Raw genomic sequence first — 55,494 nt, 5'->3', positions numbered from 1 at the left:
GGTCCCCTCCGGAGCGCCCCTGGGCCGTGGAACACATGGGCGTCACCGCCTCCGAACGCCGGCACGGCGAGACACTGGACGAGCGGCTCGCGGAGGAACTGCCCGATCTCGGCGCCCCCGACGGTGACGGCATCGGCGACTCCGACGGCACCGACGGCGAACTGCTCGACAACGAGGTCGGCTCGGCCCGCTCCGGCCGGCTCGTCGCCCCCGACGAGGGCGCGCACGAGGACGAGGAGAGCGCGCTGATCGCCACCGACATCGGTATCGACGGCGCGGCGGCCTCCGCCGAGGAAGCCGCGATGCATCTCGTCGACGAGGAAGACGAAGAGGACTTCGCCGGTTGATCTCGTAGGAGTCGCCGTTCCGCGTGCGTCCGCCCTCCGGCGGCCGGACGTGTCCGGTGGCCCCCGCACCCATCGCCCCACAAGGAGTCGTCATGCAGCAGGACAAGCAGCCCGACTACCACTCCGTCGTCTTCCGCGACCGGGCCGCCGGATTCGCCTTCCTGACCCGGTCCACCGCGACGAGCGACCGGACCATCGAGTGGGACGACGGCGAGACGTACCCCGTCGTGGACGTCGAGATCTCCTCCGAAAGCCACCCCTTCTACACGGGCAAGGCTCGGACGGTGGACACCGAGGGCCGTATCGCCCGGTTCGAGAAGCGCTACGGCGGCGACGGCAGTACCCCGTCGCGCGCGAAGTCGTGAGCACGTGGCCGAGCGGCACGACCGGGTGGGCGTGACAGCCCACCCGGACTGCTCCTCGGCGGTGCCCCGCGGGTGCGGTCGGCTCAGATGAGGTTGAGCGCGGCCGCCCCGCCGACCCCGCCGAGCAGCATAAACGCCGGCATCAGCACCTTCAGCTCGATCCAGCTGCCCGCGCGGAACCGCATGACCTTCGGCGGCCCCAGCGGGTACCAGCGCTTGCGTCCGATCGGGATCGGCCACAGGATCGGGCAGCCCGACACGGTCAGCGCGTCCCCGATGTCGTGGACAAGAGCGCCCAGCACGATCGGCAGCCCCAGCCACAGGTACTCCTGGCCGGGTGCGGTGAACAGCCAGTCCGCGCCGTTGCCCGGCTTGTCCAGGACGCCGGCCAGGATCCACGCGCTGGTCGCCGCGAGCAGCCACACCAGGACGTCGCTGCTCGAACCGCGTGCCGCCCGCCACAGCAGGCCCTCGATCGCCAGGACCATGTGGACGAAGAGGAGCGCCAGCACGGCCCAGCGTCCGCCCAGGACGGCCAGCGCGGAGCCGCCGCCGCCGATCATCACCGCCCACAGCCACGTGTGCGTGAGGGTGCGGTGTCCGCCGGAGCGGCGCGGGTCGCCCTGCTTCCTCGTGCCCTTGTAGACGGCGTACGACAGCTTGTCGACGATCTCGCACAGCCAGCGCGACAGCGGACCGAAGGCACGCGAGATTGTCGCGGCCTTGTGGTCGAGGTCCGGGGCGAGCGCGGCACCCGCGCAGATCAGCGAACCGACGAGGAGGACCGTCCACGGCATCCCGTGTCCCGCCGCGGCGGCGGCCGCGCCGACACCGAGCCAGGCCGCGGCTCCCGACAGTGAGTGTGCTGGTCCCATCATCGCCGCTGCCCGCCCCATTCCTCGTGTGCCACTGTCCAGTTGGCCGTGTGCGCTGACGCCACGTCGGCGACACAGCGTAGCGTTCGCGATCTTCCTGCCCGCAGCCGATTCCCCCCTCGGCGCGCGGGACAGGCAAGATGGGCATGTGACCCTCATCGATCAGCTCCCGCCGACCGCCGACCCCGACGCCCTGTACGAAGCCTTCGAGTCGTGGGCGCAGGAGCGGGGTCTCACGCTCTACCCCCATCAGGAGGAGGCGCTGATCGAGGTCGTGTCGGGTGCGAACGTGATCGTGTCGACGCCGACCGGCTCCGGGAAGAGCATGATCGCGGCGGGTGCGCACTTCGCCGCGCTGGCCCGGGACGAGGTCACCTTCTACACGGCTCCGATCAAGGCGCTGGTCTCGGAGAAGTTCTTCGAGCTGTGCAAGATCTTCGGTACCGAGAACGTCGGCATGCTCACCGGCGACGCCTCCGTGAACTCCGACGCTCCCGTCATCTGCTGCACCGCCGAGGTCCTCGCGTCGATCGCGCTGCGCGACGGCAAGCACGCGGACATCGGCCAGGTCGTCATGGACGAGTTCCACTTCTACGCGGAGCCGGACCGTGGCTGGGCGTGGCAGATTCCGCTGCTGGAGCTGCCTCAGGCGCAGTTCGTGCTGATGTCGGCGACGCTGGGCGACGTCTCGATGTTCGAGAAGGACCTGGCCCGGCGGACCGGCCGGCCCACATCGGTGGTCCGCTCGGCGACCCGCCCGGTCCCGCTGTCCTACGCGTACCGGCGCACTCCGATGACCGAGACGCTGACCGAACTCCTGGAGACGCAGCAGGCGCCGGTGTACATCGTGCACTTCACGCAGGCGCAGGCGGTGGAGCGGGCGCAGGCGCTGATGAGCATCAACATGTGCTCGCGCGAGGAGAAGGAGCGGATCGCCGACCTGATCGGCAACTTCCGTTTCACCACCAAGTTCGGCCGCAATCTCTCCCGGTACGTCCGGCACGGTATCGGTGTGCACCACGCCGGCATGCTGCCCAAGTACCGGCGTCTGGTGGAGAAGCTCGCGCAGGCCGGCCTGCTGAAGGTCATCTGCGGCACGGACACACTCGGGGTGGGCGTCAACGTCCCCATCCGCACGGTGCTGTTCACCGCCCTCACCAAGTACGACGGCACGCGTGTGCGCACCCTGCGGGCCCGGGAGTTCCACCAGATCGCCGGCCGTGCGGGCCGTGCGGGCTTCGACACGGCGGGTTACGTCGTCGCGCAGGCGCCGGAGCACGTCATCGAGAACGAGAAGGCGCTGTCCAAGGCCGGCGACGATCCGAAGAAGCGCCGCAAGGTCGTCCGCAAGAAGGCACCCGAGGGCTTTGTCGCCTGGAGCGAGGACACCTTCGAGCGGCTCATCGGCGCCGAGCCGGAACCGCTGACGTCCCGCTTCCGGGTCACGCACACCATGCTCCTGTCGGTGATCGCCCGGCCGGGCAACGCCTTCGAGGCGATGCGTCATCTTCTGGAGGACAACCACGAGCCGCGCAAGCAGCAGCTGCGGCACATCCGGCGCGCGATCGCCATCTACCGTTCGCTGCTGGACGGCGGCATCGTCGAGAAGCTGGACCAGCCGGACGCCGAGGGCCGGATCGTCCGGCTGACGGTGGATCTCCAGCAGGACTTCGCGCTCAACCAGCCGCTGTCCACGTTCGCCCTCGCCGCGTTCGAACTCCTCGACCCCGAGTCGCCGTCCTACGCCCTCGACATGGTGTCCGTCGTGGAGTCGACGCTGGACGACCCGCGCCAGATCCTCGCCGCCCAGCAGAACAAGGCGCGCGGCGAGGCCGTCGCCCTGATGAAGGCGGACGGCGTCGAGTACGAGGAGCGCATGGAGCGCCTCCAGGACGTCACCTACCCCAAGCCCCTGGAGGAGCTGCTCTTCCACGCGTACGACACGTACCGCAAGAGCCACCCGTGGGTCGGTGACCACCCGCTGTCGCCGAAGTCCGTCATCCGGGACATGTACGAACGGGCCATGTCCTTCACCGAGCTGGTCTCCTACTACGAGCTGGCCCGCACCGAGGGCATCGTCCTGCGCTACCTGGCCGGCGCCTACAAGGCCCTCGACCACAACATCCCCGACGACCTGAAGTCGGAGGACCTCCAGGACCTCATCGAGTGGCTGGGCGAGACGGTCCGCCAGGTCGACTCCAGCCTGCTCGACGAGTGGGAGCAGCTCGCGAACCCGGCGGAGATGACCGCCGAGGAGGCCCAGGAGCGGGCCGACGAGGTCAAGCCGGTGACGGCCAACGCGCGTGCCTTCCGGGTGCTGGTCCGCAACGCCATGTTCCGCCGCGTCGAACTCGCCGCCCTGGACCAGGTCGGCGAACTCGGAGAGATGGACGGCGAGGCGGGCTGGGACGCCGACGCGTGGGGCGAGGCGATGGACAAGTACTGGGACGAGTACGACGACCTGGGCACCGGACCCGACGCCCGTGGCCCGAAACTCCTTGTCATCGAGGAGGAGCCGCAGAACAGCCTCTGGCGCGTGCGGCAGATCTTCGACGACCCGAACGACGATCACGACTGGGGCATCAGCGCCCAGATCGATCTCACGGCCTCCGACGCCGAAGGCCGTGCCGTCGTCCGGGTGACCGACGTCGGCCAGCTGTGAACCCAGGAGAAGAACACCCATGACGAACCCGGCCGAGAGACTCGTCGACCTGCTCGACCTGGAGCAGATCGAGGTCAACATCTTCCGTGGCCGCAGCCCCGACGAGTCGCTGCAACGGGTCTTCGGCGGCCAGGTGGCCGGCCAGGCGCTGGTCGCGGCCGGCCGCACCACGGAGGGCGACCGCCCGGTGCACTCGCTCCACGCGTACTTCCTGCGCCCCGGGCGGCCGGGCGTGCCGATCGTGTACCAGGTCGAGCGGGTGCGTGACGGCAGGTCCTTCACCACACGCCGGGTCACGGCGGTGCAGCAGGGCCGCACGATCTTCAATCTCACCGCCTCCTTTCACAAGCCTGAGGAAGGTCCCTTCGAGCACCAGCTGCCGCCGGCCCGCAAGGTCCCGGCCCCGGAGTCACTGCCGACGGTGTCGGACGAGATCCGGGAACATCTGGGAGCGCTGCCCGAGCAGTTGGAGCGCATGGCGCGCCGTCAGCCGTTCGACATCCGGTACGTCGACCGGCTGCGCTGGACGCCCGAGGACGTCAAGGAGGCCGAGCCGCGCAGTGCCGTCTGGATGCGCGCGGTCGGGCCGCTCGGCGACGACCCGCTGGTGCACACCTGCGCGCTGACGTACGCCAGCGACATGACCCTGCTGGACGCGGTGCGGCTGCCGGTCGAACCGCTGTGGGGCCGTCGGAACTTCGACATGGCGTCGCTGGACCACGCGATGTGGTTCCACCGGCCGTTCCGCGCGGACGAGTGGTTCCTCTACGACCAGGAGTCGCCGATCGCCACCGGTGGACGCGGTCTGGCCCGCGGCCGGATCTACGACGTCCAGGGGCAGCTGCTGGTCTCCGTCGTCCAGGAGGGGCTGTTCCGGTCGCTGTAGGTCAGGAGCTTCTGCGGCGCAGCCAGCCCATCAGGCGTCGGGGCTCCTTGCTTTCCTCACCGGGTGGGTGAGCTGCCGTCCGTCGGCCGTTGTGCTCGTCAGTCGTCCGCCGGTGGGCCGTGCACCCGTGGTCCGGCCGCTGGTCGGCGTCCGGCCGGTGGGCGGCCCTCGCTGCGGGCGGTTGTGCGGGCCTCGCCGCCGGCGGTTGGGCGGCGCTCGCCGCCGGTTGTGTCGTCGGCCTCGGGGACGGCCGGGGCGCGGGCCGTACGGCTCGGGCTTCGGCCAGTGCCTGGGTCAGGTCCGTGCGGAGCCAGTCGATCTCGTCGGGGTCGCTCGCGGTCATGATCTGCTCCGCGAGGTCGGCCGTCGGTGACCCCGGTGAACCGTGCGCCGGGGACATGGGCCGGAACCGGTTCAGATGGGCCCGCTCGTAGGGGTCCCGGACGATGTCCGAGACCAGTGCCCGGTCGAGGAGCGACGCGACGGCGGCGGCCTGGGCCCACGGGTCGTGTGCCTCGCGGAGCAGGAAGCCCAGGTGCCTCCCCCGCCAGTTGCGGGGCCGCAGGTCCAGTCCCTCGTTCAGCAGCTCGCGGACCCCTTCGGGCGCGCGGCCCTTGAGGTGGACGGCGTTGCGCTCGTCGGCCGCGAACTCGCGCAGCTCGTCTGCGAGATAGAGCCAGACCAGGGTGCGGTAGCGGTTGATGTAGAAGGACACCGGAACCACCAGGCCCAGCCTGGCCAGGCGGGTGAGCCGGGATTGCGGGACGTCCATGACGGTCGCGCCCTCCGGCGCGGCCACGGCCCGGATGCTCTCCCGCAGCGCGTCCGGGAATCCGTCCTCCGAGCGCAGCCGGTCGATCTCGGCGCGGGTGATGCGGCGGCCCGCTCCCGATGGATCGGGTACGGAGCGGATCCGCCCCAGCCGCACGGCGAGGTCCAGCTCGCTCCGTTTCAGACCCAGTTCCCGGGCGGCTCGGCCCGGTGCCCAGAAGGCGCTTTCTGGATACGCGATCGTGTTGCCAGACATGATCGATCTCCCCCGTGGAGTCGTTGGCTCACGCTGTGTGCGTTCGCCGTGACAAAACCGTAGCCGCATCGGCCGATCTTGGGGCGAGCCTGTGGATAACTCCGCGGCCGGGGAGGAAAGTGCAGGTCAGTCGTCTGCGAACGCAGGTCAGTCGTCTGCGATCGGGGCTCGATCGGGCTGGCGGGCGTCCACGCCGAGGTGCTCTCCGACCCGGTTGACGAGCAGCGTCATCTCGTAGGCGATCTGGCCGATGTCGGAGTCCGCGCCGCTGAGGACGCACAGGCAGCTGCCGGAGCCGGCCGCGGTGACGAACAGCACCGCATCCTCGAACTCGATCATCGTCTGGCGGACGCCGCCGGCGCCGAAGTGCCGTCCCGAGCCCTTGGCCAGGCTGTGCAGTCCGGAGGCGACGGCGGCGAGGTGTTCCGCGTCCTCGCGCCGCAGTCCGGTGCTGGCCCCGGTGACCAGTCCGTCGTTGGACAGGACGAGTGCGTGCCGTACGTGTTCCACCCGCTCGGTCAGGTCGTCGAGCAACCAGCCGAGTCCCTCGGTCTGCGCCATGATCCGGTCTCCCCGTGGTGACGAAGCCCCCTGCCGGAGGATGTCCTCGCAAGCCTTCCCCAACGGAAGGCCCGCGAGCAAGGAGGATGGACGGCATGGCACAGAAGATGACAGACGAGGAATGGCGGGCGTTCGTGTCGCAGGGCACACGCACCGGCAAACTGGCCACCGTCCGCGCCGACGGGAGTCCCCATGTGACGCCGATCTGGTTTGTGCTCGACGGGGACGAGCTGGTCTTCAACACCGGCAAGGAGAGCGTCAAGGGCCGGAATCTCGCGCGGGACGGCCGGATCGCCCTGTGTGTGGACGACGACCGGCCGCCGTTCGACTACGTGGTCCTGCGGGGACACGTGAGCATCTCGGAGGACCTGGACGAGCTCCGTCACTGGGCCTCGCGGATCGCGGCCCGTTACATGGGTGAGGAGGTCGCCGAGGAGTTCGGTGAGCGCAACGGTGTCCCGGGTGAGCTGCTGGTCCGGGTGACGATCGACAAGGTGCTCGCGGAGAAGGCCGTCGCGGGCTGAACCCGCATGCGACCCGCGCGGGTACGGGCGGCCGGAGCCGGTCGCCCGTGCCCGCGCGCGTGGCGCTCTTTCCGGTCTCAGCCGACCGAGTCGAGCAGCCGGGCGGTGTGCATCCGCCCGGCGTACTCGACGAGCCGGATCAGCACCTCCTTGCCCGAGTCGCGGTCGCGGGCGTCGCACAGCACGACCGGTGTTCCGCGGTCGAGGTCGAGTGCCCTGGAGACGTCGTGGGCCCCGTAGGAGCGCGAGCCCGCGAAGCAGTTCACGGCCACCACGAACGGGATGTGCCGGTGCTCGAAGTAGTCGACCGCGGGGAAGCAGTCCTCCAGGCGCCGCGTGTCGGCCAGGACGACGGCGCCGAGCGCGCCCTGTGCCAACTCGTCCCACAGGAACCAGAAGCGGTCCTGTCCGGGCGTGCCGAACAGGTAGAGGGACAGGCCGGAGCGGATGGTGATGCGGCCGAAGTCCATGGCGACGGTCGTGGTGACCTTGCGTTCCACACCGTCGGTGTCATCCACCAACTGGCCCGCCTCGCTGAGCAGTTCCTCGGTGCGCAGCGGTCTGATCTCGCTGACCGCGCCCACCAGGGTCGTCTTGCCGACGCCGAATCCGCCGGCGACCAGTATCTTCAACGCCAGGGCGGTCGTCTCGCCGTGCGTGGCGTCGGAGTTCTCGGAGACCATCGATCACTTCTCTCGGGAGTGCCGGCAACGGTCGAGGTCGGAAGGGGTGCACCGCGCCACGGGCCGAAGCCCGTGGGCGGCGGGGAGGTGCGTCCGCGAAGGCAGCATCATGGCAACGGTGGTTCCTCTGCGAGTGATTGGACCGCTATTAGCCCGATGTGACCGATCCACGCCCACTTGGTGTGCGTCCGAGGACACACGGTGGCGCCGGCTGAAGCCCTTCGCGTCGGGGTGGGACCGCGCGGGTGGGTGTCTCGTCCTGTGGTGCGGCATGGTCGTCACAGGGCCCGCAGTCCCGCGATGACCTCGCGCAGAATCCGTTCGTCGGGCAGCTGAGCGGGCGGCACGGGGCGGGTGACGGTGACCCGCCCCAGTTCCAGGAGGTCGCCGAGCAGCACCCGGACGACGCCCACCGGCAGGTCCGCGCCGGCGGACAGTTCGGCGAGGGACTGGGTCTCCACGCGGCAGAGGTCGATCAGGGTGCGGTGCTCCGGCCCGAGCGTGTCGTCGCCGAGCCCGGAGGCCCCGGGATCGAGTGTGACCAGGGTGATCAGATCGAACTTCACCCCGGTGGGGCCCGGTTTGGTCCGTCCGCCCGTCATGGCGTAGGGGCGGACCAGGGGCCCTGCTTCACTGTCGTACCACTGGCTGCTCTGCTCGTGCGGAGCGCCGGTCATGTCCTCGGTCATCGTTCGCGCAACGCCTTCTGGTCTCATCGTGCGGCGGGCGGCCGCCCGCCGAGGCGCGGCGCCGAGTAGAGGTGCTCTCCGACACGCCGTACCAGGCGCGCCATCTCGTAGGCCACCAGGCCGATGTCGGCGGTCACGGCGGTGAGCAGGGCGAGGCAGGAGCCGTCCCCCGCGGCGGCGACGAACAGGAAGGCGTCGTCCATCTCGACCATCGTCTGCCGCACGCCTCCCGCGCCGAAGTGCCGGCCCGCGCCCTTGGCGAGGCTGTGGAAGCCGGAGGCGACGGCGGCGAGATGTTCGGCGTCCTCGCGCTTGAGGTCGCTCGAAGAGCCCACGGCGAGCCCGTCGTTGGAGAGCACGACGGCGTGTCGTACCTCGCTGACACGCACCACCAAGTCGTCCAGCAGCCAATCGAGTTCACCGGACCGCTGGGCGGTCCTCGTGCCGGGGTCCTGGATCATGCGGGGTCTCCTTCGGTGGTGTCGCCGCCGGGCCCGGGATCCGGGACCGCGCGGTGGCCGGGTCGGCGTCCGCCGCCGCGCGCCCAGCCCTCGCGGTAGGCGGCCATGCGGTCCCGGACGAGTTCGGGGGTGCGGTCGTCGTCGGACCGGGCGCCCGGCGGCGGAGCCGCCTCCTCGGTGTGCCGTTCGCGCAGTTGTGGGGCGAGGCTGGCCTGGCGCACGCGGCGCGGGAGGTCGTCGGATTCGGTGGCGGCGGAGTCGTCCGGGGGGCGGTGGAGGCGCAAGGCGGTGACTCCGGGGGGCGGTGTGGTCTCGGGTACGGGGTCGGGTGCCATCGGGGGCACGAGGGCGGGGCGGTCGGCGGGTGAGGCGACGGCGTCCTGGTGCCGGGGGTCGGGGCCGGCGGGTACGCGCGCGTAGGCGTGCTCGGGCTGCGGTGGTTCGTGCGCGGGCTCGGGGACGGAACGTTCCGGCACGTGGGCGTGCAGCAGGGCCGTCGGCAGGAGCACCACCGCGGTGGTGCCGCCGTAGGGCGAGGTTTTCAGGTGCACCTTGATGCTGTGGCGGGCGGCGAGCCTGCTGACGACGAAGAGTCCGAGCCGGTCGCTGTCGAACAGGTCGAGCGCCTCGGACTCGGCGATCCGGCGATTGGCCTCGGCGAGGGTCTCCTTGCCCATGCCCAGGCCGCGGTCCTCGACCTCCAGGGCGTAGCCGTTGCCGACGGGCTCGCCGGTGACGCGCACGCGCGTGTGCGGGGGTGAGAACTGGGCGGCGTTCTCGACGATCTCGGCGAGCAGGTGGGTGAGGTCGGCCACGGCGGCGCCGACGACGGACGTCTCGGGGAGTTGGCGCAGTTCCACACGCGCGTAGTCCTCCACCTCGGACACGGCGGCCCGGACGACGTTCGTCAGCGACACCGGCATGCGCCAGGCCCGGCCGGGTGCGGCGCCGGAGAGGATGATCAGGCTCTCGGCGTGGCGCCGCATGCGGGTGGTGAGGTGGTCGAGGCGGAAGAGGTCGCTGAGTTCGTTCGGATCGTCGGAGCGCCGTTCCATGCTGTCGAGCAGGCTCAGTTGGCGGTGCACGAGGATCTGGCTGCGGCGGGCGAGGTTGACGAAGACGCCGGAGATGCCGCTGGCCAGTTCGGCGCGTTCCACGGCGGCGCTGAGCGCGGCCCGGTGCACGGTGCCGAGCGCTTCGGCGACCTGCCCCGCCTCGTCCTCGGCCGGCGCCCCGGGCGGTGCCTCCGCGCGGATGTCGATCTCCTCTCCCGCGCGCAGCCTGCGCATCGCCTCGGGCAGCTTGCGGCGGGCGATCTCCAGGGCGCGGTTGCGCAGTCCGACCAGTTCGACGACGAGCGCGCGGCCGATACGTACGGAGATGACGAGCGAGGCGGCGACCGCGGCTAGGCCGAACAGCACGGCCGCACCCGCCGAGGTCAGCAGTCCGCGCGTGAAGGGGTCGGCTCCCTCCGCGACGCCTCGCGCGGCGTCCTGTTCGATGGTCCGCATGCCGCTCTGCACGCGCGCGTGGGCGTCGTTCCAGTCCGCTTCCGGGGCCGCCGCGACCGCGCGGGTGCCGGGGCCGCTTGTGAGCACCTTGTCCTCAAGGGCGCCCAGTGCGGTGTAGTCCGGGCCGTCGGCGAGTTCCCGCCAGGCCGCGCGTTCGGGCCCGCGCAGGTCGGCCACGGCGGATTCGGTGAAGGCGCGGCGGGTCTGGGTGGCGCCGGTGAACAGTCGCAGCCGCTCTCCCGACAGCCCGCCCGAGAGTCGGCCACTGGTCAGCAGGACGTCCTCCTGGGCGAGGGCCTCTCCCGCGCGGGAGAACTCCAGCAGGACACGCGCGTCGGAGCCGAGTTCGGCGTCCTGGATGCCGGTGAGCGCTCCGCCGACGGCGAAGGCCGCCGAGACGCTCCTGGTGTACTGCCCGTAGGTCTCCTTCCAGTCGGTGCGGCGGTCGAGGACCGAGCGTCGCAGGGAGTCCAGTCGCTCGGCGCCGGCGACGAAGGTCTCCAGCCGCTGTGGCACGCCCGCGGGCAGTTCCCGGGCGTCGGCGACGGTGTTGTGCTCGCCGAGCCGCAGCGCGGCGACCGCGCGGTCGGTGCTTCCGGCGAGGTTCTTGAGGTCGCCCGCGTTGGTGTCGTCGGGGTCGGTCGCGTACCGCACGGCGGCGGCGCGTTCCGCCTGGAGCGCGGCGACGGCGTCCGCGACGGGGCGGCGTACCTCGGCGTCCACCCGCTGCAACTGCCGCAGCCGGGAGACGTCCTGAGCGGTGGTCACGGTGGCGTACGCCCACAGGGCCAGCAGCGACACGACGGGCACCATCAGCAGGCAGACGATCTTGGCCCGGACGGTGCGCGGGCGTATTCGCCTGCGGCCCGCGCGCGTGGGCGCCCCTTCGGGTGCCGTGTCCGTGAGTTCGCCCGGGCTTTCGTCGGCCGGTGGTCCGGCGTGCGCGCGGCGCCCGCGCACGGGTGGCCTGGCCGACGGATCACCGTCTGCCGTGGGGGTCCTACGGGGTGTACGCATGGCCTCCTCGCTCGTCAGGGGGTTCGGGGCGGGCCGCCCCGGTTGGTCAGTGCGAGACGCTCGCGAGCGGCCGCTGGGCGGAGGCGGAGGCCTCGCTCTCGCCCGCGCTCGGGGACAGCGCGACGAAGGCCGAGGTCAGGAAGAGGTAGGACCCGAGGCCGACGGCGAGGGGGAAGATGAACTGCATCGCCGTGGCCCCGGGCAGCACGTCGTCCGCGGGTGTGACGCGCACGTCGACCGCGAACATGCCGGTGTAGTGCATGCTGCTGACCGCCGCGCCCATGACGAGGGAGGCGACGGTGACCGCGACCGGCGACTTGATGTTCAGCGCCGCCCACAGGGCCGCTGTCGCCGCGACCACGGCGATCAGTACGGAGAGTCCGACCTTCACCGGGTCGTAGCGCACGTCGCCGTGCAGCCGGACCGCGGCCATGCCGAGGTAGTGCATGCTCGCGACGCCGAGCCCGGTCGTCAGTCCGCCGAGCAGCAGCGCGCGTCCGCGGTCGCGGCCGTAGCCGACGGCGAACACGCCGGCGCAGACGACGACCATGGCGACGATCAGGCTGAGGATGGTCAGCGGTACGTCGTAGCGGATGTCGGTGCCGCTGACGCCGAAGCCGAGCATGGCCACGAAGTGCATGGTCCAGATGCCGGTTCCGACGGCGGAGGCGGCGGTGATCAGCCAGTTGCGCCGCGAGCGTCCGCCGGCGGCGAGCGCGCGGACGGTGCACCGCAGTCCGAGAGCGGCGCCTATGCAGGCCATCGCGTACGACAGCACGGGGGTCAGCCAGCCGAAGGTGGCGTGGTCCAGGTGTCCCATGGCCACGGGACGCTAGTCGGGGCAGGGGCGCACAAAGAGGGCGCATTTCGAAAACAGTTGGAATATGACGTAGAGATGTTCCCGTTCGATCGGGTCACGCTCGAACGTGTGCGCAGAGACGTCGTCCGTGTCGGTGAGAGATCATGCGGACATGAGCGACGACCGTACGCATGTCCAGGAGTTCTTCGGCGCCCGCGCGGCGGGCTGGGACAGCCGGTTCCCCGACGACGGACCCGCCTACGCTGCCGCGGCCGCCGAGCTCGGCCTGGGCGAGGGTGACCGCGTCCTGGACGCCGGCTGCGGCACGGGCCGTGCTCTGCCGCCCCTGCGTGCGGTCGTGGGCGCCTCCGGAACGGTCCTGGGGGCCGATCTGACCCCGGCGATGCTGGAGGCCGCCGTACGGGCGGGACGGGACCGGGACGGGCGGCTGTTGCTGGCCGACGTGTCGGCGCTGCCGCTGCGTTCGCGGTCGCTGGACGCGGTGTTCGCGGCGGGACTGATCGCCCATCTGCCCCACCCGGCCGAGAATCTGCGGGAGTTGGCCCGTGTGGTCCGCCCGGGCGGGCGGCTCGCCCTGTTCCATCCGATCGGCCGCGCGGCGTTGGCGGCCCGCCAGGGACGGCGGATCACACCGGACGACCTCCGCGCGGAGCCCAATCTCAGGCCGCTGCTGGCCGGTTCGGGGTGGCGTATGACGTCCTACGTCGACGAGGACGCCCGCTTCCTGGCACTGGCCGTCCGGGAGCACTGAGCGTCACGGGACCGGCCCGCTCACGGTCCGTCGAGAACCTCGGCGGCCCCGACGTCCCACCCGTCCGCCATTTTCACCGCGGCGTTCCTCTTCTGTCGCCGGGGCTCCAACTCTACGTTGAGTAGCGGTTGATGCAGGTTCGGTGAACGCAGCCACGAGGCGGAAGGTGGTCGCATGTGGGACAGGGTCCGCAAGTCCTGGAGCAAGGTCCTCAACTCCTCCGACAGGGAGCGGAGCGATGAGCAAAGTACCGGTGGTCCCGGAGGCACCGGTGGTCCCGGCGGGGAGACACGCGCGCCGAACCTCTTCGAGGCCGCCGCCGCGTACGTCTCGGCGTGTGCCGACGACGATCAGGACCGGATCGACGAAGCGGCGGGGTGGGTGTCGCCCGAGGCACTCTCGTTCGGAGTGAACGAACTGGCGTGCCGCGCGGTGATCGCGTTGGCGAGGGAGCGTGACGAGTCGCCGCGGACCGTGGCACGGGACCTGTTGGGGCTTCCCGCGGCGTGACGTTCCTTCACCTGGGGGTCGATTCGCCCGGTCCAGCCGGATAGCCCCAGCTCGGCGTGGTCATGGACTCGTGACAACGTGCGGTCGGGCCCACTAGGGTGCGCGCCGTTGGACAAACCCTGGGGAGGCTGGGATGGCCGGGACGGACGAGGACGCCGTCGGCGCCGCCGAGGACGCGCTCTTTGTGCTCACGGCGGCGCTGCTGACGCCCGCGCAGTTCCCGAGCGTGCTGGGTGACGACTATCCGGAGGCCTGCGCGGCACTCGGACTCGCGCCGCTGGCCGACGGGTACGGTCTGGTGCTCGGCCAGGACAGCGAGGGCGCGCGGTGGACCGTCGCGACCGACGACGTGTCGCTGGTGGCCGTGGCCATCGCCTCCTGGGACTGCGGTATGGAGTACGACCTGTCGCCGGACGAGCGCTCGGTCGTCGCCGCCCTGCCGGGCTGGCCGCTCTCCGTGGCCGTGGCGGCGCCCGGGGTACCGGCCCCGCACGATCCCGGGCCCGAGATCGTCGAGGGCCCCGCGCTGCGTCCGCCGGACACGTCGACGTGGGGGCCGGCCCAGCGCAGGCTGGGCGCCGACGAGATCGCCCTGCAATGGGCTACGTGGCGGGAGCAGATCGACGACACCGAGTTCGTGCGTCCGGGCGGGGGCGGGGCGGCGGGCGGGGCTGTGGGCGAGTCCGCGCCGGACGCCGTCGGCGCGGAGCACGGGCTGCCGGTGGAAGGCGTCGACGCATCACACACACCGAGCCCGTCGGACGAGGCGGCCGGGGGCGGCGCAGGACCCGCCGCGACCGCGGAGCCGATGTCGGCGTCGGCATCGGCGTCGGCGTCGGCGTCGGTGGAGGCCACGTCGGCCAACTCACACACGACCGGCGCCACGAACGGGACCGGTGCCACAAGCGGGACCGGTGCCACGAACGGAACGGACGCCAACCCGGGCACCGGGCACACCGGCATCCGCCGTGTCCTGGCCGAGGCCCGCGCCTACGTGGAGACTCCACCGCCGCTGGGCCGTGTCCGCTCCTCCTTCGCGCCGGGCGACGCCCGTACGCTGCGCGCGGACGGCCCCGGCTGGTCGCTGGTGGCACGCACCGACGACATCGCGTTTGTGCTGCTGGACGACGAGCCCGGCGAGGTGCTGCCGGTGGGGCGCGGTCCCGAGCTGCCGGGCCTGCTGGAGGCCCTGGACAAGATGGCCGTACGACCCAGCTGAGCACGACCGGCGCCTCGCGGGCCTCGGATCACGCCTCACCACCGCCGGAGCCGAGATCAGCCCGCGCCACCCACGGATCGGGCATCACCCGGCACCACCACGGACCTGGCATCACCTCACGCCACCACGGCCCCTGCACCACTCCCCGCCGCCCGCCGGAGCGCCCGCTCGCGCGCCGTCGGGCGGCGATGCCACCGACCCGTGCTCAAAAGCCCATGCTCAAAGCCCGTGCTTCGACGACTCAAGAGCCCGCACTCCACCCCTCACCTCAGCGGCCGATCTCCTTGCGTGTCGCACGGCGCAGCCTGCGGCGCTGCGACGGGTCGAGCGCGAGGTACGCGGCGGCCGGGACCCCGAGCACGATCAGCAGCGCCGCCCACCAGGGCAGCCAGATCAGCAGGATGAGCCCGACCGCCACACCCCCTGCGGCGATCTTGGCGTTCTTCGACATGGTGTCGCCTCCTCCGCGGCCACTGCCGCTCTCTGTTCTGAAAACGGGCCCGCGCTCCCCACGGTTCCGGACCGCTACCCTGAGACGTCCCTGAGTCGCGCCCCCTACTCGTCCCTGACAGTCTCCCCCTGCGGGCGCCGTCGTGACCCACGTCACGGGATTGACATGGCAGGGAGTCCACTGCGGTGCTGTACCCTCGGCGACTCCGACCCACCGTAGTCAAATTTGAGGAGTACGGTGTAACTGTGCAGAGCACTTCCGCGGCACCACCGTCCGAGATCGACGAACTGGCTCGCTGCTGCACACTGTTCGTTCCCGGTGATCCGCCTCGTACCGGCCGTTTCGCCTTCTGGCGGCCCGACGGCACCGCTCCCCCGGCAAGCGCTTCGGGGACAGTCGCCGACGTGACGGTCGTCGTACCGACGGCAGACGGTGTGCGGGCAACCTCCGTGCCGGCGGTCCTGCTGCCGGTGCGCGACGCACTGCCGTTGCTCACGCGCGCGCGGGTCGAACCGTCCGCGCACCGGTCGGCCGTCTTCTGGGGCGCGGCGACCCTGCTCGCACTCCACTGCACCGCGCGCGGCCTGCTGCTCCCCGGCCTGTCCGCCGGCGACTGGGACGCCTGGCGGGCCGGGCCGCTGCGCGCGGAGGACGCCGAGCACATCCGGCTGCTGGCGGCGGCCATGCCGCCCGAGGCCCACGCGGTCCCGCTCCCCGGCACCACCGAGCTCCGGATGCCGGACCCGGAGCGACTGCTCCGCGCGTTCCTGGACGCGATCGCCGACACACTGCCACGCTCACCCGCGACTGCCGCCACCCTCGTGACGGACGGCGCGTCCACCACCGCGCGGGAGCCGGTCACGGGCAGCCGGGCCTACATCGCGCAGGAGCCGCAGCACGTACCGGACCACCGGGCCTGGGCGGACGACGTTGCCGCCGGTCATGACGCCGGGGTACGGATCTCACTGCGGATCGAGGTCACCGGGCTTTCCCCGTTGGAGGAGATCGGGGGCGAGAACCCGACCTTCCGGGCGGTACCGCAGGTGCACAGCGTGAGTGATCCGGCGTTGGTCGCGGATGCCGCGGATGTGTGGGCGGGGACCGACACGGCCGCCGCCTTCGGGGCACGCGCGCGTATGGACGTACTGATCGCCCTGCGGCGCGCCGCGCGTGCCTGGCCCGCGCTCACCCCCTTGCTGTCGGCCTCCGCGCCGGAGGCCGTTGGGCTCGCCGACGACGAGATCACTGATCTGCTCGGGGAGGGCGCCCGCTCCCTCGCCGCCGCCGCGGTCGATGTGCATTGGCCCAAGGAACTGGCCCGGGAACTGACCACCCGCGCGGTGGTCGGTCCGCCGGACGCGGAGGGGCCGGCCAAGGCGGCGTCGGACACACCGTCGTTCCTCTCCGCCGACGCGCTGCTCGCCTTCGACTGGCGGTTCGCCCTGGGCGACCGGCGTCTGTCGCGCGAGGAGCTGGACCGGCTCGCCGAGGCCGGCCGGCCCGTGGTGCGGCTGCGCGACCAGTGGGTGCTGGTGGACCCGGAGGAGGTACGCCGGGCCCGCGCCCAGGAGGACCGCAAGGTGTCCCCGATCGACGCCCTGAGCGCCGCCCTGACCGGCTCCACGGAGGTGGACGGCCGCCGCGTGGAGGTCCACCCGACCGGTTGGCTGGCGGCGCTGCGAGAGCGGCTGAACGAGCCCGAGGCGCAGGAGCCCGTCGCGCAGCCGGACGCGCTCACCGCCACGCTGCGGGACTACCAGCGCCGGGGTCTCAACTGGCTGGCCCGGATGACCTCCCTGGGCCTCGGGTGCTGTCTGGCCGACGACATGGGACTCGGCAAGACCATCACCCTGATCGCCCTGCATCTGCACCGCCAGAGCGACCCCTCGGCCGCGGGCCCGACGCTGGTGGTCTGTCCGACCTCCCTGATGAGCAACTGGCAGCGCGAGATCGAGAAGTTCGCGCCCGGCACCCCCGTACGCCGCTTCCACGGCCCCCGGCGCGATCTGGAGGCCCTGGCCGACGGGGAGTTCGTGCTGACCACGTACGGCACCATGCGGCTGGCGGCGGGGCAACTTACCGAGGTGCCCTGGGGTCTGGTTGTGGCGGACGAGGCGCAGCACGTGAAGAACCCGTACTCGGCCACCGCGCGGGAGCTGCGTTCCATCGGCGCACGTGCGCGTGTCGCACTCACGGGTACGCCGGTGGAGAACAACCTGTCCGAGCTGTGGGCGATTCTCGACTGGACGACTCCGGGCCTCCTTGGCCGCCTCGGCACGTTCCGCTCGCGCTACGCGCAGGATGTCGAAGGGGGCCGCGATCCGGCCGCCGCCGAGCGGCTGGCCCGCCTCGTGCGCCCGTTCCTGCTGCGCCGCCGCAAGGGCGACCCGGGGATCGCGCCGGAGCTGCCGCCCAAGACCGAGACCGATCGGGCCGTGTCGCTCACCGCGGAGCAGGCGGGCCTGTACGAGGCCGTAGTGCGTGAGACGCTCGCGCAGATCGCCGAGGCCGACGACATGGCGCGGCGCGGGCTGATCGTAAAGCTGCTGACCGGCCTGAAGCAGATCTGCAACCATCCCGCACAGTTCCTCAAGGAGGACCGCCCCGTCATCGCCGGGCGCTCCGGGAAGCTTGAACTGCTCGACGAACTCCTCGACACGATCCTCTCCGAGGACGCGGGTGTGCTGGTCTTCACCCAGTACGTCCAGATGGCACAGCTCCTCGAACAGCATCTCGCGGCACGTGGCGTGTCGTCGCAGTTCCTGCACGGCGGGACCTCCGTGGCCGAGCGCGAGGCGATGGTGGAGCGTTTCCAGGCCGGTGAAGTGCCGGTCTTCCTGCTGTCGTTGAAGGCGGCCGGCACCGGCCTGAACCTCACCCGCGCTGAGCACGTCGTGCACTACGACCGCTGGTGGAACCCCGCCGTCGAGGCACAGGCCACCGACCGCGCATACCGCATCGGGCAGACCCGGCCCGTGCAGGTGCACCGGCTGATCGCGGAGGGCACGATCGAGGACCGAATCGCCGAGATGCTCAACCGCAAGCAGGCGCTGGCCGACGCGGTACTGGGCCAGAGCGAGGCGGCTCTCACCGAACTGACGGACGCGCAACTGGCCGAGCTGGTGGAGCTGCGAGGGGGGACCCGATGAGCCGGTACGACGAGGACGGGACAGGCATGGTGGACTCCGTGGACGCCGAGCGCATCTTCGCGGCACTGCCGCCCGCGCACGGGCGCGGTTTCGCCGCGACCTGGTGGGGACGGGCGTGGCTGAAGGCGCTCGAGGACGGGGCGATGGACGGCCAGCAGGTCAAGGCGGGCCGTCGCCTCGCGCGCGGTGGGGCCGTGGGCGCCGTGTCGGTACGCCCCGGGCGGATCACCGCCGTCGTCCACGACCGCGACCGGACGGGGCACCGCGCGGATGTCCTGCTGGAGCGGTTGTCCGCCGAACAGTGGGACAGCTTCCTGGACATGGCCGTCGAGCGGGCGGGACATGTGGCGGCCCTCCTCGACCGCGACATGCCGCCGGACCTCGTCGAGGACGCCGCGGCGGCCGGTATCGATCTGCTGCCGGGACTCGGCGAGTTGGAGCCCGAGTGCGGTTGCGGCGCCTGGGACCACTGCGGGCACACGGCCGCGCTGTGCTACCAGATGGCACGGCTCCTGGACCAGGATCCGTTCGTCCTGCTGCTGATGCGGGGCCGCGGCGAACGCGCGCTGCTCGACGCGCTCCAGGAGCGCAGTGCCGCGCCGGCCGTGGAGTCGACGGCGCCGGAACCGGACGGTGTGGACGCGGCGGAGGCGTACGCGGCCGGTGCCGTGCTTCCTCCACTGCCCGCCCTGCCCGTACTCCCCCAAAGGCCCGGCGTGTCGCCGTCCCTGGAGACCGAGGAGGCGGCTCCGGTCGGGGTTGATCCGGCAGCGCTGGAGTCACTCGTAGGACAGACCGCCGCCGAGGCTCACCGGCTGCTGGAGGAGGCGTTGCGGGGACCCGCTCCGTCGGTGCATACGCCGGTGTGAGGGAGAGACCGCCGGGTGCGGTGAGACCTGGGCGAGGGCGCTACGTATCACTTCACGGAGACAGCCCAGGTCTTGCCACGGGACGGAAGGAGAGCACCGTGCCCACACCGCCCGCGTCCGACTCACCGGACGACCGCCCCGCGCTGGAGCCCATCCGCGTGCTGCGCCCGCGCCGCACCGACGCGCTGGCCCAACTGCTGGAGGAGATACGGCAGGACAAGGACTACCGGGGGCAAGGGGCGGCGGCGTCGGCACCGGTCGCGCAGGGCCACGCCGGAGAGGATACGGAGCCGCTCCCACCCGTCCCCGGCGGCGGGACGCGGCAGCTCTCGCCCGCGCGGGCCGGCAGAACAGAACAACACGGGCCCGCGCGGGGCGGCAAAAAACACCAACACCGGCCCGCGCGGGGCGGCGAGACAAAGCAACTCCCGCCCACGCGCGGCGGCAAGACGCAGGAACTCCCCGCATCCGCCGGCGACGCCCACCCTCCACGTCCCGTGGATCGCCCGCGCCTCGGCCCCGGACAGCGCCGGGCCGCCGTAGTGATCGCGATAGCCGCCGCAGCCGTCGTCGGCTTCGGCTGCTCGCTCCTGATCCCCGGCCGTACCGAGGCCACCCCGGCCGCACCCTCGGTCAACGCACCGGCCGCCCCGGCGTCGCCCGCCCCGGGCCCGGCCGGCGTGTCCGACGTCCTGACCAACTCCGGCTTCGAGTCGGGAACCCTGTCGCCCTGGAAATGCCCCGGCAACCCGGGCTCGGTCGTCTCCTCCCCCGTCAAGGGCGGGTCCAAGGCCCTCCAGGGGAAGGTGAGTCCGACGGACATCGGGCAGTGCGCCCAGACCGTCGCCGTACGGCCGGACACCACGTACTCCCTCAGCGGTTGGGTCCGTGGCTCCAACGTCTATCTCGGCGTGGACGGCGGCGCCTCCACCTGGACCACATCCCCCTCCGCCTTCAGCGCGCTGACCGTCTCCTTCACCACCGGCGCCTCGCAGACCAGCGCGACGGTCTATGTGCACGGCTGGTACGCACAGGGCGGGTACTACGCCGACGACATCGCGCTCGCCCCCGCCTCGGCGACTCCCGCGCGATAGGTACCGTCCAGAGCCGGAACCCCGTCGGCCGAGCAACCGCGCTGGTGGGGGCGGTCAATGGCCGCCACGCGCATGTGTGTTGACCCGGATGTGCCGCACCTCACATTTTACGTGGGAGGGCTGCCGGTGCTCTGGATGGGCATGACGGACAACAGCGCGCGGCTCCCCGATCGGTCGGGGGGACTGCCGGACTCGGTGGCGGGGCAGGGCGACGGCGAGGGGAAGGGCGCGGGTGAGGGCGAGGTGGCGGGCCTGGTGCTGCTCATCAACACCGTTCTGGGCGGTCTGGGTACCTTGTACGTAACCACCGAGTCGAGTGCGATAACGCTCTCGTCGGCCCTGCTGGTTCTGCTCATCATTGGGGTGGTTCTCGTGACGAAACGCAGGACCGTACGCGAGGCCCGTCCGGGGCGGAAGGACGACTGGAGTGGAAGGTGAGCCTGATGGCTACACGGTGTTCTTCGAGGACCAGTACCCCCGGGTGGTAGCCATGTTGATCGCCTACCGCGGCTTCGCCCCCGAGGTCGCGGAGGACTCGGCGGCCGAGGCCATGTGCCGTCTCCTGCTGAACTGGGGGAAGGTCGAGATGCCACAGGCCTGGGTACGCACCGTGGCGTTACGGGTTGCCTGCCGGCTGGCGAAGAACCAGCAGGCCGGGCCGTTGAAGTGGGATCTCGTCGACGAGCGGGCGGCCGCGGACCTGGCCGCGGTGGAGACGTCCTTGGTCGCGGGCTCGGCCGTGGCGGCCCTGCCCCGGCGCCAGCAGGAGGTCATGACACTGACGCTCGTCGACATGACCCCTTCGGAGATCGCCGTTGTCCTTGGATGTACGGCGGAGCAGGCCCGGGGCAATCTCGCCCATGCGCGCCGAGCGCTCAGGAACGCGATCCAGAGGGAGGAGGGCGCAGATGGACCCGATGCACAGCGCGCACAGGGAGTCTGAGCCGGCGGATCCGGACGCCACGTACAGCCGGCTCGTCGAGCGGTACTCCGCGCCGAGGGCCCTTGCCGCCGCGTACGAGCGGGTCGCGGCCGAGGCCCATCGTCGGGCGGAGACCTCGGAAGCGGCTGTGCCCAGGCAGGGGGACGCTCCTGTCGCCGAGGAGCGCGTGGCCCGTGAGGCCGCTCTTCAGTCGGCGGACCGGCAGCTTGTTCGCCGAGGCGGGCGCTCCGGCTCCCCCCGAGCGGGCGGTTCCACTGGCGGCGGCTTTGCCTCCGGTGGTCTGGGTACGGCGGTCACCGGGGGCGGCGGCTATCACCGAAGTGCCCCGCGTGATCCGCTGTCCGGGACGCCCCTCACCGGGTCCGGAACACCCCTCACCGTGTCCAGGCCTCGCACGGCCGCCGAGCGGATCAGGCCCCGTTACATCCTCGGCGTCGAGGCCCTGGTGCGCACCACCGCGGAACCGGGCCAGTTGCTGGGCATGCTGCCGGAGCACCTGCGCATTTGCAGCCTGTGCCGAGAGGTCAAATCAGTGGCCGAGATTTCGGCCCTGCTCCGCATGCCTCTCGGCATCACACGTCTCCTTGTGGCCGACGTCGCGGAGGAGGGACTTGTGGCGATCCATCAGTCCGATGGTCCGCCTGAGGCGCCGTTGATCGAGAGGGTTCTTATGGGGCTACGGGGGCTGTAGCCGGCCTGGCGGAGAGCGTCGCGATACCTGCGCAGCCAGGGGTCGCGCACGTCGGGCAGCCCGATCAGGGTGCACTCGAAGGCACGGTCGTGGGGCCCAAGGGGATACCAGGGGCGCGGCCTCAGGGGGTAGTCGTCGCGCAGGACGCCCTCCGGGAGCACTCCGGTCGCGGGCATCGGTGAGGTCTCGTCCGGGTGGGCGAGATACGCCCAGACCCCGCTGTCCAGGGGCACTACGACCCCCTCGTCGCCCGGCTCGCGCCAGGACGCGCCCGTGAGGGGGTGGCGGGGAACGAGCAGGATGTCGGGGCGAGGCCGGGGTGTGGGGATCCCCGGGCCCGCCAGCCCGACGGACAGGGCACCGGGCCCGTCCGGGAGGTACCGGTCAACGGCATGGCCGAGCAACTCGGCGACACGGCCGCCGGGGAGGGTCACCGGGCGGCCCTCGGTGGCCACCACGAGGTGGGCCAGCGCCACCCCGACCGCCGCCTCCCAGCGGCGGCTCCAGAACCCGTCGAGTTCGACGGGTGGGACGCGGTGCTCGGCACGCTCCAGGTCCTCCCAGTCGGGCGGCGGACCGGCGGGGAGCCCCGAGGGGCGGCGTACGACCGTGTCAGGCTCCAGCCACACCGCCTGCCACAGTCCGCAGTCGTCCATACGAGTCGCCACGGCCCGCCCGCACCCCTCGCACGCCAGGTTGAGGCCCGCCCGGCCGTCCACACCCCGGCAACAGCCCTCGCACATCTCGGGGATCAGGGTCATGGACCGGGAGTCGCCGGGGGCGATGACAATCCTGTTCCGCGCGCCGAACGAGACGGAGTACACCGGCGCGTACACACCCTGTTGGGCAGCCGCGTCCTCTCCGACCTCCTCCCACAACCGCCACGGCGGCCCGGTGGGCAGGGGATCAACGGCGTACGTCGCGGTCTCCATCAGAGCAGGATGGAGCTCCTCCCACCCCCCGTGGTGAGTGTGGACGGGGAGGACGACCCGGGACACCGGTGCAGTCAGCTCCGTGCCACACACGGCACACGCGAACACGTCCAAACAGGCTCCCCCTCGCCCCGATTCCCAGCGGATTCTCCCTCGCCCACAGCGGCGGATCCACTGGATTTCGACCACGTCGCGCCGCGGCTCGGATCGGCCCCATCCTCGACGTGACTTACCGGCCGCCCCGCGTCCGCGACCTCCGTGCCGTCAGGAACAGGAGTGTGCCGCCCGCGACCAGCAGGGCGGCGGTGGCGGTGCGCAGGAGGACTCCGTCCGTGCCCGTGGTGGCGAGGCCGCCGCCGGTGTTGGTGGTCGTCCCGCTGCTGGTTCCGGTGCCGGAGGATGGCGTGGGTGACGGGGACGCGGAGGTGCTCGGTGTCGGGCTGGGCGTCGCCGAGCCGGTGGACTTCACCGGGATCGCCGCGGTGTCGTTGGACGTGTCGTCGTCACGGTTGGGGAACTCGGCGTTCTCCACCGCCCGTACGCTGCCCCGCGCGCCGGGGACGACCCGGTCGATCCGGACCGTGAACTCCTGGGTCACGGAGTCGCCGGGCCGGAAGTCCGTGCTGGTGATGTCGCAGGTGTAGCTCTTCGCGCCGGCCTTGCCCGGTGTGCAGTTCCACCGCGGCCCGGGGTCGCCCTGCTCGCCGGGCCCGGGGGCGCCGGTGATGGTGGTGCCGGCGGGCGGAGTCACCACGAACGTACCGGAGTTGTCGGCTTCTCCCCACGGGACCGTCATCCGGCCCGGGCCGTTGTTCCGCACTCCCACGGTGATGCTCACCGTGTCGCCGACCTTGCCCTCGGCCGTCTCGCCGAGCGCCTGGTAGTCGGCGTGCTGGGCGGTGGCAAAGGTGCCGTACCCGGAGCCGGTGAATCCGGATCCGGGGGCGACGGGCTTCAGGCCGAGCGGCGCGCCGGTGCCGGTCCTGGGGAACTCGGACGGGTCGAAGGAGTCGGGCGCGGTGCCACCGACCGGCCACACGACGTAGGTGTTGTAGCCGTACATCGTGTCCTCGGCGGCGGTGTAGCGCAGCGGCACGTCCGTCTCGTAGGCCGCGCCGGGCGCGATCGGGCCGGTGAACCGGCACCATGCGCCGACGTCGGGCCGGTCCGAGTAGTGGCAGTTGGAGTGGTCGCGGGCGAGGGAGGTGCCGTCCGAGTCCTGCACCAGCAGCATGACGCCGTTCTCGGCAGGTGCCCTGCCGGTGTTGGCGAAGGCCGGGGTGCGGGCGAAGTCGGCGCCGGGCGCGATGTCGTTCAGCGCCGGGTAGGGCCGGGTGAGCAGCTTCGGGCCGCCGACCAGGACGTCCGTACTCCCCGTCACGGTGGGCGCGTCGGAGGCGGTGGCGGTGTACGTGATGGTCCCGGTGTCGCCCGCCTTCGCGGCCGCGGTGGGCTTCAGGAAGAACGGGTCGATCGACTCCGTGCCCGACAGCGGGCCGACATCGCACCTCACCTTCAGGGTGCCGGTGCTCACGCAGTCCCCCGTGACCACCATCGTCGCCTTCCCGGCGAGGGACGACGCGTCGACCGCGACCGAGACGTCATGGGCGTCCCCGCCGGAGGCGGTGATGCCGAGGTCCAGGTTCGGGCCCTCGCCCTCGGTGGGGACGTAGTAGGTCTCCTGGGTGTCCAGGACGAGCGTCGCGCCGGCGGCGTACGCGGCCGGGGTCGCGACCGCCAGAGCGCCCGTGGTCAGAGCGCCCGTCACCAGTGCGGCGGTCGTCAATGCGCCCGTCGCCCATGCGGCTGCCGCCGCTGTCCGCCATGTCCTGCGTATCGTCAGCACGCTACGTGGACACGCCAGAAGGCGGGAAGGTTGCGCCCGAGTGTCCGTCAGCCGACGTACGGGTTGTCGCCCCCGCCGCCCGCGCCTCCCGTGTCGCCCTGGCCTCCCTTGCCTCCCTTGCCTCCCGTGACGCCCTTGCCTCCCGTGCCTCGGTCGCGTCACGGAACTGGGCGAGCGCGGCCCGCCGACGATGCAGATCCGCGATGTCGGCGTCCATCCTCTCCAGGTGCATGCTCATCGTCCGCAGCACCTCCGGGCAGGGCTCGATCCCCGGTCCGGCGCCGGTGGCGCACGGCAGCATCTCGCGGATGGCCTCGGTGGTCAGCCCGGCCGCGAGCATGCCCCGGATGTGCGCGACGACGTAGGGGGCGTCGGGTGCGTACACCCGGTATCCGTTGCTGTCGCGGTGGGGGCACAACAGGCCCTGCTCGTCGTAGTACCGCAGCAGCCGCGCGGAGACTCCGGTCCGCCGCGACAGTTCGCCTATCAGCACTGACTCTCCTCACCAAGTCCGGGACTTGACCTTCACACCGGTGTGATGGGTCAACGTACGACGCATGCGCAATTCATTCCCGGCCCTCGCCACCACCGTCAGCACTGTCACCACCAGCGCCTCCGGCACCGACAACGGCACCGGCACCGGCACCAGACCCGCACTGCTGCTCGCCCACGGCGCCACCGGCAGCATCGAAGGCAACTTCGCGCCGGTCCTGCCCGCCCTCACCGCCGCCCACACCGTCGTCGCCCCGGACTACCCCGGCTCGGGCGCGACCCCGGTCGCCGACGCCCCACTCACCCTCGACGACCTCGCGGACGCCGTCGTCGACTCCGCCGTACAGCACGGCGTCGGGCGGTTCGCGATACTCGGCTTCTCACTCGGCACACTGGTGGCCGTGCGCGCCGCCGTACGCCATCCCGAGCGGGTGACCGCGCTGGTGCTGACCGCCGGATTCGCCCGCCCCGACGACCACCTGCTCGGCCTCCTCCCTGGCTGGCGGGCCGAGGTGGCTCCCGCGCTCCACCCTCACATCGACCTGATCCCCTCCCTCGACACCACCGGCGACCTGGCCAAGGTCACCGTCCCCACACTGGTCGTCGCGACGACCGCCGACACCATGGTCCTGCCCGAGGGCTCCCGCGCCCTGGCGGACGGGATCCGGGGCGCGCGGTACACGGAGATCCACAGCGACCACGTGGTCATGGTCGACCGGCCGGAGGAGTGGCTCAAGCCGGTGCTGGACTTTCTCCGCTCCCTGTCGCTTTCGGACGGACAGGGCGGTGAGGTGGCGTGAGGTTGCAGGTCGTCCTCCCGAACGAGCTCGCGGGCGCCGACCCGCACCAACTCATCGACCTGGCACGGCAGGCCGAGGACCTCGGCTACGACACGGCATGGCTGCCCGACCACATCCTCCCGCCCGGCGAGTACGGTCCGGTGTACGGAGGTGTCCTCGAACCACTGGTGACCATGGGCTGGTTGGCGGCCGCGACCAGCCGGATCCGGTTCGGCACCTCCGTACTTGTCCTGCCCCTGCGCAGCCCTTTTGTCGTGGCCAAACAGATCGCCACCCTCCACGCGCTGTCCGGCGGACGAATCACCCTGGGCGTGGGCATCGGCTGGGACGCACACGAATTCACCGCCGTCGGCGCCGACTTCAGTAGCCGGGCGGCCCGCACCGACGAGGGAATCGCTCTGCTACGGCACCTGTTCGAGGTCGGCCGGGGTCCCTTCGAGGGCCGCTGGTACGGCTTCGAGACGGGCGTCTTCGAGCCGCGCCCCGAGGGTGTGGTGCCGGTGATGACCGGCGGTGTCACGGACGCCGCGCTGCGCCGGGCGGCCCGCTACGCCGACATCTGGCAGGGCGTCGGCCTGGACCCACCGACATTCACCGAACGCCTGACCCACCTGCGGGCCCATACAGACGACCCTCGCACAGAGGGCCGTACGGTCTCCCCCGGCACCCGCATCGACTGGCACGGCCCCGACGCCACCCTCGACGAGGCCGTCCGCACAGCCGAGGCCTTCCGGACCGCCGGAGCCGAACACCTCGCGATGCACTTCGGCACCCCGGACGGCTACGCCCGACGCATGGCCGCATTCGCTCAAGTTGCCGGGCGTCAGGGCCACTTCGACCACAACGACGACCTCCCGTAGGACGAAGCGGTCCACCGCCCACGAAACACCGCACCCGGCCGGCGAAGCCAAGCGGTCGACGTCCGGCACATGGCATGGTGACTGCCACAACACGTAGGCGAGCGACTCTCCACGCACGCGCGCGGCCCGCACCCCGGGAAGGACACGATGAAGCTTCTCCTCACCGACTCCGGAATCAAGAACGCGAGCATCCAGTGCGCGCTGGTGGAGCTCCTGGACAAGCCGATCGCCGAGTCCAACGCCCTCTGCGTTCCCACCGCCGGCTACGGGGCCCCCGACGCCGATCCGGGTGGGCCGTGGCGGTTCATCAGCGGACGGTCCTCCAACCCCATGACCGAACTGGGGTGGAGGTCGGTGGGCGTCCTGGAACTCACCGCGTTGCCCAGCATCGACAAGGACACCTGGGTCTCCTGGGTCCGGGAGACCGACGTCCTGCTGGTCAACGGCGGTGACGCGCTGTACCTGAGTCACTGGATGCGCGAATCCGGGCTGGCTGAGCTGCTGCCGACGCTGGTCAACACGGTCTACGTGGGACTCAGCGCCGGCAGCATGGTGATGACACCCCGCATCGGGGACGACTTCGTGGGCTGGAAGCCGCCCACCGGCGGCGACCGCACACTGGGCGTGGTCGATTTCTCGATCTTCCCGCATCTGGATCATCCGGCCTGCCCTGAGAACACCATGGCCGCGGCGGAGCAGTGGGCAGCGGGGATGACGGGTCCGGCGTACGCGATCGACGAGCAGACCGCCATCAAGGTCGTCAACGGTGTCGTCGAAGTCGTCTCCGAGGGCCGGTGGAGACTGTTCGGCACGCCCTCGACCGGCTCGTAGAGCCAACTCTTCAGCTGACGGACACCGTTTCGAGGTGGATGCCTCAACAGACCAATTCCTAAGATCACCGCGTGCGTTGGCGACGGATACTCGTACTCGGCCTGGCCGGTCTGCTGGTGGTGGCCGCCGCCGTCGGGGTCTACTCCTACGGTTCCTTCTTCGGGTGGTGGGCCCGGCCCACCGTGCACGACGCTCCGGAGGCGGAACCCGCGTCGGTGGAGCAGGTCGCGAGCGGGCTGCTGCTCCCGTTCGACCTGGCGTTCCTGCCCGACGGGTCGGCGCTGGTCACCGAGCGTGAGACCGGCCGTCTGCGCAAGGTCACCCCGGACGGGAAACTCACCGACATCCGGACCGTCGAGGAGATCGCCGAACCGACCAAACAGGCCGGTCTTCAGGGCGTGGCCGTCTCCCCCTCCTACGCCGAGGACGGCTGGGTCTACGTCTACTACACCACCGGGCAGGACAGCCGCGTGGCCCGGCTGCGGCTGGACTCGCCGGCTCCGCCCGAGCCGATCCTGACCGGCATCCCCAGCGGTGAGATCCACAACGGCGGACGGATCAGGTTCGGCCCCGACGGCATGCTCTACGTGACCACCGGGGAAGCCGACGAACGTTCCCGGGCCCAGGACCGCAAGGATCTGGGCGGCAAGATCCTGCGCGTCACGGCGTCCGGCAAACCCGCACCCGGCAACCCGATCGAGGGCTCACCGGTGTACAGCTGGGGGTTCCGCGACCCGCAGGGGCTCGCCTGGGACGACAAGGGGCAGCTCTACGTCTCCGAGTTCGGCCACCACAACCTCGACGAGCTGAACCGCGTCGAGCCCGGCGCCAACTACGGCTGGCCCGAGGTCGAAGGCACCGGCGGGGACTCCGGGTTCACGGACCCGATCGCGACCTGGAAGCCCGCCGACGCCTCGCCCAGCGGAATGACGTACCACAACGGCCAGATCTGGGTCGCCTGTCTGCGCGGCGAACGGCTGTACCGGATCGCCACCGACGGCTCGTCCGCCGAGCAGCTGCTCACCGGCGAGTACGGCCGTCTGCGGCTCGTGACGAAGGCCCCGGACGGCTCGCTGTGGGTGCTCACCAACGGCCGTACCGGCCCCGACCACGACCTCGTCCTCCGCCTGACCCCGTGACGTGACCGCCTGAGAAATGCGGGCACTTGGTCTACGGGGATCGCCTGCCGGCCCTCCGAGGCCGCAGGCCGGCGCAGCCTCCGCCGTCCCGCCTGCGGCGACTGCGGCGACTGCGATATGCCGCGCGGATTCTGCGCGTCGCGGCGACGACCGCCGTGGTGAGAAGAGCGGCGGTGACATTGCCGGTGAGGTCGTGGAGGAGGAAGTCCTCCACGTGGTACCAGTCCATCGGTCGATGACGTCCTGTCGTGCTCGGGAACGGCTGACGCACCCACCGTTCTCGCAGGTCAGGGTGTTGCGGAAGGGTGCAACACCCGCCTGTCACCCACTCTCTCCCATGATCGATTTTGTTCGGGCGGCCCGGCTCGGAAGACTGGTTCGCCCTGGGTTCGTCCCCGTCGCCGCGGGGTGTGCCGTACAAGGAGACGGGTGGACACTGAAGCCGCTGAAGCCACCGACGGCGGGTACGAGCGGGCGGGCGCCGCCTACGCCGAGGGGTTGCGCGCCGCGTACCAGCACATCTCCGACTCCTACCGGACGTTCGCGCGCAGGCAGGACGTGCCCTTCGACTACACGGCCGTGTCCCGTTTCCTGTCGGGCGACAGGGTGGCGCCCCCGGAGTTCCTCGAGTGCCTCGCGTCGGTGCGCCGGGCGGTGGGCGTCCCGCTGACCGAGGAGGAAGGGAGGGGACTGCGCGCGTTATGGCTGTCGGTGATGGAAGCGAGCCGGAACCCCCAGCACCGCCTCGCCTACCTGGAACACCAACTGGACGTCGTACGCGAACAGCTGGCGCAGGCAGAGGAACAGGCCGGGAGTGACCGGGGCCGTCTCGAAGCCTCCCGAGCGCGCCTCGAAGCGCTCCAGGAGGAGCTGGACACGGCCCGCCGATCGGCCGACCGCGCGGCGGGGTTGCGTGAGGAGAACTCCTGGCTGCGGCGGCAGCTCAGGGCGGCGGCCGACTATGTCCGGGACACCGAGCGGCAGTTGGAGGAGAGCGAGCACGGGCGTGCGGGCCTTGAGGAACAGGTCCGGCTGCTGGAGCACGAGGTCGCCGTACTGCGTCGGCAGGTGAACGCCCTTGAGCAGGAGGCCCAGGCACGTGTCACGGAGGTCACCGGAGACTCGGAGGCCGGGAAGGGGACCGGGACAGCGGCCGGGACGGTCGGCGCGGTGGGCGGCGCTTCGAGCGACGTACTGGTCCTGACCCTCCCCAGGACCATCTCGCGTCTCGCCTCCCACCGGCTCACTCGCCGGCAGCGGGGAGCGCTGTGGTCGGCGGCCGCCGGAGCCTGCGTGCTTCTCCCGCTGTGGATCACCGATGCGATCGACTGGTTCCCGGGCCTGGACTACGCCGACGGCGACACACCCTCGGAGACCAACAAGTCGTGCAACCTCGAGACCGGGTGCATGCCGGCCTACTGGTCCTGGGAGATCCCGTCGGGCGGGGAGATCGAGACGACCTACTGGCTCGACATCTCCGACGAGAGGCAACAACCCCGCGGAACTCTCAACATCCTCAACGGCGACCGGTGCACGGGCAGCGTCGAGTGGACCATCTCCGCGGGCAGCAGTGAGGTCGCGTCCGGCACGGTCACCGGTACCACCACCGAGTCCGTCACCGGCACCGCACCCACGCACAGCGGTCAGCTCACTCTCTCCGCCCGCCGCGCCGACAACGAGGACTGCCTAGCGACCCTCACCTGGACCGACGCACGCGTCGACTGACCCCGCGCGCCGCTCAGTTCGTATGCGCCACCACGGCGTCGATCAACGTGGGCCAGAGTTCGCGCGGGCGGTCGTGGCCCATGTCGGGGACCAGCAGGAGCTCGGCGCCGGGCACCAGGTCGGCCGTACGCTTCCCGCCGCCGGGGTCGATGAGTGTGTCGTCCAGGCCGTGGATCACCAGCGTCGGCACCCGCAGTTCGCGCAGCGCGTCCGCACGTGAACCGCTGAGGATCATCGCGCCGAGCTGCCGGCCGATGCCTTCGGGGTAGTAGGCACGGTCGTAACCGGCGGCGGCCAGCTCGCGCAGCGCCGCCGCGTCACCGTACCGCCTGGAAGCCCACACCAACTCCCGCTCCGCCGCGGCGACATACCCCTCACGGTCGGCCGGCCTCGGGCTGAACAGCACCGCCTGGGCCTCCTCACTGGGCCGGCCGTACTCGCTCTCGCCGGTCGAGGACATCATCGACGTCAGGGTCAGCACCCGCGCCGGAGCGGAGAGGGCCATCGTCTGGGCGATCATTCCGCCCATCGAGGCGCCGACCACATGAGCGCGTTCGATTCCGAGCGCGGTGAGCAGACCGAGTCCGTCTCCGGCCATGTCGAGAAGCCGGTAGGGCACCATCCGCTGGGCGGCGGGAATGTCACCCGAGCTCACGACGGCGATGAACTCGCCCATGTCCACGGGGTGTTCGTCGAACCTCGTGGACAACCCGCAGTCACGGTTGTCGTACCGGATCACATGGCGGCCGCGATCTGCCAGCATCCGGCAGAAGTCCTCGTGCCAGGCGAGCAGCTGCGCGCCGAAACCCATCACGAGCAGCACAGGGGGATCCCCGGGGTCACCAAAGGTCTCGTAGGCGATGGACACCTCGGGAGACACGTCAACGATCGACATACGGCGAGGCTGCCACGGAAGACCACGAAACGCATCCGGAATTTCGGCGCGTGACCTGCACGTCAGCAGCGCCGGTCCATCGGCTCGGGCCGGCTCGGCAGCGGTGCCCGGTCCCCCGCCCCTCAGGTCACCAGCGCTGCGGACACGTCCGGATCCGCCGACGAGGACTCCTCGCAACCGACCAGCGCGGCGGTGGCCAGGGTGCAGCCCAGCGCGATCGCGGCTGTGGCCCGGGGACTTCCGAACATGAGCTCTCCCAGCGTGAGAACGGGTGCCGAAGTGGCTGACCAGTGGGCCAGTTGCCGTTGATCGACGGGTTCACGGCCTCACGGCCTCACTGGATCCGCGGTCGAAGCACCGCGGCTGTTCCCGAACGCTACGGATCATGCACGCCTGGATCGTCACCACTCGGTGGACACCTGCATGTAGCTCGCACGGGGGACGGCGCGTCGACCGCCGGGGAGGTGTCCGGGGTGGGCGTTCCGTCAGCGGCGCAACTGATGGCGCAGGTGAAGCACCCGGTTGCCCTGGATCACCGCGTCAGGATCGAGCTCCTGCGCCTTGGCCATGGGCGCCTCGACGCCGTTGGCGAAGTGGAACGGTGCGTGGCCGAAGTGAGCCTGGTCGAAGTAGTCCGCGCCACCGGCGGGTCCGGGCGGTCCTGGATGTCCTCGGGACTCCGGGTCCCTCTAAGGCGTGTCGCCCGCGGCGTCGAGCGACGGGAAACCGGACGGGAAGAGGGACTCCAGCCCGCTCGGCAGGTTCGTGGGGAAGTCGCTCGGGAAGCCACTGGGCCAGTCGCTGGGCAGGCTGCTCGGGAAGTCGCTCGGCAGATCGGTCGGGAAGTCCGAGGGCAGCGACGGCATCCCACTGGGCAGCAGCTCTGTCGGAATGCCGAACGACGGATCCGCCGACTCGCCCGGGGTCGCGCTCGAACGGCTCTCCGCGGGGGCGGGGTCGGAGGCGCCGTTGTCGTTGCCCACCACCACGATCGCGGCGACGATACCGGCGGCCACGACGAGCCCGATCGCGATGAAGAACGGGGTGCGGCCCCTGCCCCGGTTCCCCGGGTCCTGCGGGAAGCCGTAGTCGTCGGGGGCCGGTCCGTAGCCAGGAGGCGGAGCGTCGTTCGGCGGGCCGGGGGGCATGGGCGGTACTGGGGGCGTCGGCGGTACTGGGGGCGTGGCCATGCCGCCAGCATCGCGGCAGTACGGATCATCGGGCGACCCCCGCGCGGAGGTTGCTACGGATCCATGCAGTGGAATACACGGTTCCGGCACATTCCGCGCGGGGGCCGGGTCACGCCGACAGGCCGCCCCGCGCGGTGGCTACCCCCGCGCGCCCAGCAGGTGGTCCATCGCCAGCTGGTCGAGGTGCTCGAAGGCCATGCCCCGCGCGGCGGCCGCGTCCACGTCGAAGTCCTCGAACGCGGTGCGGTCGGCGAGGAGGGCCTGGACGCCGTCCGCCGCGGTGGGCAGCGCCAGTTCGTCGAGCCGTGAGTCCCGCAGGGCCTGCTGGACCGCGGGGTCGGCCCGGAAGGCCTCGGCGCGCTCCTTGAGGATGAGGTAGTTGCGCATGCAGCCCGCCGCGGAGGCCCAGACGCCGTCCAGGTCCTCGGTGCGCGGCGGCTTGAAGTCGAAGTGGCGCGGGCCCTCGTATCCCGCGGTCTCCAGGAGGTCGACCAGCCAGAAGGCGGAGCGCAGGTCGCCGGCGCCGAAGCGCAGGTCCTGGTCGTACTTGATGCCGTTCTGGCCGTTGAGGTCGAGGTGGAAGAGCTTGCCGGACCACAGGGCCTGGGCGATGCCGTGCGGGTAGTTCAGGCCGGCCATCTGCTCGTGGCCGACCTCGGGGTTCACGCCGTACAGCTCGGGGCGCTCCAGGCGCTCGATGAAGGCCAGCGCGTGGCCGACCGTCGGCAGCAGGATGTCGCCGCGCGGCTCGTTCGGCTTGGGCTCGATGGCGAAGCGCAGGTCGTAGCCCTGGGAGGTGACGTACTCGCCGAGGAGGTCGAACGCCTCCTTCATACGGTCGAGCGCGGCGCGTACGTCCTTGGCGCCGCCGGACTCGGCGCCCTCACGGCCGCCCCAGGCGACGTAGATCTTCGCGCCCAGCTCGACCGCGAGGTCGATGTTGCGGATGGTCTTGCGGAGCGCGTAGCGCCGCACGTCGCGGTCGTTGGCGGTGAAGCCGCCGTCCTTGAAGACGGGGTGCGTGAACAGGTTGGTGGTGGCCATCGGCACGGTCATGCCGGTGGTGTCGAGTGCCTGCCGGAAGCGCTTGACGTGGGACTCGCGCTCGCTCTCGGTGGAGCCGAACGGGATCAGGTCGTCGTCGTGGAAGGTCACTCCGTGCGCGCCGAGCTCGGCCAGACGCTGCACGGTCTCGACGGGGTCGAGGGCCGCGCGCGTGGCGTCGCCGAACGGGTCCCTTCCCTGCCAGCCGACGGTCCACAGGCCGAAGGTGAACCTGTCCTCGGGGGTGGGCTGGTAGTTCATGCCGCGGCTCCCTTGCTCGCTTGCGAATATCACTGTCGGGTATTTCGTCATGGCGGTTTACAAATTAGTATGCCGTCGCGTCCCTGTGAAGAGACATAGTTGTTCCTGGGGACGGGAAACACGTCGGAGCCCCCGTACGACCCGCAGAAGCCCGCACCCGCGCGGAACGAGCCGCACAAGAGGAGAGCCCCATGTCAGCAGCCGAGGGACCGCTCGTCGTCGGCGTGGACACGTCCACCCAGTCGACCAAGGCGCTGGTGGTGGACACGGCGACCGGGCAGGTCGTGGCGAGCGGGCAGGCCCCGCACGAGGTGACCTCGGGCGCGGGCCGCGAGAGCGACCCCCGGCAGTGGTGGGACGCGCTGGGCGAGGCGCTGCGCCAGTGCGGCGACGCGGCGCGCGAGGCCGCCGCCGTGTCGATCGGCGGTCAGCAGCACGGCCTGGTGACCCTGGACGCGCGCGGGGAGCCCGTACGTCCCGCGCTGCTCTGGAACGACGTGCGGTCGGCCCCGCAGGCGCGCCGTCTCACGGAGGAGCTGGGCGGCGCGAAGTTCTGGGCCGAACGCACCGGATCCGTCCCCACGGCGTCCTTCACGGTCACGAAGTGGGCCTGGCTCGCCGAGCACGAGCCGGACGCGGCCCGCGCGACGAAGGCGGTACGCCTCCCCCACGACTACCTCACCGAGCGCCTCACGGGAGTGGGCACGACGGACCGCGGAGATGCGTCGGGCACGGGCTGGTGGGCGTCGGGGACGGAGTCGTACGACGATGAAATCCTCTCCCGCGTGGGCCTCGACCCGGCGCTCCTCCCGCGTGTCGCGCGGCCCGGCGAAGTGGTCGGCACCGTGCGCGACGGCCACGATCTGCCGTTCTCCAAGGGCACCCTTGTCGCCCCCGGGACCGGCGACAACGCGGCCGCCGCGCTGGGGCTGGGCCTGCGCCCGGGTACGGCGGTGCTGAGCCTGGGCACCTCCGGCACGGTGTACGGCGTGTCGCAGCACCGGCCGGCCGACCCCACCGGCACGGTGGCCGGTTTCGCCGACGCGCGCGGCGACTGGCTGCCGCTGGCCTGCACCCTCAACTGCACGCTGGCCGTCGACCGCGTGGCCACCCTGCTGGGCCTGGACCGCGAGGCGGTCGAGCCCGGCACCTCGGTGACCCTGCTGCCCTACCTGGACGGCGAGCGCACCCCCGACCTGCCGAAGGCCTCGGGGCTGCTGCACGGCCTGCGCCACGACACCACCGCCGGCCAGCTCCTCCAGGCCGCCTACGACGGTGCCGTGCACGCCCTGCTGGGCGCGCTGGACCTGGTCCTCGACCAGGACGGGGACCCGTCCGAGCCGCTGCTGCTGATCGGCGGCGGCGCGCGGGGCAGGGCCTGGCAGGAGACGGTACGGCGGCTGTCCGGCCGCCCGGTCCAGGTGCCCGAGGCCAGGGAACTGGTCGCGCTGGGCGCGGCCGCCCAGGCCGCCGCTCTCCTCACGGGCGAGGATGCCGCGGCCGTGGCCCGGCGCTGGGACACCGCGCGGGGGCCGGTCCTCGACGCCGTGGAGCGGGACCGGGCGACTCTGGCAAGGATCTCCGGGGTACTCTCCGACGCGGCCCCGCTGCTCGAACGCAGCCCGGAGAGCCGCTGAGACGGCTCGAACAGACGGAGAACCGCCCGCGAGCGACGGAGGATTGACGCAAGCATGACCGCACCGCTGCACGAGGCGAACCCGACGGGTGCCGGACGCGCGCTCCCCGACACGCAGCAGGGCATGCGGCGGCGCAACCTCGCGCGCGTGATGCACACCGTCAGCGCCGAGGGACCGCTGTCGCGCGCCGCGGTCGCGACGCACATCGGACTGACCCGCGCGGCGGTCTCCACCCTGGTCGACGAACTCGTCCGCGCGGGGCTGCTGGAGGAACTCGGCCCCGAGCGTCCGGGCCGTGTGGGCCGCCCCGGTTCGGCACTGGCGGTGAGCGGAAACGGCCCGGCCGGGATCGGCGCGGAGATCGGCGTCGACCACCTCGCGGTCTGCGCGGTGGACCTGCGGGGTGACGTCCGCGCGAGGGCCGTACGCCAGGGAACCAACCGCGACCGCGGACCGGAACCGGTGGCGGCGGAACTCACCGCGCTGCTGCGCCAGGTCGTCGCCGAGGCGGAGCAGCAGGGGCTGTGGCCCGCGGGTCTCGCCGTGGCCGTGCCCGGACTCGTCGCCCGCGACGGCCGTACGGTCGTCCGCGCGCCGAACCTCGACTGGCGCGACACCGATCTCGCCGCGCTGCTCCCGCCCGAGCTGCCGCCCGCCGTGGACAACGAGGCCAACTTCGGCGGGCTCGCCGAACTCTGGCTCGGCGAGGCGACCCCGGCGGACTTCCTGCACGTGTCGGCCGAGATCGGCATCGGCGCGGCCGTGGTCGTGGACGGACGGCTGCTGCGCGGGACGCGTGGTTTCGCGGGCGAGCTGGGACATGTGCCGGTCCGTCCCGACGGGCCCGCGTGCGCGTGCGGCGGTCGCGGGTGTCTTGAGCAGTACGCGGGCGAGGAGGCGGTCCTGCGTGCCGCCGGCCTCCAACCCGGCGAGAACCGTGTGGAGTTGCTCGCGGAACGGGCCGAGAACGGCGACGAGGACGTACGGCGGGCCCTGCGCGGCGCCGGCGAGGCGCTCGGCATCGCCCTGACCGGCACGGTCAACCTGCTCGACCCCGGAAGCGTGGTCCTGGGGGGTGCGCTGGCCGCCCTCGCCCCCTGGCTCCTGCCGTCGATACAGGACGAGCTGAGCCGCCGCACGGCGGGCCGGACCTGCCCGGTGACGGTCTCGCGGCTCGGCTCGGAGGGACCGCTGCTGGGCGCGGCGCATTCGGTGGTGCGGGGCGTGCTGGACGATCCCGGGGCGGTGGCGGGACGGCGGTGAGGGGCGGCGACGCCGCGCGGCGGTGAGGGACGGCGAGGCTCGGCGGCGACGCAGGGCGGCAGTGAGGGGCGGCGAGGCTCGGCGGCGACGCAGGGCGGGGGCGCGGCGGAACCGGGGCCGTAGCCGCGGGCGTCACCCCTTCGGGTGACGGAGATATCCACAACTCCCCTGCCGTCCACGGAAACCGGCCGGGTCCGGCCGCCCGACGGCCAAGCCGCATACGGTGATTCACACGAGGCGCACACGGCCCCTCTGACCTCGGACGATCGGAGCTGTGCAGTGACCAGCGACCCTCGGAACCCGATCGTGCGGCAGGGACCGGATGCCGATCCGCGGCGGAGAGCGGTGGGACACCGGCCCCGTCCGTTCCCCGGCCGACGAGGGCTGCTGAAAGGCGCCGCGCTCGCCATGGTCCCCTACGCGCTGCTCCCGGCACCCCGGGCGGGCGCGTTGGCACCGGCGCCCGACTATCCGCTCGGCGAGTGGCAGCCCGCGCACGCCTCCAACCTCACGTCCGCGGCCCGCCCCGGGGACCACCCCCTGGACTTCGTCGTCATCCACATGACGCAGACCCGCTATTCCAACTGCCTGGCCGTGTTCCAGGAACAGAACCGGCACGTCTCCGCCCACTACCTGGTCAGATCCGCGGACGGCCACGTGGCGCAGTGCGTGCGCGAGTCGGACATCGCCTGGCACGCGGGGAACTGGGAGTACAACACCCGCAGCATCGGCATCGAGCACGAGGGGTGGGTCGACCGGATCGGGTACTTCACCGACGCCATGTACGAGAGTTCGGCGAGACTGACCGCCGCGATCTGCACCCGGTACGGGATACCCAGGGACCGCGCCCACATCATCGCGCACTACGAGGTGCCGGGCACCGACCACACCGATCCGGGGCCCCTCTGGGACTGGACGCGGTACATGAGGCTGGTCGCAGCCGCCTGAACCCGGGGGAATGGCCGGCGGGCGCCCTTGGTACGGGCGATGCCCGTCGAAACGGTTGTCGGCGCGGACACCGGGAGTGACGATGTCCCCAAGCGCCGATGTTCGCAGTCGCCGATGTCCCCAGTCGCTTCGCTCTCCGGGAGGCCGAGTTGACCGATCCCTGGGTGGCCCTGGAGCCGGGTGCCGATCCCGTCGAGCGCGCCCGGACGCTGCGGCGCGCGCACGAGGCGTTCACCGCGGCGGGTTTGATGTCGCGGCCGGTGCGAGGAGTGGTGGCCGACTCGTGGCGAAGGTCGGCGCGGGCAGGCGTCGGACCGGACGGCACCGCGCACGTGGAGCTTGTGGACGGCGACCTGGGCGCGTACCGGTCGGAGCATCCGCTGGGGCAGGTGATGCCGCTGGTGCGGGAGCTGACGGGCACGTTCGCCGCGGACGGCGAACATCTGGTGGCGGTGTGCGACGCGCAGGGCAGGCTGCTGTGGGTGGAGGGGCATCCGGTGACCCGGCGCAAGGCGGGGCGGATGAACTTCGTGCCGGGCGCGCGGTGGGCGGAGTCGGCGATGGGCACGAACGCGCCGGGAACGGCGGTCGCGGTGGACCGGCCGGTGCAGGTGTTCGCGGCCGAGCACTTCAGCCGCAGGGTCCAGCCGTGGACGTGCGCGGCGGCGCCGGTCCACGATCCGCGCACGGGCCGGGTGCTGGGGGCGGTGGACATCACCGGCGGCGACGGGCTGGCGCACCCGCACAGCCTGGGGTTCGTCCAGGCCGTGGCGCGGGCGGCGGAGTCCCAGCTGGCGCTCCTCGAACCGGCGTCGCCGGTCGACGACCGGCCTCGGCTGTCCGCGCTGGGCCGCGACGAGGCACGGCTACGCGTCGAGGGGCGGTCGATCCGGCTCAGCCGTCGGCACAGCGAGATCGTGGTGCTGCTGGCCCGCCATCCGGAGGGCCTGACCGGAGACGAGCTGCTGTGCGCGCTGTACGAGGACGAGTCGGTGCCGCCGGTGACGCTCCGCGCCGAACTGGCCAGGCTACGCAGGGTGTTGGGCCCGGGGATGCTGGCTTCCCGCCCCTACCGGCTGACCGGGCCGGTCGAGTCGGACGTCGACGCCCTGGAGCGGTGGGTGGCAGCGGGCGCGGTGACGGACGCGGCGCGGGCGTACGCGGGCCCGCTGCTGCCGGCGTCACAGGCACCGGCCGTGGCCCGGCTCCGGCGCCGGCTGACCGACGGGCTCCGGGCGGCGCTGATCGCCCGCGGCGACCCGGACCTGCTGGCGGACTGGGCGCACGCGCCCTGGGGCGAGGACGACCTGGAGGTGTGGCGGGCGCTGGCGGCGACCCGTCCGACGGCGGCGATCCGGGCCCGGCTGGCCTCCATGGAGGCCGAGTTGACGGCGTGGCCGGCCTGAGGAGACACACGACCCCTCTCGGTGCGGGGAGCCGTGGGGGCACACTGCCCCTCTCGGTGTGGGGAGCCGTGGAGGCACACTGCCCCTCTCAGTGTGGGGAGCCGTGGAGGCACACTGCCCCTCTCAGTGGGGCGAGCCGCGGGGCCGCACCGCCCCTCCCCCACCGCAACGTACTCGCAACCTCCCCCCTCCTACTCTCGCGCCCAGCACTGTCCAACGGCGGGCAGTGAGGTATCAGGAGGCACGATGACCCGTTACGCGGCGCCCGGCACCGAGGGCGCGATCGTCTCCTTCGACGCGAGGTACGACCACTTCATCGGTGGGGAGTACGTGCCGCCGGTGCACGGGCGGTACTTCGAGAACCCGAGCCCGGTGAACGGGCAGCCCTTCACGGAGGTCGCGCGGGGCACGGCCGAGGACGTGGAGGCCGCTCTCGACGCGGCGCACGCGGCGGCGCCGGGCTGGGGACGCAGGTCGGCGACCGAGCGCTCCGACATCCTGTTGAAGATCGCCGACCGTATGGAGGCGCATCTGGAGCCGCTCGCGGTCGCGGAGAGCTGGGAGAACGGCAAGCCCGTACGCGAGACGCTGGCCGCCGACATCCCGCTCGCCATCGACCACTTCCGCTACTTCGCGGGGGCGATCCGTTCTCAGGAGGGCGCGCTCAGCGAGGTCGACGACGACACGGTGGCGTACCACTTCCACGAGCCGTTGGGGGTCGTGGCGCAGATCATCCCGTGGAACTTCCCGCTGCTGATGGCGACTTGGAAGCTCGCGCCTGCGCTGGCCGCGGGCAACGCCGTGGTGCTCAAGCCGGCCGAGCAGACCCCGGCCTCCATCCACTACTGGATGAGCCTGGTGGCCGACCTGCTGCCGCCGGGTGTGCTCAACATCGTCAACGGCTTCGGTGAGGAGGCCGGCAAGCCGCTCGCGTCCAGCGCGCGGGTCGCGAAGGTCGCCTTCACGGGCGAGACGACGACGGGCCGGCTGATCCTCCAGTACGCGGCGGAGCATCTGAAGCCGGTCACGCTGGAGCTCGGCGGCAAGTCGCCGAACATCTTCTTCGACGACGTGTGGGAGAAGGACGACGAGCTGCGGGACAAGGCGCTGGAGGGGTTCACCATGTTCGCCCTGAACCAGGGCGAGGTGTGCACGTGCCCGTCGCGCGGTCTGATCCAGCGGGGCAACTACTCCGACTTCCTCCAGGCGGCGATCTCCCGCACCGAACTCATCAAGCCGGGTCACCCTCTCGACACCGACACGATGATCGGCGCCCAGGCCTCCAGCGACCAGCTCGCGAAGATCCTGTCCTACGTCGACATCGGCCGGCAGGAGGGCGCGAAGGTTCTGACGGGCGGTGAACGTATCGACTACGACGGTGAGTTGAAGGGCGGCTACTACGTCCAGCCGACGATCTTCGAGGGCGACAACCGGATGCGGGTCTTCCAGGAGGAGATCTTCGGTCCGGTCGTGTCGGTCACGTCGTTCGACGACTTCGACGACGCGATGAAGGTCGCCAACGACACGCTGTACGGGCTCGGCGCGGGTGTGTGGACCCGGGACATCAACACCGCGTACCGCGCGGGCCGGGCCATCCAGGCGGGCCGCGTCTGGACGAACTGCTACCACGCGTATCCCGCCCACGCGGCGTTCGGCGGCTACAAGCAGTCGGGCATCGGCCGCGAGACGCACAAGATGATGCTGGAGCACTACCAGCAGACCAAGAACCTGCTGGTGTCGTACTCGCCGAAGAAGCTGGGCTTCTTCTAGGCGCACACAAAAAGGCGCCTGACCTGGTCTTTCACCCGTCAGGCGCCTTTCGCCCAGCCCGCTATTGACCGAGCCCGACATACACGCTAACTCCCGATTCCTCCCACTGCTGCACCCCTCCTGACCAGTACTCGCGGACCAGTCACGGACCAAACCCCCGGTTCAGCCATCGGGTACCTCGCCTCGATTGACGCGCTGCCACTCGTTCATGGACTGCTCGATGAGACGGTTTGCCTGCTCTCGAAGGCCGTCGAGGAACTTGGCGTAGTGGCGAAAGAGAACCTCGATGCTCTGGCCGGCGCGGCGGGCGCACTCAGCCGGGTCCACTCCGGAGTAGAGCCAGAACGAGATCCCGGCGTGCCGCAGATCGTAGGGCCGCTTGGCCAGGCGTGAAGTGCGCTCAGTGCGAGTCAGGGCGTATTCCCGGGCCCGCGCCCACGTAATGCCGTAGGCGGCAGCGTCCACGTAGTTGCCAGCCTGGTTCCGGAAGAGTCGACCGTCAGGTGCCACGTCGAACTGATGCACATGCGCACGCAGCATGCGTACGAACTGCGGCGGGATGGGAACAGGCCGCGTCGCGCTTGCCGCGCGACGCTTGAGCGAGTGCACCTCGTGCACCTCACCGTCGTCGGTCCACCCCTTGCCGGACGTGACAACCCCACCCGAGAGATTCAGCATCCCCCATCCCGTCTTCGGCAAGTGGCATTGATCGATCCGAAGATGGATGACCTCAGCTGGCCGCATAGCCGCGAAGTACATGCAACCGAAGAATGCTTCCAGATGGGGACCCCGCCCCCGCTGGCGAGCAACGGCCTCGAGCAGCCGAAGCACCTGGGCCGGATTGGGAACGGCGGCCGGATCCACCTCCTCATTGACTACTGGAGCTTTCCACCGCAACCCCTTCAGGGGGTTCTCCGCAAAGTACCCCTTCTCCACCGCCATGTTGAGAACTTCGTTGAACGCAGCCCTCTTGCGTCGGGCTGTCTTTGCCGCCGCCCCCTTGCCGTCCAGCTTGCGGCACATCTCATCAAGGGCCCGCCTCAGAACGTCGGCTTCCGCGAGGGCGCTGACCGGCAGCGAGTTCCTCTTCATCCAGTCCAGCGCGTGCCGCCACTCCTCGCTGGGCTCGCACTGCCAAGCATTCTTGTTGAATGCCCATGAGTACAGTGCGCGCCGCAGTACCCGCGGATCGGAAAACGATGCACCGGGTTGCACCAAGGCAGGCGTAACCGTGGCGAATGCATCAGCCAGAGTGCGGCGGGTATTCCCCGGCGTGCGCTCCCATCTTTGCTCGATGTATTCGTGCGCCAGGTCATACCATGTGGTTCGCTGCTTGATGGCCCGCAACTCGGAGGCCGGCAGACCGGTGTGCTCATCAAACGGCTCACCCTCGCGTGCAGCTGTCATAAGCTTCGCGCGTCGGCTATCAGCAAGCGCGAACGTGATGAAGGACTCAGACGTCTCTCGCCCGTTAACCGTCCACCGAATCTGGAAAGGTCTGCGCCGGTCGGGACGCTCGCGTATCTCCCAGAAACGGACGTTATAACTCATCGCCATCCAGGCGTATCCTTTTCACACGCTTCCCACCACGCATCCAAATCAGCGCGGCGGCAGCGTAGTTCACCGTTGGGCAACTTGATCATTTTGGGTGCCTGACCGCGAGCGCGCAGGCGGTAGAAAGCGGACGGGCTCATCCGGATTTCCGATAGGACCTCGGCGAGCTTGAGCGCAGGTGGACGAGCCATTCATGCTTCCTCGTGTATTCAAGATATGTCGGCGCTCAGGGGGCAGCACGCGACTTGCGCCCATTCCGCCACAGCTGGTGGGTACGCACTGTCAGTCACGGGACTGCTGGGCGCCGGCATGAAGGACCATGGTGTCCGAGCGGCTCCACCGCCAAGCACAGCCGCTGAGAACACGTCAATGGTCGTCACGATCGCCGGTTTGGCTAACCGGCGATCCTGGTCTATGTTGCATGCGCGCAGCGTCACTCACGAACGATTGCTGACCGACGAAACGCAGTGCGCCAGCCAGCGCGATCGGAGGACGGGGACGCGCTGCCCGTCACGAACACCCCGAGTCCGTTGTCAATTGGCCGGTCCAGCCACATGCAGCCTCACGCTCGGAAGCACCGACGCATCGGGCTAGGTGTCTGGGTGGGGCTCTCCATGTGCATCGCCGACCAACCCGGTCACACAGACGCAGAAGTACAGCTCCGTCGAGGCGCCGCAGAGCCCTCTCGCTCCGATATGTTCCACGCTCTCAGGTCGCCGAGTGCCAAGCAGATGGTCGAGGGTGAATCGGATGGATCGGAGAGCGATATCCGACAGTGTTGCTCCTTGGGTCGGGACCTCCACGACGAGCCCGAGCAGCGCAACGTGCCGGCTGCCGTCAGAATCAACCTACAGGTCGGCCTCAAATCCTAAATCTCGTCACTGACTTGGTATTTTCCGGGACGTTGTACGTTGACATAGTCCCCAGACCAGTTTCCAGTCCTTCGGAGCTCTTTCTCGACTGCCGTTGGCGAATCCGCGCAGAGGGAAGGCCAACCGAAAACCGTCGGAGCTTCCCCGGCGGCTATGGGCAGGGCTTTCATCTTGTTCACCCGCCTCGGCGTCACCACTGATGCCGGTGCGCACGGTGCCAGCGACCAGCCCAGTCGAGAAGCCGACAGCCTCCGCGGTAGAGGTGGCGTGGAAACTGCTGGCTGTGCTGTTGCCCGACCTGCGGACAGTGGCAGAGCACGGACAATTCAGCTCACCGAGATATTGAAGACCTGAAGACGAGCTCGCCGTGGGGCCCAATCGCTGCATGCGCCCAGGCCCCACGACGGGAAGGGTCAGCCGAGCCGCACTGTAGCGAACCGCTCCCACTCGTACATCAAGTTGTCCCGGTGCAGCACGATAAGTTCCGCGCTCGTAATGCGCGCCCGGGCGGGACCCGGGTTCAGACTGCTGAGAGCATGCGCGATCGGTGCGGAGGGGCCGTCGCTCGCGCTGTACGCCACCGACACGTGCGGGGTGAAGCCGTCAGCCTTCTCGGGAACCTCACCGAATACGCCCCCAATGGCCGAACGGATGGCGTCCCGCACAGCACGCACGGGGCTCTCGGGATGAACGCTGAGCAGGACCGCTTCAGGATCCAGGATCGCAGGCTCGACCTGAAGGTCGAAGGCCGGGATGGCGGCCAGCTGGGGGCCTGCCGCATCGACTACCGAGCGAACGTCCTCCTCCTTCACCTCGCCGACGAAGCCAATGCCCTGCATCGTCAGGTGCAGCCACCGATCTGGGATCGGCGTGAGGATGTCACCGAGGGGGGCGAGCACTGACCTGTACTCGCCAGCGATCCTGTGGACCTCGTCCTGACCCTCGAATGTCAAATGCCAGGTATAGAAGCGGCGGCCTACGTTCCAACCTGGTCGCCACCACCAGTGGTTCCGCATGGTCTCGGATTGAGTGGTCATACCCCGAGATCAAATCAGTTTGAGGCCTCCCTTGGCGAGAGCGCGACCTGCCTGGATGCCGAGTGCACACAGAACTCCTCGATGGCGGCCCGCAACCCAACCGTGGCCCTGCCATCGGCATGCTTCCGGCTGATGCCGTCCGTCAACTCGCCGAGTCGATGGGCAACGGGGGCAAGTCGCTGGTCAGGCGGCAGAGCCAGGACGGACGTGAGCGCCTCCAGCGCTCCCTCCGCCTCGCCGGCGGCGAGATGGGCCGCTGCCTGGCTAATGTGAATCTGAGCCTCCGTGCCGTACGCGCGGACCGGCTGTACGGCCATGAGGGCCTGAGCGTTGTCGGCCGCGCGCAGAGCCTCCGCAGAGTTGCCCACGCGCAGCTGTACAGCCGCAGCATAATTCTCCTGCCGTGCTGGCTGGCAGGTGAAGATGCCGCCAACCTCGTCTTGCCCTCGGGAAGTTACGCGTGCCTCCTCAGCGCGTGCCAGCGCGGCCAATGCCTCACTCTCTGCTCCCAACACTGACCAGGCATCGGCTTCTTGACATGCCAAGAGCACTGCGACTGTTCCCGTAGTGCGGTATGTCGCTCCACGCCGGGCATAGTTGATCGCCTCTCGTAAGCGTCCGTCCCAGAAAGCGACCTTGGATCGGGTAGACAGCACCCAGGCCCGGAGATCGTTGTGTCCCGAGAGTTCGGCGCAAAGCCAGGCTGTGCGGCCCTGTGTATCAGCGTCTCGGAGCTGCCCAAGGTCTGAGGACATCCATGTGAGCAACCCACACAAGTAGCCTGCGGCCACGTAGAGGTCGGCGGACTGCCTTGGATACTGGTGACCTTCGAGGAGAGTGAATACGCGATCGCGCAGTGCTCGGGTTCGAACGAAGAGGGGTAGAGGGTCGGAGGTCAGGTAGTCGGCGGCGAGAGCCCGCGTCTCTGCCAGGAGCTGTTCCAGTGCGATGTCTCCGACGTTGGAAGCCTCAGCCCACTGGGCCCAGGTCGCTGACTCGTCTGCAGCCAGGCGGACGAGTTCCGTTCCCGTCGGCTTAGCGCCCGTATCAGCCGAGACCACTGGAGTGCGGGCAGATTCGGCCGGTGTCGGATCGGGCCGGCTGAGGAGGCGCCGTTCGGTCTCCGGCATCGCCTGCCGGTCGTCGAGATCCAGGAGATCATCAGCAGCGCATCCGAAAGCGTCGGCCATCGCCAGCAAAACGGGCAAGGTGGGGCGGCGCGAGGATGGACTCGGCCACTTCTCCCATTTGCCGACCAGGGAAGCATCGGCGGCGACTTCGTCGCCCGCCCGCCGGCTGCTGGCGTTCGTGATTCGGTCTGCAGCCTCTTGGAGGGTCCATCCATGGGCTTGCCGCCATGCTTCCCGCGGCCGCATACGAAAGCGTGCGCGCATCTCTACAGCGATGCTCGCGATTGAGCATCCCGTTGTCGTCATGTCCTGACGGAGGGCATCCCGGTCTGCCTTGGAACCGGGCTTGAGGCGGGCGTTCATGGGCGGGCTCCCTGGCTGTGTTGTGAACTCACGGTAGCGGTCCCGTCGCTGAACTGAGTGCCTCTATACGTCACTTGAGGCGATGGGACGTCCAATCTTCTGCCCAAGAGCGAGTGCTGTGCCTGGTCAAGGCGGTGTGCAGTGTCCAGAAAAGTTGGTCACGGCCGCCCGTGACACCGCATGCCGCAGTTGAAACCGTAGAGGCCCCCAGAGACCAACTGGCACCGGCTGAAACCCCGACCGCTGACACAGCCCCGGGAATGGCCAACGCTCAAACCTGCGACGGAGCGTCGACATGAGAAACGGGACAGCCACCGAGTCCAGCCGCCCACTGGGCGCCAAGATGACGATCGAGGTCTTCACCGTCTCGCGGGACGGCGTCGTGTCGGCGCCGCGCGCCACGGTCGCCGTGCCCTACGGATACGAGCCTTTTCTGCCGGGAATGGGCACTCAGTTGCCGCCGTGCGCGTGCCCGATCCATCGCCGGACGGGTGCTGCCCAGTGAAAGCCACGGAGAGCCAGATTCGCAGCCGGTCGGCATCGACACGTTGCGGCGGGGCATCGGCGGGGTCTTTTGGCTCAGTGCTGAGGCAGCTTGTGGTCGAGGATCTTGGTACCGCTGGCCATCCTGTTGCGCGGTTACGTGGAGCGGCTCATCCATGAAATCGAGGAAGCGGCCGGGAAGCTCCCCAGCGGCGCCCGGCCCCGGTGCGGACGGTGCGCTCGTGCACGCCCGTAGGCTTGCCCGCTCGCTGCTGGCCTTGTGCGGCCACTTCGAGACCCTGACCAGGGCACGGACAAGTCTCGCTTGCGATGGGGCCTTCCAGGGCGACGAGCGCTGGTTCCCGCACGACAAGGCGGGCCTTGCTGCTCAGTGATTCTCCTGCTGCCCGCACGGTCCCTGTTGAACTGACCTGAGGACACCATGACTTCCCCCCGAGCTGCCGTTCACCCGGCCACACATGGCCGCAGGCGAGGCCGCCCCCGCACTGAGCGGCATGGCGTCGACGAACTGGCCCGTGAGCTGTACGTTTCGCTGGCCTGCGTCACGCTGTCTGCCTGCACGATGGTGCTCGCCGTCTGGGCCCTCGACTTCACCGTCGTACAGGTTGCCGCCTGTCTCTGCGCCTTCGCGCTCATCACCGGACTCGCGGGCAGTATGCGCATCCGCGCGGTGGCGGCGGCGCTTCGGGCATGTCGCGAGGGTGAGCTGCGGCAGGTCGTGGAGGCTGCGCGGGCTGCGGAGACGAACGTCATCTGGACTGCGACCGAGCTGTGCCGCGGTGGTCGTCCCCCGCTCCCTGAAGATCCCGGCTCGCAGAGCGGCGACGCTCTCGGCCGGGCGCTGGAGCAGATCCTTAACTTGAAGGTGCAGGCGGCCCATTGCCTCCTGCGGGTGCACAACGAGTCGCAGGCCGCGGTCCTGGTGACGATGCACCAGACGCTGTCGCGCCGGCAGCACAGCTTGATCGGGGAGATGCTGGAGCACCTGACGCTGCTGCAGAACGCCACCGAGGACGCGGAACTCCTCGACCGGAGCTTCAAGATCGACCATCTCGCGACACGGCTGCGTCGCCTGGTCGAGAGTGTCTCCGTGGTCCTGGGGGACACCTCGCTGCGTGAGACCCGCCACCCGGTCCCGGTCGCCGCGGTGCTGCGGGGGGCGAAGTCGGAGGTGGTGAAGTACACCCGCGTCGTGACCGCGGCCGGCGATGTCGGTTCGGCGTTCGCGCTGCCCGCTCACGTGCACCCCGACGTCACCCATCTGCTGGCCGAGCTCATCGACAACGCCGTGGACCACTCCGATCCGGCGGCCAAGGTCATCGTGCGGGCTCAACAGGTGGCCCACGGACTGCTCTTCGAGGTCGAGGACCGTGCGGTGCTGCTCATGGACCCGGCCACGCGGGACAGGCTGAACGAGTTGCTGCGCGATCCGGGCCACACCGACGTCTCCGACCAGGTCCGCCACGGCAGCCTGGGCCTGATCACCGCAGCCAAGATCGCCGCAAGGTACAGGCTTCAGGTGTGGCTTTCACTGAATCCGACCGGCGGCACCACCGCCAACGTGGTCGTGCCCAGCCAGCACCTGGTGCCGACCGCCCCGGCCATCGCCACCGTCGCCCTACCCGCCACCCCGCCGACCTCGACCTCGGCGCTTTCCGCCCGGCCGCCGGTGCACGGGTCCGGCTCCCGCCAGGCCGATCCCCCGCAGCCCGGTACTGCCGTCCTGCCGCAGGACCAGACGCCGTCGGGCGACGCGAGCCCTCTGCCGCGGCGCCGGCGGGAACAACGGCCGATGCCCTCGGACCTCCGGGAGCCCGCTCTCCCGGCCCGGACCGCGGACCCTCAGGTGGGGGCCGACTGGCGGACCGGTCTCCAGGCCGGCCTGCAGCCGGGCCACTCCCCCACTACCCCTTCCTGATCTCCTCCGGAGCCCCTGCCATGACTCACCGTGACAGTGCCTCCCTGGCCTCTCCTCAAGAGGTCCAGGGGCAGATGGCACGCCTCCTCGACGAATTCGTCGACGACACCGCCGGTGTCACCCACGCCCTGCTCGCTTCCCGCGACGGAATGAAGCAGGCCGTCGTCGCCCACATGGACCCCGACTGGGCGGATCACGTTGCCGCCACGTTCTCCGGCGTGGTGAGCCTGGCCCGGGGTGTCACCGGCCCGACCGACAAGCAACTGCCCGCGGGCCAGGTCCTCATCGAACGCGACGACACTCTCTTCCTGGCCACCGAGGCCGGTGCGGGAAGCGCCTTCCACAGCGCGGGCACGACGGTGGCGACGATCTTGGTGGTCCTCGCCCGCCCGGACGCGAGCATCGGGACCGTCGCGTTCGCCGCCGGCCGCCTGATCCAGCGTTTCGCTCCCTACATGACCACTCCCGTCCGCGCGCGCGATGGTCAGGGCCCCGGTGTCGGATGAACACCGGCCCCGGCCCGCACACACCGCCACAGACCGAGGCGGAGCTGGCCAGCATCGTGCGGCTGTATGCGGTGACCGACGGGCGCACCCGCGCCCGTCACCACCTGAGCATGCACACCGTCCTCGGAGCCGGCCGGCGCTGTCCGCCGGGGCTGCCCGAGGAGAGCGTTCGGATCGTCGAGTTGTGCCGGCTGCGGGCGCGGCCGCTCGTCGAGCTGGCCGGACTGCTCCGCCTGCACGTCACCGTGGTGACGGTCCTGGTCTCCGACCTGATCGACGCCGGCGCTCTGACCCTGCCCGTGCCGGAGATGCCGGGCGAGGAGCACGAGCGGCAGAAGCTGTTCGCGCTCGCCGCCGCGCTGAAGCGCCGCTATCCGGGCGCTGCGGCGAAGGCGGGGTGAGGGTATGACGAGGCCTTCACCGCCCGCGGGCGGGCGGATGATCGTCAAGGTGGTCATCGCCGGAGGGTTCGGTGTCGGCAAGACCACCGCGATCGGCGCCGTCAGCGATATCACCCCGCTGCGCACGGAAGAACTGCTGACCACGCGCAGCGCCGCCACGGACAGCCTGCACGGCATCGAGGAGAAGTCGACCACGACGGTCGCCTTCGACTTCGGCCGTGTCGGCTGGGACGCCCCCACACCGGTCGAGCTGTACCTGTTCGGCACGCCGGGCCAGCCACGGTTCTGGGACTTCTGGCACGACCTGGCCGCCGGCGCGTCCGGCGCGGTCGTCCTCGCCGACACCCGGCGCATCGCTGCCAGCTTCCACGCGGCCGACTTCTTCGAGCAGTTGGGGATGCCGTTCGTCATCGCGGTCAACCGGTTCCCCGGCGCCGCACCGCGCTCGCCGGCCGAGATCCGTGAGTCGTTCGACGTAGACGACAGTGTGCCGCTGATGTTCTGCGACGCCCGCAGCCCGGATTCCGTGGCCGCTGTCCTCCTCGCTCTGATCCAGCACGCCGCCTTACAACTCCAGACACCACCCAGCCTCTTGGACGCATTGTGACTCTTTCCCGCCCCACGGGCTTACCCACCGTCCACCGCCAGATCCAGGTCTTCACCGGCGACCCGGCCGGCGAACTGTCCGCCATGGCGACCCGCCTGACCCGCTTCGCCGAGCTCGGCATCCCCATGCAGGGCCAGGAAGTACTCGACGACATCGCCACCGCGATGGCCGGAAAGGCCGGCTTCCTGTATGGGATGGTGAACGCCTTCAGCGACGAACAGACCTTCCTGGGCCTGCACAATCCCCCTGGCGAGTCCGGGTATCCCCTGGTCGGGCGCACCATGAGCCGAGCGCATGGCTGGTGTCCGGAAGTCGTCCAGCGTAAGCGCGGTCTGCCGCTGCCGGACGTGGCCGCCTCCCCCCGCTTCCAGAGCAACGACGTCGTCGACGCCATCGGTATCCAGTCCTACTTCGGCGCTCCTATCGTCGACGAGCCGACCGGCCTGGCTCTGCTCACCGTTTGTCTCATCGACCCCGAACCGCGCACGCTCCGCGACGCCGGCCGCCTGCAGGCCATCGTCCGCGACACCGCCCGCACTGCGGCAGACGTCCTCAACATCCGTACGCCGCACGCGCCCTGACACCTGCCCAACTCGCCGCCACCCGCAGGCCGGCTCTCCTCGCAGCCGTCCCGTGGAGCCCCCTTTTGTGTCAAGGAGAGGGACCATCCATGTCCACGCCCAGTACGCCCGTCGCCCTCGACCGGTTCCTCACCCCCGCCCACAAGACGTTGTGGGCGGCCGTCGACGACTTCGCTGCCCATGATGTCCTGCCCCGGGTCGACGCCATGGAGAAGGCGCCGCAGCGCGTGGACCGCACGATCGCCCGGCTGCTGGCCGGCCGCCGCTTCTTCGGCGTCACCCTCCCCGAATCCTTCGGCGGCATGCAGGCCGGACACGTCGCCAAGACCATCCTGATCCACCGCCTGGCCCGAGTCTCCGGCGCGGCAGCCGCCATCCTCCAGGCCGGCCTCATCCCCGTCGCCGGCCTGCTGCACTACGGCACCCAGGACCAACACACCCAGCTGCTGCCGGGCGTGGCGCAGGGAGTCACCCTTTTGTCGATCGCCGTGACCGAGCCGGACCAGGGCGGCCACATCGGCGGCATGAAAACAGCGGCCGAGTGGGACGGCAAGAACTGGGTCCTCACCGGCATCAAAGCGCACGTCGGCAACTCCCATATCGCCGACCTGCATATCGTCCTCGCCCGCACCGCGCCGACCGGCACCGCCACGTCCAAGGCACTGACCGCTTTCCTCGTCCAGGGCGAGCAGCGCGGAGTGAACGTCCTGCGGCATACCGGCAAGCTGGGGCTGCACGGCTTCAGCTTCGGGCAGATCAGCTTCGACCGGGTGCGTGTCCCCCCTCGTAACGTCCTCGGCGAGGTCGGCCAGGGATTCGACGTCGCCCAGTACAGCAGCATCGTGTGCGGTCGGCCCAACCTCACCGCCCTCTCGCTCGGCCTGCACGAAACAGCGGTGTCCCTCTCGGCCCGGTTCGCCGGCAACCGCCCTCGCTATCAGGGCACCCTCGCCGACCTCAGCGTCGTCCGGGACCGGCTCGGCCGCATGCACGCCCGCCTGGTCATGGCCCGGATCCTCGCCTACCACGCCGTCGACATGCTGGACCGAGGTCTCGCCTGCGACGACGAACTCATCACCGCCAAGGCCCTCGGCCACGAACTCGCCGCCGAGACCGGCAACGACGCCATGCACCTGCACGCCGCCACCGGCCTGGACACAAGCCACCCCATCCAGCGGATCTGGCGCGACATGCAAACCACCTACGCGCCCGCCGGCACCGGCGAAGTCCAACGCCGCCGCCTCGCAGAAAACCTCCTGGACCAGGAAACCGGCACCAGCCCCCGCATCCCGTGGTCGCTTCGGCACACAGAGCGCACCCATCCCCCCACACGCGACCCGACCGTCGCCGTCTAAGAGCCCCCGCGCACGGTCACCCCCGTGCCTCCACACCGACCGTGCGCGGGCCGTATACGTCTCACACCGAGCATCCGGCGGTGCCGCGTGTGAGACACCAGCCCGGCACGGGGGCGGAGCGACGTGCTCTACCCCCTAAGAGAACGCGCACCGCCCCCGCGCCGGGCACCCCGCCCTCAGCCCGAACCAGGCAAGGAACCGCCCCGTGAACACCACCGCACCACCCCCACCAGCCGGCAGCCCGGCTCAACCAACGACCCCGTCAAGACCCCCACGAAGGACAACGACGGTGCGGCCCGACCACCCCGCTTTCCTGTTCCCCGCCGCAGCACCTGCCACGCGGCGCACCCCGTGCGGGCACCAGCCGCCCTGCCCCACCGCCGATGCCCCCGACCGTGAGGCCGCCAAGATCGTCACTAGAGCCCACGCCCAAGGCTGGACAGCGCTGTGCAACGGAGTGCTCATCTTCGAGGACACCGGCGAACTACTGCCGGACGGACGCGCCGTCGAGCCCCGCTGGGTCTCCACCTGAAGATCCCACTCGACATTCGCCTGCTTCCCGGCAGGGCTACCGCGGCCAAACCGATCAACCATGCGCCGCTCGGCAGCCCTTGCGTCCGCTCGTCATACGCAACCTTCCAGCCGCCCCGCACCGACAGGAGACCTCTGTGCCACAGCGCCCCTCTTCCCTGTCTCTCGCCCCTACCCCTGGGGTCGACTTCACCGCTCTCCGAAACTTCGCAGCCCTGCGTGGCCAGTTACGCGTATCCCTCACACCACACTGCAATTTCCAATGCTGGTTCTGCCACAACGAAGGTGACGTCCCTCCGCCCGAGGCCAAGCGGAACGCACACCAAAGGCCCCGCGATCGGCACTTCGACGCCGACGACTACCTGCGGACCATCCGCGCGCTCATGGGCTCAGGGCTCAAGCGGGTCCACTTCACGGGCGGTGAACCTCTCACGTCACGGTGGGCCCGCCCTGTGCTGACTCAACTCCCCACACCTGAACCCGACTCGTCCTACACGCTTATCACCAATGGCTTCCTCGTCCGCCGCAACCAGGCATGGCTCGCACAGACGCCGCTGGACAAGGTGAAGGTGTCGCTGCACTACTTCTCCGACGAGACCCTGAGGGAAATCGCCCGAGTCCGGCACGGCATCGACGTCGTCCTCGACGGCATCGAAGCCGCACGCGAGGCTGTCGGGCGGGTTGAACTGAACACGCTGCTACAGCGCCAGAACGAGCACGAGATCACGGCAATCCTCGACTACGCCCTGGAGCAGCGCCTCCCTCTGCAGCTCATCGAACTCGTCGACACCGACTACAACCTCTCCAACTCCAGCTCCGCGGTGCCGGCCGACGGAGTCATCCGGTATTTGCGCAGTCTCACCAGCGATGAGCACACGGAGATCGCCGGCGTGGGCCAGGGCCGCCGGGTGTTCCGTATCGACGGCATCGAGATCGACGTCATTCACAGCAATCTAGGCCGACACCACGTCGGGCAGTGCGGTACCTGCCCCCTGCGGACCCGCTGCGTCGAGGGATTCTGGGCCCTGCGTGTGGACCACGGTGGCGGTCTCCAGCCGTGCCTGCTCCGCGACGACCTCCGTAAGGATCTGCGCGAACACCTCGACGACCCGAACTCCCTCACCGCGGCGGTCGCCCATCACATTGCCGCCTTCACGGAGGGCACCCTATGAACCTGTCCGTCGCATACGAGCCCCGGACCTACGACCACCACGGCCCCGACCAGCCATTCGTCGTCCTCGAAGGTGTCTCCGGAATCGGCAAGTCCACCCTTGCCAGGCTGCTCACCCACCAACTCCGGGCGACCAGTCTGCACACCCTGCCTCGACCCCACAGCGACTGGTCAAAGCAGATCAACTCCCAACTCAATGCGCTTCCCCAGCTCTGCTTCTACCTCTCCGGACTGCTGCACGCCTCCGATCGGGTGCGCACAGCCCAGAAGGTCAGCCCAGTCATAGCCGACCGCTACCAGTCGTCCGTCCTCGCCTGCCACGCAGCAGTGCACAACATCCCCGTGGAGCAGGTCCGTCAGCTCGCCAGCCCTTTTCTCCCCTATCTGGTCCAGCCCACGTTCACCTTCTACCTGCTCTGCTCAGAAGAGACCCTGCGGGCCCGCATGCGCAGCAAGCCCGACCTGAAACAAGACGACACCGACCTGTTCGCCGTGCCGGGCCGCCTCGAGCAACTGCTGGTCAATTTCGAAGCCACAGCCGCTGCGGACCAAAGCGCCATCTCGGTTGATACCGAGGGCAAGACCCCCGACCAGCTCGTCCACGAAATCGTGCACACCCTGGAGCGCATCCGTGCTTAAACCCATCAACGCTGCGGCCGTCTTACGCAACGGCCGCGCCACCGGCCTGCACCCGGACCAGATCCATGCCGGCGTCGCCTGGTGGCTCGGGGCCTGTTTTGTGGTCACGCTTCGCGTCGCCAATGTCGCCGTAGCGCATGACGGACACGTGATCAGCTCCGAATACGCGGCGCGGTTCGCACGCGGTGCTGCCAACGCACAGCACTACCGATGCCACGTCACCGTCTTCACCGCTCCCATGACGCAGGACGAACTGGTCAAGCACGCACGAGGCGCTGGGAACACCCCGAGTGGACACATCACCACCAGTCCGTCCGGAGAAGTCACCATCGCTCTCTTCGACGCGCAAGGCACACCCCTGACCGATGAGGCCGGCATGGCCAAAATCCGGGACTTGATCGAGCGGGACCGCGTACCGATCCCCGTCAACAACAGCTCCCGAGGACTCATCGAACACCGAGGGGAGGCCGGCGCCAGGTGAGCATCGACGCCGGCAGCGTCATCAGATCCGGCACACCGATCCTTTTCGTGACCCTTGATTCCTTGCGTTACGACGTGGCCACAGCCGCACTCGACGCCGGGCAGACACCCAACCTGGCACGGCTCCTTCCCAACGGGACGTGGGAGCGCCGATGGACGCCCGGCACCTTCACACTGCCCGCACACATGGCGTTCTTCTCCGGTTTCCTGCCCAAACTGCCCACGCCGCAGCAGCCACCCCGACTGTGGGAGTGCCGCCCGCCCGCCTTCAAAGAAGTGGACCGTCACACCTTCGTCTTCGACGCGCCGAACCTGCTGCAAGGACTCAAAGCCCACGGCTACCGGACAGCGTGCGTGGGCGGCGTCACCTACTTCTCCCGACAGACACCACTGGGCAGCGTGCTGCCAGACCTCTTCGACGAAGACCACTGGAGCCCCACGTACTGCTCCCCCGAGCCGGACTCCACACGACACCAGGTCAACCAGGCCCTCACCATCGCCGATCAGCACGCTGGCAAGCCGCTGTATCTGTTCGTCAACGTGAGCGCCACCCACGTCCCACACGCCCATTATCTCGGACAGAGCACCGACACAGCCGCCTCCCAACAAGCCGCCCTCGCCTACGCGGACGCACACCTCGGTCACCTGATCGACCAGCTCACCGCAGAACGACCCTGGCTCGTCATCATGTGCGCCGACCA

54 protein-coding genes and 2 pseudogenes (1 of these 56 only partly in view) are annotated in these 55,494 nt (G+C 70.4%); 36 read left to right on the top strand and 20 right to left on the bottom strand.

The genetic code is table 11. The features are described 5' to 3' along the window. Together ACIQAC_RS36780 and ACIQAC_RS36775 are read left to right on the top strand one after the other, a co-directional pair. Window positions 1–347, top strand: the 3' portion of a protein-coding gene (locus ACIQAC_RS36780) for a DUF5709 domain-containing protein (protein WP_402199181.1). The gene continues 133 nt to the left of window position 1, outside the view; the window shows 347 of its 480 coding nt (coding positions 134–480); its start codon lies off the left edge, out of view; it ends in the stop codon at window positions 345–347. Window positions 348–439: 92 nt separating this feature from the next. Then, window positions 440–712: a type B 50S ribosomal protein L31 gene (locus tag ACIQAC_RS36775; protein ID WP_402199178.1), complete on the top strand. Its 273-nt coding sequence runs from the start codon at window positions 440–442 to the stop codon at window positions 710–712. Between the two features lie 83 nt (window positions 713–795). Here ACIQAC_RS36775 and ACIQAC_RS36770 read toward each other — a convergent pair whose 3' ends face one another. Next, a complete protein-coding gene (locus ACIQAC_RS36770; protein WP_402199175.1) occupies window positions 796–1,590 on the bottom strand; it encodes a metal-dependent hydrolase in 795 nt (264 codons plus the stop codon). Window positions 1,591–1,735: 145 nt separating this feature from the next. On the opposite strand from ACIQAC_RS36770, the gene ACIQAC_RS36765 reads away from it, so the two are divergent. Together ACIQAC_RS36765 and ACIQAC_RS36760 are read left to right on the top strand one after the other, a co-directional pair. Next, window positions 1,736–4,249, top strand: a complete 2,514-nt coding sequence (locus ACIQAC_RS36765) for a DEAD/DEAH box helicase (protein WP_402199174.1) — start codon at window positions 1,736–1,738, stop codon at window positions 4,247–4,249. Between the two features lie 19 nt (window positions 4,250–4,268). Next, window positions 4,269–5,135: an acyl-CoA thioesterase gene (locus tag ACIQAC_RS36760; protein WP_402199172.1), complete on the top strand. Its 867-nt coding sequence runs from the start codon at window positions 4,269–4,271 to the stop codon at window positions 5,133–5,135. A gap of 1 nt (window position 5,136) precedes the next feature. Here the strand turns inward: ACIQAC_RS36760 and ACIQAC_RS36755 are convergent, their stop codons facing one another. Together ACIQAC_RS36755 and ACIQAC_RS36750 are read right to left on the bottom strand one after the other, a co-directional pair. Further along, window positions 5,137–6,162 carry a DUF6397 family protein gene (locus tag ACIQAC_RS36755; RefSeq protein ID WP_402199171.1) on the bottom strand — a complete coding sequence of 342 codons (1,026 nt, stop codon included), beginning with the start codon at window positions 6,160–6,162 and terminating at the stop codon, window positions 5,137–5,139. A gap of 147 nt (window positions 6,163–6,309) precedes the next feature. Beyond that, window positions 6,310–6,723, bottom strand: coding sequence for a roadblock/LC7 domain-containing protein (locus ACIQAC_RS36750; RefSeq protein ID WP_402199168.1), 414 nt, complete (start codon window positions 6,721–6,723; stop codon window positions 6,310–6,312). A gap of 95 nt (window positions 6,724–6,818) precedes the next feature. Here ACIQAC_RS36750 and ACIQAC_RS36745 point away from each other — a divergent pair, with 95 nt between their 5' ends. Beyond that, window positions 6,819–7,247: a PPOX class F420-dependent oxidoreductase gene (locus tag ACIQAC_RS36745; RefSeq protein ID WP_402199166.1), complete on the top strand. Its 429-nt coding sequence runs from the start codon at window positions 6,819–6,821 to the stop codon at window positions 7,245–7,247. 77 nt (window positions 7,248–7,324) lie between these two features. Here the strand turns inward: ACIQAC_RS36745 and ACIQAC_RS36740 are convergent, their stop codons facing one another. The 5 genes from ACIQAC_RS36740 to ACIQAC_RS36720 all read right to left on the bottom strand — a co-directional run bounded on the left by ACIQAC_RS36740 (window position 7,325) and on the right by ACIQAC_RS36720 (window position 12,428). Further along, on the bottom strand, window positions 7,325–7,930 hold the full coding sequence (locus tag ACIQAC_RS36740) for a GTP-binding protein (protein ID WP_402199165.1): 606 nt from the start codon (window positions 7,928–7,930) through the stop codon (window positions 7,325–7,327). Window positions 7,931–8,208: 278 nt separating this feature from the next. Beyond that, the gene (locus tag ACIQAC_RS36735) at window positions 8,209–8,619 is read right to left on the bottom strand and encodes a DUF742 domain-containing protein (RefSeq protein ID WP_402199163.1); all 411 of its coding nucleotides are present in this window, start codon (window positions 8,617–8,619) and stop codon (window positions 8,209–8,211) included. A 23-nt stretch (window positions 8,620–8,642) separates the two neighbouring features. Further along, on the bottom strand, window positions 8,643–9,080 hold the full coding sequence (locus tag ACIQAC_RS36730) for a roadblock/LC7 domain-containing protein (RefSeq protein ID WP_402199162.1): 438 nt from the start codon (window positions 9,078–9,080) through the stop codon (window positions 8,643–8,645). Next, window positions 9,077–11,608 carry a nitrate- and nitrite sensing domain-containing protein gene (locus tag ACIQAC_RS36725; protein WP_402199159.1) on the bottom strand — a complete coding sequence of 844 codons (2,532 nt, stop codon included), beginning with the start codon at window positions 11,606–11,608 and terminating at the stop codon, window positions 9,077–9,079. Before ACIQAC_RS36725 ends, ACIQAC_RS36730 begins: the two co-directional genes overlap by 4 nt. 46 nt (window positions 11,609–11,654) lie before the next feature. Next, the gene (locus ACIQAC_RS36720) at window positions 11,655–12,428 is read right to left on the bottom strand and encodes an MHYT domain-containing protein (RefSeq protein WP_402199157.1); all 774 of its coding nucleotides are present in this window, start codon (window positions 12,426–12,428) and stop codon (window positions 11,655–11,657) included. A gap of 151 nt (window positions 12,429–12,579) precedes the next feature. Between ACIQAC_RS36720 and ACIQAC_RS36715 the strand changes: the two genes are divergently transcribed. From ACIQAC_RS36715 to ACIQAC_RS36705, 3 genes are all read left to right on the top strand, one after another. After that, window positions 12,580–13,179 carry a class I SAM-dependent methyltransferase gene (locus tag ACIQAC_RS36715; RefSeq protein ID WP_402199155.1) on the top strand — a complete coding sequence of 200 codons (600 nt, stop codon included), beginning with the start codon at window positions 12,580–12,582 and terminating at the stop codon, window positions 13,177–13,179. 174 nt (window positions 13,180–13,353) lie between these two features. Then, window positions 13,354–13,689, top strand: a complete 336-nt coding sequence (locus ACIQAC_RS36710) for a hypothetical protein (RefSeq protein ID WP_402199153.1) — start codon at window positions 13,354–13,356, stop codon at window positions 13,687–13,689. Between the two features lie 133 nt (window positions 13,690–13,822). Continuing rightward, complete coding sequence (locus ACIQAC_RS36705; protein ID WP_402199150.1) at window positions 13,823–14,908, top strand: hypothetical protein; 1,086 nt, start codon at window positions 13,823–13,825, stop codon at window positions 14,906–14,908. A gap of 268 nt (window positions 14,909–15,176) precedes the next feature. Here ACIQAC_RS36705 and ACIQAC_RS36700 read toward each other — a convergent pair whose 3' ends face one another. Continuing rightward, window positions 15,177–15,359, bottom strand: a complete 183-nt coding sequence (locus tag ACIQAC_RS36700) for a hypothetical protein (protein WP_402199148.1) — start codon at window positions 15,357–15,359, stop codon at window positions 15,177–15,179. Between the two features lie 245 nt (window positions 15,360–15,604). On the opposite strand from ACIQAC_RS36700, the gene ACIQAC_RS36695 reads away from it, so the two are divergent. The 6 genes and pseudogenes from ACIQAC_RS36695 to ACIQAC_RS36670 all read left to right on the top strand — a co-directional run bounded on the left by ACIQAC_RS36695 (window position 15,605) and on the right by ACIQAC_RS36670 (window position 22,105). After that, window positions 15,605–18,508 (top strand): DEAD/DEAH box helicase, encoded by a 2,904-nt coding sequence (locus ACIQAC_RS36695; protein ID WP_402199146.1) that lies wholly within the window; start codon window positions 15,605–15,607, stop codon window positions 18,506–18,508. Then, window positions 18,505–19,347: pseudogene (locus ACIQAC_RS36690) on the top strand (SWF or SNF family helicase); the annotation flags it as partial. The gene ACIQAC_RS36695 and the pseudogene ACIQAC_RS36690, both read left to right, overlap by 4 nt. Before the next feature lie 620 nt (window positions 19,348–19,967). Continuing rightward, a pseudogene (locus ACIQAC_RS36685) lies at window positions 19,968–20,441 on the top strand (carbohydrate binding domain-containing protein); the annotation flags it as partial. A gap of 87 nt (window positions 20,442–20,528) precedes the next feature. Further along, window positions 20,529–20,909 (top strand): hypothetical protein, encoded by a 381-nt coding sequence (locus ACIQAC_RS36680; protein ID WP_402199145.1) that lies wholly within the window; start codon window positions 20,529–20,531, stop codon window positions 20,907–20,909. Continuing rightward, entirely contained in the window at window positions 20,899–21,414 is a 516-nt protein-coding gene (locus ACIQAC_RS36675; protein ID WP_402199142.1) for an RNA polymerase sigma factor, read from the top strand. Before ACIQAC_RS36680 ends, ACIQAC_RS36675 begins: the two co-directional genes overlap by 11 nt. 280 nt (window positions 21,415–21,694) lie before the next feature. Then, window positions 21,695–22,105: a DUF742 domain-containing protein gene (locus tag ACIQAC_RS36670; RefSeq protein WP_402199371.1), complete on the top strand. Its 411-nt coding sequence runs from the start codon at window positions 21,695–21,697 to the stop codon at window positions 22,103–22,105. On the opposite strand, the gene ACIQAC_RS36665 is transcribed toward ACIQAC_RS36670, so the two are convergent. The 3 genes from ACIQAC_RS36665 to ACIQAC_RS36655 all read right to left on the bottom strand — a co-directional run bounded on the left by ACIQAC_RS36665 (window position 22,039) and on the right by ACIQAC_RS36655 (window position 25,376). Continuing rightward, on the bottom strand, window positions 22,039–23,037 hold the full coding sequence (locus tag ACIQAC_RS36665; protein ID WP_402199140.1) for a hypothetical protein: 999 nt from the start codon (window positions 23,035–23,037) through the stop codon (window positions 22,039–22,041). The two genes, ACIQAC_RS36670 and ACIQAC_RS36665, sit on opposite strands and share 67 nt — an antisense overlap. A gap of 229 nt (window positions 23,038–23,266) precedes the next feature. After that, a complete protein-coding gene (locus ACIQAC_RS36660) occupies window positions 23,267–24,805 on the bottom strand; it encodes a hypothetical protein (RefSeq protein WP_402199139.1) in 1,539 nt (512 codons plus the stop codon). A gap of 79 nt (window positions 24,806–24,884) precedes the next feature. Continuing rightward, entirely contained in the window at window positions 24,885–25,376 is a 492-nt protein-coding gene (locus ACIQAC_RS36655; protein WP_402199136.1) for a MerR family transcriptional regulator, read from the bottom strand. A gap of 64 nt (window positions 25,377–25,440) precedes the next feature. Between ACIQAC_RS36655 and ACIQAC_RS36650 the strand changes: the two genes are divergently transcribed. From ACIQAC_RS36650 to ACIQAC_RS36630, 5 genes are all read left to right on the top strand, one after another. Further along, a complete protein-coding gene (locus ACIQAC_RS36650) occupies window positions 25,441–26,175 on the top strand; it encodes an alpha/beta fold hydrolase (protein ID WP_402199134.1) in 735 nt (244 codons plus the stop codon). Next, window positions 26,172–27,035 carry a TIGR03619 family F420-dependent LLM class oxidoreductase gene (locus ACIQAC_RS36645; protein WP_402199132.1) on the top strand — a complete coding sequence of 288 codons (864 nt, stop codon included), beginning with the start codon at window positions 26,172–26,174 and terminating at the stop codon, window positions 27,033–27,035. The genes ACIQAC_RS36650 and ACIQAC_RS36645 overlap by 4 nt, the downstream gene beginning before the upstream one ends. A gap of 147 nt (window positions 27,036–27,182) precedes the next feature. Next, on the top strand, window positions 27,183–27,866 hold the full coding sequence (locus ACIQAC_RS36640) for a Type 1 glutamine amidotransferase-like domain-containing protein (protein WP_402199130.1): 684 nt from the start codon (window positions 27,183–27,185) through the stop codon (window positions 27,864–27,866). Window positions 27,867–27,937: 71 nt separating this feature from the next. Further along, on the top strand, window positions 27,938–29,005 hold the full coding sequence (locus tag ACIQAC_RS36635; protein ID WP_402199128.1) for a PQQ-dependent sugar dehydrogenase: 1,068 nt from the start codon (window positions 27,938–27,940) through the stop codon (window positions 29,003–29,005). Window positions 29,006–29,434: 429 nt separating this feature from the next. Next, a complete protein-coding gene (locus ACIQAC_RS36630) occupies window positions 29,435–30,730 on the top strand; it encodes a hypothetical protein (RefSeq protein ID WP_402199127.1) in 1,296 nt (431 codons plus the stop codon). 13 nt (window positions 30,731–30,743) lie between these two features. On the opposite strand, the gene ACIQAC_RS36625 is transcribed toward ACIQAC_RS36630, so the two are convergent. The 4 genes from ACIQAC_RS36625 to xylA form a co-directional block, all read right to left on the bottom strand. Continuing rightward, a complete protein-coding gene (locus ACIQAC_RS36625) occupies window positions 30,744–31,625 on the bottom strand; it encodes an alpha/beta fold hydrolase (RefSeq protein WP_402199124.1) in 882 nt (293 codons plus the stop codon). Between the two features lie 122 nt (window positions 31,626–31,747). Then, entirely contained in the window at window positions 31,748–31,873 is a 126-nt protein-coding gene (locus tag ACIQAC_RS36620; protein WP_402199123.1) for a hypothetical protein, read from the bottom strand. 441 nt (window positions 31,874–32,314) lie between these two features. Beyond that, the gene (locus ACIQAC_RS36615; protein ID WP_402199120.1) at window positions 32,315–32,815 is read right to left on the bottom strand and encodes a hypothetical protein; all 501 of its coding nucleotides are present in this window, start codon (window positions 32,813–32,815) and stop codon (window positions 32,315–32,317) included. Window positions 32,816–32,953: 138 nt separating this feature from the next. After that, complete coding sequence (xylA, locus tag ACIQAC_RS36610) at window positions 32,954–34,120, bottom strand: xylose isomerase (RefSeq protein ID WP_402199118.1); 1,167 nt, start codon at window positions 34,118–34,120, stop codon at window positions 32,954–32,956. Between the two features lie 191 nt (window positions 34,121–34,311). On the opposite strand from xylA, the gene xylB reads away from it, so the two are divergent. From xylB to ACIQAC_RS36585, 5 genes are all read left to right on the top strand, one after another. Further along, window positions 34,312–35,757, top strand: coding sequence for a xylulokinase (gene xylB, locus ACIQAC_RS36605; RefSeq protein ID WP_402199116.1), 1,446 nt, complete (start codon window positions 34,312–34,314; stop codon window positions 35,755–35,757). Window positions 35,758–35,811: 54 nt separating this feature from the next. Then, entirely contained in the window at window positions 35,812–37,020 is a 1,209-nt protein-coding gene (locus tag ACIQAC_RS36600; protein ID WP_402199114.1) for an ROK family protein, read from the top strand. Between the two features lie 408 nt (window positions 37,021–37,428). Next, window positions 37,429–37,968, top strand: a complete 540-nt coding sequence (locus ACIQAC_RS36595) for an N-acetylmuramoyl-L-alanine amidase (RefSeq protein WP_402199368.1) — start codon at window positions 37,429–37,431, stop codon at window positions 37,966–37,968. Window positions 37,969–38,117: 149 nt separating this feature from the next. Continuing rightward, window positions 38,118–39,374 carry a GAF domain-containing protein gene (locus ACIQAC_RS36590; protein ID WP_402199112.1) on the top strand — a complete coding sequence of 419 codons (1,257 nt, stop codon included), beginning with the start codon at window positions 38,118–38,120 and terminating at the stop codon, window positions 39,372–39,374. 246 nt (window positions 39,375–39,620) lie between these two features. Next, on the top strand, window positions 39,621–41,144 hold the full coding sequence (locus ACIQAC_RS36585; RefSeq protein WP_402199110.1) for an aldehyde dehydrogenase family protein: 1,524 nt from the start codon (window positions 39,621–39,623) through the stop codon (window positions 41,142–41,144). Between the two features lie 162 nt (window positions 41,145–41,306). Here the strand turns inward: ACIQAC_RS36585 and ACIQAC_RS36580 are convergent, their stop codons facing one another. From ACIQAC_RS36580 to ACIQAC_RS36565, 4 genes are all read right to left on the bottom strand, one after another. After that, window positions 41,307–42,701 (bottom strand): tyrosine-type recombinase/integrase, encoded by a 1,395-nt coding sequence (locus ACIQAC_RS36580; RefSeq protein ID WP_402199107.1) that lies wholly within the window; start codon window positions 42,699–42,701, stop codon window positions 41,307–41,309. Next, a complete protein-coding gene (locus tag ACIQAC_RS36575) occupies window positions 42,692–42,889 on the bottom strand; it encodes a helix-turn-helix transcriptional regulator (RefSeq protein WP_402199105.1) in 198 nt (65 codons plus the stop codon). Before ACIQAC_RS36575 ends, ACIQAC_RS36580 begins: the two co-directional genes overlap by 10 nt. 1,094 nt (window positions 42,890–43,983) lie before the next feature. After that, window positions 43,984–44,607, bottom strand: coding sequence for a 2'-5' RNA ligase family protein (locus ACIQAC_RS36570; protein WP_402199103.1), 624 nt, complete (start codon window positions 44,605–44,607; stop codon window positions 43,984–43,986). Window positions 44,608–44,621: 14 nt separating this feature from the next. Further along, window positions 44,622–46,100 (bottom strand): XRE family transcriptional regulator, encoded by a 1,479-nt coding sequence (locus ACIQAC_RS36565; RefSeq protein WP_402199100.1) that lies wholly within the window; start codon window positions 46,098–46,100, stop codon window positions 44,622–44,624. A gap of 295 nt (window positions 46,101–46,395) precedes the next feature. On the opposite strand from ACIQAC_RS36565, the gene ACIQAC_RS36560 reads away from it, so the two are divergent. The 12 genes from ACIQAC_RS36560 to ACIQAC_RS36505 form a co-directional block, all read left to right on the top strand. Then, window positions 46,396–46,605, top strand: a complete 210-nt coding sequence (locus ACIQAC_RS36560; protein ID WP_402199097.1) for a hypothetical protein — start codon at window positions 46,396–46,398, stop codon at window positions 46,603–46,605. Between the two features lie 420 nt (window positions 46,606–47,025). Then, window positions 47,026–48,522: an ATP-binding protein gene (locus ACIQAC_RS36555; protein ID WP_402199096.1), complete on the top strand. Its 1,497-nt coding sequence runs from the start codon at window positions 47,026–47,028 to the stop codon at window positions 48,520–48,522. 20 nt (window positions 48,523–48,542) lie between these two features. Next, a complete protein-coding gene (locus ACIQAC_RS36550) occupies window positions 48,543–49,028 on the top strand; it encodes a roadblock/LC7 domain-containing protein (RefSeq protein WP_402199095.1) in 486 nt (161 codons plus the stop codon). After that, a complete protein-coding gene (locus ACIQAC_RS36545; RefSeq protein WP_402199093.1) occupies window positions 49,025–49,429 on the top strand; it encodes a DUF742 domain-containing protein in 405 nt (134 codons plus the stop codon). The genes ACIQAC_RS36550 and ACIQAC_RS36545 overlap by 4 nt, the downstream gene beginning before the upstream one ends. Before the next feature lie 4 nt (window positions 49,430–49,433). Continuing rightward, window positions 49,434–50,036, top strand: coding sequence for a GTP-binding protein (locus ACIQAC_RS36540; protein WP_402199091.1), 603 nt, complete (start codon window positions 49,434–49,436; stop codon window positions 50,034–50,036). Then, complete coding sequence (locus ACIQAC_RS36535; RefSeq protein ID WP_402199089.1) at window positions 50,033–50,617, top strand: GAF domain-containing protein; 585 nt, start codon at window positions 50,033–50,035, stop codon at window positions 50,615–50,617. The genes ACIQAC_RS36540 and ACIQAC_RS36535 overlap by 4 nt, the downstream gene beginning before the upstream one ends. A gap of 89 nt (window positions 50,618–50,706) precedes the next feature. Then, complete coding sequence (locus tag ACIQAC_RS36530; RefSeq protein WP_402199086.1) at window positions 50,707–51,972, top strand: acyl-CoA dehydrogenase family protein; 1,266 nt, start codon at window positions 50,707–50,709, stop codon at window positions 51,970–51,972. Window positions 51,973–52,285: 313 nt separating this feature from the next. Further along, complete coding sequence (locus ACIQAC_RS36525; protein WP_402199366.1) at window positions 52,286–52,504, top strand: DUF5999 family protein; 219 nt, start codon at window positions 52,286–52,288, stop codon at window positions 52,502–52,504. Between the two features lie 136 nt (window positions 52,505–52,640). Continuing rightward, window positions 52,641–53,675: a radical SAM protein gene (locus ACIQAC_RS36520; RefSeq protein ID WP_402199084.1), complete on the top strand. Its 1,035-nt coding sequence runs from the start codon at window positions 52,641–52,643 to the stop codon at window positions 53,673–53,675. Continuing rightward, window positions 53,672–54,313, top strand: coding sequence for a dTMP kinase (locus tag ACIQAC_RS36515; RefSeq protein WP_402199082.1), 642 nt, complete (start codon window positions 53,672–53,674; stop codon window positions 54,311–54,313). The genes ACIQAC_RS36520 and ACIQAC_RS36515 overlap by 4 nt, the downstream gene beginning before the upstream one ends. Further along, entirely contained in the window at window positions 54,306–54,794 is a 489-nt protein-coding gene (locus ACIQAC_RS36510) for a hypothetical protein (RefSeq protein WP_402199081.1), read from the top strand. Before ACIQAC_RS36515 ends, ACIQAC_RS36510 begins: the two co-directional genes overlap by 8 nt. After that, window positions 54,791–55,494: STM4013/SEN3800 family hydrolase (locus tag ACIQAC_RS36505; protein ID WP_402199080.1), on the top strand; the 704-nt coding region annotated here is incomplete at its 3' end. The genes ACIQAC_RS36510 and ACIQAC_RS36505, both read left to right, overlap by 4 nt.

Origin of the sequence: Streptomyces sp. NPDC088387 (assembly GCF_044753385.1) — a bacterium.
GTDB lineage: Bacteria > Actinomycetota > Actinomycetes > Streptomycetales > Streptomycetaceae > Streptomyces.
The sequence above is the reverse complement of the archived record's forward strand: the minus strand, read 5'-3'. Positions and strand labels throughout refer to the sequence as shown.

What these genes read in the sequence shown, in the direction of transcription:
- ACIQAC_RS36775 (WP_402199178.1), top strand. Translation starts at nt 440, where the DNA reads ATGCAGCAGGACAAGCAGCCCGACTACCACTCCGTCGTCTTCCGCGAC.
- ACIQAC_RS36770 (WP_402199175.1), bottom strand. Translation starts at nt 1,590, where the DNA reads ATGATGGGACCAGCACACTCACTGTCGGGAGCCGCGGCCTGGCTCGGT.
- ACIQAC_RS36760 (WP_402199172.1), top strand. Translation starts at nt 4,269, where the DNA reads ATGACGAACCCGGCCGAGAGACTCGTCGACCTGCTCGACCTGGAGCAG.
- ACIQAC_RS36755 (WP_402199171.1), bottom strand. Translation starts at nt 6,162, where the DNA reads ATGTCTGGCAACACGATCGCGTATCCAGAAAGCGCCTTCTGGGCACCG.
- ACIQAC_RS36750 (WP_402199168.1), bottom strand. Translation starts at nt 6,723, where the DNA reads ATGGCGCAGACCGAGGGACTCGGCTGGTTGCTCGACGACCTGACCGAG.
- ACIQAC_RS36745 (WP_402199166.1), top strand. Translation starts at nt 6,819, where the DNA reads ATGGCACAGAAGATGACAGACGAGGAATGGCGGGCGTTCGTGTCGCAG.
- ACIQAC_RS36740 (WP_402199165.1), bottom strand. Translation starts at nt 7,930, where the DNA reads ATGGTCTCCGAGAACTCCGACGCCACGCACGGCGAGACGACCGCCCTG.
- ACIQAC_RS36735 (WP_402199163.1), bottom strand. Translation starts at nt 8,619, where the DNA reads ATGACCGAGGACATGACCGGCGCTCCGCACGAGCAGAGCAGCCAGTGG.
- ACIQAC_RS36730 (WP_402199162.1), bottom strand. Translation starts at nt 9,080, where the DNA reads ATGATCCAGGACCCCGGCACGAGGACCGCCCAGCGGTCCGGTGAACTC.
- ACIQAC_RS36725 (WP_402199159.1), bottom strand. Translation starts at nt 11,608, where the DNA reads ATGCGTACACCCCGTAGGACCCCCACGGCAGACGGTGATCCGTCGGCC.
- ACIQAC_RS36720 (WP_402199157.1), bottom strand. Translation starts at nt 12,428, where the DNA reads ATGGGACACCTGGACCACGCCACCTTCGGCTGGCTGACCCCCGTGCTG.
- ACIQAC_RS36715 (WP_402199155.1), top strand. Translation starts at nt 12,580, where the DNA reads ATGAGCGACGACCGTACGCATGTCCAGGAGTTCTTCGGCGCCCGCGCG.
- ACIQAC_RS36710 (WP_402199153.1), top strand. Translation starts at nt 13,354, where the DNA reads ATGTGGGACAGGGTCCGCAAGTCCTGGAGCAAGGTCCTCAACTCCTCC.
- ACIQAC_RS36705 (WP_402199150.1), top strand. Translation starts at nt 13,823, where the DNA reads ATGGCCGGGACGGACGAGGACGCCGTCGGCGCCGCCGAGGACGCGCTC.
- ACIQAC_RS36700 (WP_402199148.1), bottom strand. Translation starts at nt 15,359, where the DNA reads ATGTCGAAGAACGCCAAGATCGCCGCAGGGGGTGTGGCGGTCGGGCTC.
- ACIQAC_RS36680 (WP_402199145.1), top strand. Translation starts at nt 20,529, where the DNA reads ATGGCCGCCACGCGCATGTGTGTTGACCCGGATGTGCCGCACCTCACA.
- ACIQAC_RS36665 (WP_402199140.1), bottom strand. Translation starts at nt 23,037, where the DNA reads ATGGAGACCGCGACGTACGCCGTTGATCCCCTGCCCACCGGGCCGCCG.
- ACIQAC_RS36650 (WP_402199134.1), top strand. Translation starts at nt 25,441, where the DNA reads ATGCGCAATTCATTCCCGGCCCTCGCCACCACCGTCAGCACTGTCACC.
- ACIQAC_RS36640 (WP_402199130.1), top strand. Translation starts at nt 27,183, where the DNA reads ATGAAGCTTCTCCTCACCGACTCCGGAATCAAGAACGCGAGCATCCAG.
- ACIQAC_RS36625 (WP_402199124.1), bottom strand. Translation starts at nt 31,625, where the DNA reads ATGTCGATCGTTGACGTGTCTCCCGAGGTGTCCATCGCCTACGAGACC.
- ACIQAC_RS36620 (WP_402199123.1), bottom strand. Translation starts at nt 31,873, where the DNA reads ATGTTCGGAAGTCCCCGGGCCACAGCCGCGATCGCGCTGGGCTGCACC.
- ACIQAC_RS36615 (WP_402199120.1), bottom strand. Translation starts at nt 32,815, where the DNA reads ATGGCCACGCCCCCAGTACCGCCGACGCCCCCAGTACCGCCCATGCCC.
- xylA (WP_402199118.1), bottom strand. Translation starts at nt 34,120, where the DNA reads ATGAACTACCAGCCCACCCCCGAGGACAGGTTCACCTTCGGCCTGTGG.
- xylB (WP_402199116.1), top strand. Translation starts at nt 34,312, where the DNA reads ATGTCAGCAGCCGAGGGACCGCTCGTCGTCGGCGTGGACACGTCCACC.
- ACIQAC_RS36600 (WP_402199114.1), top strand. Translation starts at nt 35,812, where the DNA reads ATGACCGCACCGCTGCACGAGGCGAACCCGACGGGTGCCGGACGCGCG.
- ACIQAC_RS36595 (WP_402199368.1), top strand. Translation starts at nt 37,429, where the DNA reads ATGGTCCCCTACGCGCTGCTCCCGGCACCCCGGGCGGGCGCGTTGGCA.
- ACIQAC_RS36585 (WP_402199110.1), top strand. Translation starts at nt 39,621, where the DNA reads ATGACCCGTTACGCGGCGCCCGGCACCGAGGGCGCGATCGTCTCCTTC.
- ACIQAC_RS36580 (WP_402199107.1), bottom strand. Translation starts at nt 42,701, where the DNA reads ATGGCGATGAGTTATAACGTCCGTTTCTGGGAGATACGCGAGCGTCCC.
- ACIQAC_RS36575 (WP_402199105.1), bottom strand. Translation starts at nt 42,889, where the DNA reads ATGGCTCGTCCACCTGCGCTCAAGCTCGCCGAGGTCCTATCGGAAATC.
- ACIQAC_RS36570 (WP_402199103.1), bottom strand. Translation starts at nt 44,607, where the DNA reads ATGACCACTCAATCCGAGACCATGCGGAACCACTGGTGGTGGCGACCA.
- ACIQAC_RS36565 (WP_402199100.1), bottom strand. Translation starts at nt 46,100, where the DNA reads ATGAACGCCCGCCTCAAGCCCGGTTCCAAGGCAGACCGGGATGCCCTC.
- ACIQAC_RS36560 (WP_402199097.1), top strand. Translation starts at nt 46,396, where the DNA reads ATGAGAAACGGGACAGCCACCGAGTCCAGCCGCCCACTGGGCGCCAAG.
- ACIQAC_RS36555 (WP_402199096.1), top strand. Translation starts at nt 47,026, where the DNA reads ATGACTTCCCCCCGAGCTGCCGTTCACCCGGCCACACATGGCCGCAGG.
- ACIQAC_RS36550 (WP_402199095.1), top strand. Translation starts at nt 48,543, where the DNA reads ATGACTCACCGTGACAGTGCCTCCCTGGCCTCTCCTCAAGAGGTCCAG.
- ACIQAC_RS36545 (WP_402199093.1), top strand. Translation starts at nt 49,025, where the DNA reads ATGAACACCGGCCCCGGCCCGCACACACCGCCACAGACCGAGGCGGAG.
- ACIQAC_RS36540 (WP_402199091.1), top strand. Translation starts at nt 49,434, where the DNA reads ATGACGAGGCCTTCACCGCCCGCGGGCGGGCGGATGATCGTCAAGGTG.
- ACIQAC_RS36530 (WP_402199086.1), top strand. Translation starts at nt 50,707, where the DNA reads ATGTCCACGCCCAGTACGCCCGTCGCCCTCGACCGGTTCCTCACCCCC.
- ACIQAC_RS36515 (WP_402199082.1), top strand. Translation starts at nt 53,672, where the DNA reads ATGAACCTGTCCGTCGCATACGAGCCCCGGACCTACGACCACCACGGC.